The organism is Paraburkholderia sp. J94 (assembly GCF_905220285.1).
In the GTDB taxonomy this organism is placed as follows: Bacteria; Pseudomonadota; Gammaproteobacteria; order Burkholderiales; family Burkholderiaceae; genus Paraburkholderia; species Paraburkholderia tropica_A.
Genome location: NZ_CAJMZH010000015.1, coordinates 171,412 through 227,280, shown reverse-complemented (window position 1 = coordinate 227,280; position 55,869 = coordinate 171,412). Strand labels below are relative to the sequence as shown.

At 66.7% G+C, this 55,869-nt stretch carries 53 protein-coding genes and 1 pseudogene (2 of these 54 cut by a window edge); 27 read left to right on the top strand and 27 right to left on the bottom strand.

All coding sequences use genetic code 11. The features are described from left to right. From U4Y88_RS28875 to U4Y88_RS28855, 5 genes are all read right to left on the bottom strand, one after another. A protein-coding gene (locus U4Y88_RS28875) for a GNAT family protein (protein WP_321787977.1) crosses the window boundary here: on the bottom strand, positions 1–114 show its start. It extends 495 nt beyond the left edge of the window; the window shows 114 of its 609 coding nt (coding positions 1–114); its start codon is at positions 112–114; its stop codon lies off the left edge, out of view. After that, positions 111–2,213, bottom strand: coding sequence for a heavy metal translocating P-type ATPase (locus U4Y88_RS28870; RefSeq protein ID WP_321787975.1), 2,103 nt, complete (start codon positions 2,211–2,213; stop codon positions 111–113). Before U4Y88_RS28870 ends, U4Y88_RS28875 begins: the two co-directional genes overlap by 4 nt. After that, complete coding sequence (locus tag U4Y88_RS28865; RefSeq protein ID WP_321787973.1) at positions 2,210–3,244, bottom strand: protease modulator HflK; 1,035 nt, start codon at positions 3,242–3,244, stop codon at positions 2,210–2,212. Before U4Y88_RS28865 ends, U4Y88_RS28870 begins: the two co-directional genes overlap by 4 nt. Further along, positions 3,241–4,296, bottom strand: a complete 1,056-nt coding sequence (locus U4Y88_RS28860) for a protease modulator HflC (RefSeq protein WP_321787971.1) — start codon at positions 4,294–4,296, stop codon at positions 3,241–3,243. Before U4Y88_RS28860 ends, U4Y88_RS28865 begins: the two co-directional genes overlap by 4 nt. Before the next feature lie 67 nt (positions 4,297–4,363). After that, the gene (locus U4Y88_RS28855) at positions 4,364–6,361 is read right to left on the bottom strand and encodes an SPFH domain-containing protein (RefSeq protein WP_321787969.1); all 1,998 of its coding nucleotides are present in this window, start codon (positions 6,359–6,361) and stop codon (positions 4,364–4,366) included. A 335-nt stretch (positions 6,362–6,696) separates the two neighbouring features. Between U4Y88_RS28855 and U4Y88_RS28850 the strand changes: the two genes are divergently transcribed. Continuing rightward, complete coding sequence (locus U4Y88_RS28850) at positions 6,697–8,127, top strand: GGDEF domain-containing protein (protein ID WP_321787967.1); 1,431 nt, start codon at positions 6,697–6,699, stop codon at positions 8,125–8,127. 141 nt (positions 8,128–8,268) lie between these two features. After that, on the top strand, positions 8,269–9,816 hold the full coding sequence (locus U4Y88_RS28845) for an alkaline phosphatase family protein (protein ID WP_321787965.1): 1,548 nt from the start codon (positions 8,269–8,271) through the stop codon (positions 9,814–9,816). Positions 9,817–9,908: 92 nt separating this feature from the next. On the opposite strand, the gene U4Y88_RS28840 is transcribed toward U4Y88_RS28845, so the two are convergent. The 4 genes from U4Y88_RS28840 to U4Y88_RS28825 all read right to left on the bottom strand — a co-directional run bounded on the left by U4Y88_RS28840 (position 9,909) and on the right by U4Y88_RS28825 (position 12,527). After that, positions 9,909–10,571, bottom strand: a complete 663-nt coding sequence (locus U4Y88_RS28840) for a septal ring lytic transglycosylase RlpA family protein (RefSeq protein ID WP_321787963.1) — start codon at positions 10,569–10,571, stop codon at positions 9,909–9,911. A gap of 92 nt (positions 10,572–10,663) precedes the next feature. Beyond that, on the bottom strand, positions 10,664–11,449 hold the full coding sequence (locus tag U4Y88_RS28835; protein ID WP_321787961.1) for a peptidoglycan DD-metalloendopeptidase family protein: 786 nt from the start codon (positions 11,447–11,449) through the stop codon (positions 10,664–10,666). 153 nt (positions 11,450–11,602) lie between these two features. Then, positions 11,603–11,803, bottom strand: coding sequence for a hypothetical protein (locus tag U4Y88_RS28830; RefSeq protein WP_224012677.1), 201 nt, complete (start codon positions 11,801–11,803; stop codon positions 11,603–11,605). A 202-nt stretch (positions 11,804–12,005) separates the two neighbouring features. Next, positions 12,006–12,527 (bottom strand): flavodoxin family protein, encoded by a 522-nt coding sequence (locus U4Y88_RS28825; protein ID WP_321787960.1) that lies wholly within the window; start codon positions 12,525–12,527, stop codon positions 12,006–12,008. A 125-nt stretch (positions 12,528–12,652) separates the two neighbouring features. Between U4Y88_RS28825 and U4Y88_RS28820 the strand changes: the two genes are divergently transcribed. The 3 genes from U4Y88_RS28820 to U4Y88_RS28810 all read left to right on the top strand — a co-directional run bounded on the left by U4Y88_RS28820 (position 12,653) and on the right by U4Y88_RS28810 (position 14,610). Beyond that, positions 12,653–13,174: a DUF1697 domain-containing protein gene (locus U4Y88_RS28820; protein WP_321787958.1), complete on the top strand. Its 522-nt coding sequence runs from the start codon at positions 12,653–12,655 to the stop codon at positions 13,172–13,174. A 96-nt stretch (positions 13,175–13,270) separates the two neighbouring features. Continuing rightward, on the top strand, positions 13,271–13,936 hold the full coding sequence (locus tag U4Y88_RS28815) for a DUF2278 family protein (protein ID WP_321787956.1): 666 nt from the start codon (positions 13,271–13,273) through the stop codon (positions 13,934–13,936). A gap of 164 nt (positions 13,937–14,100) precedes the next feature. Continuing rightward, positions 14,101–14,610: a molybdopterin-dependent oxidoreductase gene (locus tag U4Y88_RS28810; RefSeq protein ID WP_224012681.1), complete on the top strand. Its 510-nt coding sequence runs from the start codon at positions 14,101–14,103 to the stop codon at positions 14,608–14,610. A gap of 78 nt (positions 14,611–14,688) precedes the next feature. Here U4Y88_RS28810 and U4Y88_RS28805 read toward each other — a convergent pair whose 3' ends face one another. The 4 genes and pseudogenes from U4Y88_RS28805 to U4Y88_RS28790 all read right to left on the bottom strand — a co-directional run bounded on the left by U4Y88_RS28805 (position 14,689) and on the right by U4Y88_RS28790 (position 19,134). Next, positions 14,689–15,414, bottom strand: a complete 726-nt coding sequence (locus U4Y88_RS28805; protein WP_321787953.1) for a copper homeostasis protein CutC — start codon at positions 15,412–15,414, stop codon at positions 14,689–14,691. 86 nt (positions 15,415–15,500) lie between these two features. Further along, the gene (locus U4Y88_RS28800; RefSeq protein WP_321787951.1) at positions 15,501–16,475 is read right to left on the bottom strand and encodes an ROK family protein; all 975 of its coding nucleotides are present in this window, start codon (positions 16,473–16,475) and stop codon (positions 15,501–15,503) included. 249 nt (positions 16,476–16,724) lie between these two features. Beyond that, a pseudogene (locus U4Y88_RS28795) lies at positions 16,725–17,864 on the bottom strand (cysteine desulfurase family protein); the annotation flags it as partial. 178 nt (positions 17,865–18,042) lie between these two features. Beyond that, entirely contained in the window at positions 18,043–19,134 is a 1,092-nt protein-coding gene (locus U4Y88_RS28790) for an FUSC family protein (protein WP_310633043.1), read from the bottom strand. Positions 19,135–19,561: 427 nt separating this feature from the next. On the opposite strand from U4Y88_RS28790, the gene U4Y88_RS28785 reads away from it, so the two are divergent. Continuing rightward, complete coding sequence (locus U4Y88_RS28785; protein ID WP_224012686.1) at positions 19,562–20,572, top strand: glycosyltransferase family 2 protein; 1,011 nt, start codon at positions 19,562–19,564, stop codon at positions 20,570–20,572. 26 nt (positions 20,573–20,598) lie between these two features. On the opposite strand, the gene U4Y88_RS28780 is transcribed toward U4Y88_RS28785, so the two are convergent. Further along, positions 20,599–21,951, bottom strand: a complete 1,353-nt coding sequence (locus U4Y88_RS28780; protein ID WP_321787949.1) for an MFS transporter — start codon at positions 21,949–21,951, stop codon at positions 20,599–20,601. Between the two features lie 288 nt (positions 21,952–22,239). Between U4Y88_RS28780 and U4Y88_RS28775 the strand changes: the two genes are divergently transcribed. Continuing rightward, positions 22,240–22,677, top strand: a complete 438-nt coding sequence (locus U4Y88_RS28775) for a PRC-barrel domain-containing protein (protein WP_405045102.1) — start codon at positions 22,240–22,242, stop codon at positions 22,675–22,677. A 142-nt stretch (positions 22,678–22,819) separates the two neighbouring features. Here the strand turns inward: U4Y88_RS28775 and U4Y88_RS28770 are convergent, their stop codons facing one another. Beyond that, the gene (locus tag U4Y88_RS28770) at positions 22,820–23,764 is read right to left on the bottom strand and encodes a LysR substrate-binding domain-containing protein (RefSeq protein WP_224012689.1); all 945 of its coding nucleotides are present in this window, start codon (positions 23,762–23,764) and stop codon (positions 22,820–22,822) included. A gap of 153 nt (positions 23,765–23,917) precedes the next feature. Between U4Y88_RS28770 and U4Y88_RS28765 the strand changes: the two genes are divergently transcribed. From U4Y88_RS28765 to U4Y88_RS28740, 6 genes are all read left to right on the top strand, one after another. Continuing rightward, complete coding sequence (locus U4Y88_RS28765; protein ID WP_321787947.1) at positions 23,918–24,763, top strand: FAS1-like dehydratase domain-containing protein; 846 nt, start codon at positions 23,918–23,920, stop codon at positions 24,761–24,763. 54 nt (positions 24,764–24,817) lie between these two features. Further along, complete coding sequence (locus U4Y88_RS28760) at positions 24,818–25,981, top strand: acyl-CoA dehydrogenase family protein (protein WP_310633001.1); 1,164 nt, start codon at positions 24,818–24,820, stop codon at positions 25,979–25,981. Between the two features lie 15 nt (positions 25,982–25,996). After that, the gene (locus U4Y88_RS28755) at positions 25,997–27,175 is read left to right on the top strand and encodes a CaiB/BaiF CoA-transferase family protein (RefSeq protein WP_321787946.1); all 1,179 of its coding nucleotides are present in this window, start codon (positions 25,997–25,999) and stop codon (positions 27,173–27,175) included. 112 nt (positions 27,176–27,287) lie between these two features. After that, entirely contained in the window at positions 27,288–28,688 is a 1,401-nt protein-coding gene (locus tag U4Y88_RS28750; protein ID WP_224012693.1) for an MFS transporter, read from the top strand. A 145-nt stretch (positions 28,689–28,833) separates the two neighbouring features. Continuing rightward, positions 28,834–28,998 (top strand): hypothetical protein, encoded by a 165-nt coding sequence (locus U4Y88_RS28745; RefSeq protein WP_224012694.1) that lies wholly within the window; start codon positions 28,834–28,836, stop codon positions 28,996–28,998. A 349-nt stretch (positions 28,999–29,347) separates the two neighbouring features. Beyond that, positions 29,348–30,313: a LysR family transcriptional regulator gene (locus tag U4Y88_RS28740; RefSeq protein WP_224012695.1), complete on the top strand. Its 966-nt coding sequence runs from the start codon at positions 29,348–29,350 to the stop codon at positions 30,311–30,313. Positions 30,314–30,506: 193 nt separating this feature from the next. Here U4Y88_RS28740 and U4Y88_RS28735 read toward each other — a convergent pair whose 3' ends face one another. Then, entirely contained in the window at positions 30,507–31,799 is a 1,293-nt protein-coding gene (locus tag U4Y88_RS28735; protein WP_321787944.1) for an NAD(P)/FAD-dependent oxidoreductase, read from the bottom strand. Positions 31,800–31,995: 196 nt separating this feature from the next. Between U4Y88_RS28735 and U4Y88_RS28730 the strand changes: the two genes are divergently transcribed. Both U4Y88_RS28730 and U4Y88_RS28725 read left to right on the top strand, forming a co-directional pair. Further along, entirely contained in the window at positions 31,996–32,655 is a 660-nt protein-coding gene (locus tag U4Y88_RS28730; RefSeq protein ID WP_224012697.1) for a TetR/AcrR family transcriptional regulator, read from the top strand. Between the two features lie 252 nt (positions 32,656–32,907). Beyond that, entirely contained in the window at positions 32,908–33,396 is a 489-nt protein-coding gene (locus U4Y88_RS28725) for a hypothetical protein (protein ID WP_224012698.1), read from the top strand. Positions 33,397–33,419: 23 nt separating this feature from the next. Here the strand turns inward: U4Y88_RS28725 and U4Y88_RS28720 are convergent, their stop codons facing one another. From U4Y88_RS28720 to U4Y88_RS28700, 5 genes are all read right to left on the bottom strand, one after another. Next, positions 33,420–34,157 carry a GGDEF domain-containing protein gene (locus U4Y88_RS28720; protein WP_321787942.1) on the bottom strand — a complete coding sequence of 246 codons (738 nt, stop codon included), beginning with the start codon at positions 34,155–34,157 and terminating at the stop codon, positions 33,420–33,422. An 11-nt stretch (positions 34,158–34,168) separates the two neighbouring features. After that, positions 34,169–34,555, bottom strand: coding sequence for a DUF1987 domain-containing protein (locus tag U4Y88_RS28715; RefSeq protein WP_321787940.1), 387 nt, complete (start codon positions 34,553–34,555; stop codon positions 34,169–34,171). A 17-nt stretch (positions 34,556–34,572) separates the two neighbouring features. After that, positions 34,573–35,136, bottom strand: coding sequence for a SiaB family protein kinase (locus U4Y88_RS28710; protein ID WP_224012701.1), 564 nt, complete (start codon positions 35,134–35,136; stop codon positions 34,573–34,575). A gap of 14 nt (positions 35,137–35,150) precedes the next feature. Continuing rightward, entirely contained in the window at positions 35,151–36,266 is a 1,116-nt protein-coding gene (locus U4Y88_RS28705) for a SpoIIE family protein phosphatase (protein ID WP_415774516.1), read from the bottom strand. Between the two features lie 511 nt (positions 36,267–36,777). Continuing rightward, entirely contained in the window at positions 36,778–37,818 is a 1,041-nt protein-coding gene (locus U4Y88_RS28700) for a GGDEF domain-containing protein (protein ID WP_321787936.1), read from the bottom strand. A gap of 308 nt (positions 37,819–38,126) precedes the next feature. Between U4Y88_RS28700 and U4Y88_RS28695 the strand changes: the two genes are divergently transcribed. Continuing rightward, positions 38,127–39,707 carry a tetratricopeptide repeat protein gene (locus U4Y88_RS28695; protein ID WP_321787934.1) on the top strand — a complete coding sequence of 527 codons (1,581 nt, stop codon included), beginning with the start codon at positions 38,127–38,129 and terminating at the stop codon, positions 39,705–39,707. 22 nt (positions 39,708–39,729) lie between these two features. Here U4Y88_RS28695 and U4Y88_RS28690 read toward each other — a convergent pair whose 3' ends face one another. Together U4Y88_RS28690 and U4Y88_RS28685 are read right to left on the bottom strand one after the other, a co-directional pair. Next, complete coding sequence (locus U4Y88_RS28690; protein WP_224012705.1) at positions 39,730–40,137, bottom strand: DUF2000 domain-containing protein; 408 nt, start codon at positions 40,135–40,137, stop codon at positions 39,730–39,732. A gap of 49 nt (positions 40,138–40,186) precedes the next feature. Further along, on the bottom strand, positions 40,187–41,065 hold the full coding sequence (locus U4Y88_RS28685; RefSeq protein ID WP_321787932.1) for an AraC family transcriptional regulator: 879 nt from the start codon (positions 41,063–41,065) through the stop codon (positions 40,187–40,189). 199 nt (positions 41,066–41,264) lie between these two features. Here U4Y88_RS28685 and zwf point away from each other — a divergent pair, with 199 nt between their 5' ends. Continuing rightward, positions 41,265–42,920, top strand: coding sequence for a glucose-6-phosphate dehydrogenase (gene zwf, locus U4Y88_RS28680; RefSeq protein ID WP_321787930.1), 1,656 nt, complete (start codon positions 41,265–41,267; stop codon positions 42,918–42,920). A 190-nt stretch (positions 42,921–43,110) separates the two neighbouring features. After that, a complete protein-coding gene (locus U4Y88_RS28675) occupies positions 43,111–43,866 on the top strand; it encodes an ROK family protein (RefSeq protein WP_321787995.1) in 756 nt (251 codons plus the stop codon). An 18-nt stretch (positions 43,867–43,884) separates the two neighbouring features. Here U4Y88_RS28675 and U4Y88_RS28670 read toward each other — a convergent pair whose 3' ends face one another. Beyond that, positions 43,885–44,526 carry a DUF1109 domain-containing protein gene (locus tag U4Y88_RS28670; RefSeq protein WP_321787928.1) on the bottom strand — a complete coding sequence of 214 codons (642 nt, stop codon included), beginning with the start codon at positions 44,524–44,526 and terminating at the stop codon, positions 43,885–43,887. Then, on the bottom strand, positions 44,523–45,068 hold the full coding sequence (locus U4Y88_RS28665) for a sigma-70 family RNA polymerase sigma factor (RefSeq protein WP_224012993.1): 546 nt from the start codon (positions 45,066–45,068) through the stop codon (positions 44,523–44,525). The genes U4Y88_RS28670 and U4Y88_RS28665 overlap by 4 nt, the downstream gene beginning before the upstream one ends. 423 nt (positions 45,069–45,491) lie before the next feature. Here U4Y88_RS28665 and U4Y88_RS28660 point away from each other — a divergent pair, with 423 nt between their 5' ends. The 7 genes from U4Y88_RS28660 to U4Y88_RS28630 all read left to right on the top strand — a co-directional run bounded on the left by U4Y88_RS28660 (position 45,492) and on the right by U4Y88_RS28630 (position 51,709). Continuing rightward, positions 45,492–46,151: a cytochrome b/b6 domain-containing protein gene (locus U4Y88_RS28660; RefSeq protein ID WP_321787926.1), complete on the top strand. Its 660-nt coding sequence runs from the start codon at positions 45,492–45,494 to the stop codon at positions 46,149–46,151. 51 nt (positions 46,152–46,202) lie between these two features. Further along, positions 46,203–46,988 (top strand): molybdopterin-dependent oxidoreductase, encoded by a 786-nt coding sequence (locus U4Y88_RS28655; protein ID WP_321787924.1) that lies wholly within the window; start codon positions 46,203–46,205, stop codon positions 46,986–46,988. 64 nt (positions 46,989–47,052) lie between these two features. Then, a complete protein-coding gene (locus tag U4Y88_RS28650; protein WP_321787922.1) occupies positions 47,053–47,328 on the top strand; it encodes a pentapeptide MXKDX repeat protein in 276 nt (91 codons plus the stop codon). Positions 47,329–47,581: 253 nt separating this feature from the next. After that, a complete protein-coding gene (locus tag U4Y88_RS28645; RefSeq protein ID WP_321787920.1) occupies positions 47,582–48,676 on the top strand; it encodes an LLM class flavin-dependent oxidoreductase in 1,095 nt (364 codons plus the stop codon). Positions 48,677–48,696: 20 nt separating this feature from the next. Next, entirely contained in the window at positions 48,697–49,509 is an 813-nt protein-coding gene (locus U4Y88_RS28640; RefSeq protein ID WP_321787918.1) for a class II aldolase/adducin family protein, read from the top strand. Further along, the gene (locus U4Y88_RS28635; RefSeq protein WP_321787916.1) at positions 49,509–50,105 is read left to right on the top strand and encodes a cysteine dioxygenase; all 597 of its coding nucleotides are present in this window, start codon (positions 49,509–49,511) and stop codon (positions 50,103–50,105) included. Before U4Y88_RS28640 ends, U4Y88_RS28635 begins: the two co-directional genes overlap by 1 nt. Next, the gene (locus U4Y88_RS28630; protein ID WP_321787915.1) at positions 50,102–51,709 is read left to right on the top strand and encodes a rhodanese-related sulfurtransferase; all 1,608 of its coding nucleotides are present in this window, start codon (positions 50,102–50,104) and stop codon (positions 51,707–51,709) included. The genes U4Y88_RS28635 and U4Y88_RS28630 overlap by 4 nt, the downstream gene beginning before the upstream one ends. A gap of 49 nt (positions 51,710–51,758) precedes the next feature. Here U4Y88_RS28630 and U4Y88_RS28625 read toward each other — a convergent pair whose 3' ends face one another. Then, positions 51,759–52,670 carry a LysR family transcriptional regulator gene (locus U4Y88_RS28625; RefSeq protein WP_321787913.1) on the bottom strand — a complete coding sequence of 304 codons (912 nt, stop codon included), beginning with the start codon at positions 52,668–52,670 and terminating at the stop codon, positions 51,759–51,761. Positions 52,671–52,846: 176 nt separating this feature from the next. Here U4Y88_RS28625 and U4Y88_RS28620 point away from each other — a divergent pair, with 176 nt between their 5' ends. Both U4Y88_RS28620 and U4Y88_RS28615 read left to right on the top strand, forming a co-directional pair. Continuing rightward, on the top strand, positions 52,847–53,818 hold the full coding sequence (locus U4Y88_RS28620; RefSeq protein WP_321787911.1) for an ABC transporter substrate-binding protein: 972 nt from the start codon (positions 52,847–52,849) through the stop codon (positions 53,816–53,818). Between the two features lie 231 nt (positions 53,819–54,049). Further along, positions 54,050–55,135 (top strand): porin, encoded by a 1,086-nt coding sequence (locus U4Y88_RS28615; protein ID WP_224012719.1) that lies wholly within the window; start codon positions 54,050–54,052, stop codon positions 55,133–55,135. A gap of 138 nt (positions 55,136–55,273) precedes the next feature. On the opposite strand, the gene U4Y88_RS28610 is transcribed toward U4Y88_RS28615, so the two are convergent. Further along, positions 55,274–55,869: the 3' portion of an amino acid permease gene (locus tag U4Y88_RS28610; protein WP_321787909.1), read on the bottom strand. The gene runs 970 nt beyond the window's last position; 596 of the gene's 1,566 nt are visible here — the last part of the coding sequence; its start codon lies beyond the right edge, outside the window; the stop codon is at positions 55,274–55,276.

Genomic DNA, 55,869 nt, shown 5'->3' with positions numbered 1-55,869 from the left:
TTCGCCGTCGGCGGCGGCTTCGACCAGCGCGTTGGCGTCGCTGGCGCGCAGCGGGCGCAGTTCGACGATCTCGCCGCTCAGCGTCGGCGTGGTGAGGGAAGACGTATCGCTCATGATGATTCGTGTGTTGACGCGTGGTGTGTTGTGGCTTGCGGTTCACCGCTGGGTTCACCGCTGGGTTCGCCACGGGGTTCGCCATCGTCGCGGCGCAGCAGGCGGCCCGCGTTCGCGATCACGACGAGCGTGCCGACGTTATGCAGGATCGCGGTCGCCACCGCGCCCAAGACGCCCAGCGCCGCCAGCGCGATCACGGCCACGGTCCACGTGAGGCCGATCGCGGCGTTGGCCGTGGCGATGCGGCGGCAGCGGCGGCCCAGCCGGATGCAGTCGGGCAGGCGGCGCAGGTCGTCGGCGAGCAGCACCACGTCGGCGGACGCGACGGCGATATCGATACCGCGCTCGCCCATCGCCACGCTCGTCGAGCCCGCCTTGATCGCGAGCACGTCGTTCAGGCCGTCGCCGACCACGAGCGGATGATGGCCCGCGTCGATCTCGCGCAGCACGTAATCGAGCTTGTCGTGCGGCAGCGCCTGCGCCACCACGGTCTCGATGCCGACTTGCGCCGCGAGCTTGTGCGCCACATCCGCGCGATCTCCGGTCACGAGCGCCTCGCGTTCGATACCGAGCGCACGCAGATCGGCGAGCGCTTCGCGGGCTTCGGCGCGCAGCGTATCCGCGAAACCGAACCACGCGAGCAGCTTGCCGTCCTGCACGAGACCCGCGCGCGGGCCATCAAAATCCGCGGGCGCGGACGGCAGCACATCGACGAATTGCGCGAGTAGTTCGTCGCGGCCCAATACAGCTTCGCCGTCGCGCGTGTTCGCCTGCACGCCCAGGCCGCGAAGCTCGCGCAGATCGCGCACGTCCTGCTCATTCAGCATCTCGTCCGGGTTCGCGTTCAAGCCGTCGCGCACCAGCGCGCGGCACACCGGATGCGCGCTGCCTTGCGCAAGCCGCACGGCCAGCGCACGCGCGTGCGCCTCGTTCACGCCGGGCTGCCACGCAATCTGCGTCACGCGCAATTCGCCGTGCGTGAGCGTGCCGGTCTTGTCGATCACGAGCGAATCGATCTCGGCGATCTTGTCGAGAAACGCCGCGTTGCGAAACAGCATGCCGCGCCGCGCGCCCGCCGCGATGCCTGCGATGGCCGTGGCCGGCGCGGCCAGCACGAGCGCGCACGGGCAAGCCGCGACGATCACCGCGAGCATCGCCGACGCGTTCGCGCTCACGAACCAGACAATCGCCGCGATCAGCAGCACGAGCGCGAGATACGCGTCCATGTAGCGTTCGAGCGCCTGCGTGATGGGCGGCTTCGCGGCCTCGGCGCGCTGCATCAACTCGACGACCTTGCCGAGCGTCGACGCCTCGCCGACCTGCGTGACCTCCACGCGCAACGGTCCGTCGAGATTGATCGCGCCGCCGTAAACGCTCGCGCCCTCGCCCGCGTCCTGCGGCAGCGACTCGCCGGTGATCGGGCCGTTGTCGACGCTCGAACGGCCTTCGCTCACGCGCCCGTCGGCGGGAATGCGCGCGCCCGGCAGTACATCGACGAGATCGCCGGGACGCAGCGCGTCGTACGCGACTTCCTCGATCGCGCCCGTCGCGCTCACGCGCCGCACGATGCCCGAGGTGAGGCGTCCGAGCGCGCGGATCGCTTCCTGCGAGCCAAGCACGCTGCGTTCTTCGAGCGCGTGGCCGAAGGTCATGACGATGGGCAGCAGCGCGGCGGTCGTCATGTCGCCGACGGCCCACGCGCCCAGCATCGCGAGCGCGATCAGGCGGTCGGTCACGCCGTGCAGGCTCGGCGACTTGAGGCTGTGCCACGCGCCCGCGAAGACCGGCGGCGCGACCACGAGCGAGGCCGCCGCCGCGAGCAGTTGCGCGAGCGTCGCGTCGCCCTGGACGAGATGCGGCCACGCGAGCGAGAGCATCAGCAGGCCGCCCGCGATCAGCGCGAGCAGCGTGTGGCGCGTGATCGCGCGGCGTTCCTCGGCGGACATCGCGAGGCCGGGGGCGAGATCGTCTGCGTGATTAACTTGATTATCGTGATCGGCGTGATGTTCATTCGCGTGATGAGGTGCCGCGTGGGCTGCGTGGTGCGCCGCGTGCGCTTCACCGCGCTCGATCGTTTCCGATTGCGTATTCATGGTCATGGCGCACGTCCCGGCAACACGAGGCTCGATCCATCGTTCGGATCCAGCGTCGTCACGCGCGCGGCCTTCGCAAGCACGGCCTGAACGCGATCGCGATACGCGCGCGCAACGAGCCCCGGATCGTGATCCTGCGCGAGCGCCGCTTCGAGTTGCGCAATGGTCGAGGTTTCGGATTGCGCCCTCGCCACGCGTTCGGCCGCGCTCGCCTGCGCGTCCTGCACGATGCGGTCGGCGTTCTGCTGCGCGCCCTGGCGCGTTTTCTCCGCGACCGTGCGCGCCTGCGCGACATCGCGTTCGGCATTCTGCATCGACGTGAGCACGGCGTTGAACGCATCGATCGCCGAGCCCGGAAACGACGCCTGCACATCCACGCGCGCGACTTCGATGCCGAGGCTCGCCTGCGCCGCCGCGAGCGCATCGAGATGACGCTGGATCGCGCGCGCGAGGTCGCCGCGCAACTGCTCGCGGCGCACGGCCATCTGCTGGTCGGCGGCCACCATTTCGGGGCGCGCGACGAGGATCGCGTCGAGGTCGCGCTGCGCCGCCGTCTCCACGACCGCCGCCGAAACGATGCGTTCGAGCGCGTCGTCGAGATGATCGAGTTGCAGCGCGTAGGCGTAGGGATCGGCCACGCGATAGAACAGCGTTGCGCTCACCTGCACCACGCCGCTGTCGCCGGTCAGCACGTAACCCGAGCCCGCGAGCGCGTCGGTGTCGAGACCGAGCGTGGCGCGCGCACGCGGATCGCGCGACAGCGAAACGATGCGCCGCTCCAGCACGCGCTCGCTGCCCGGCACGAGCAGCACGTTTTCGAACGGACGCGGCCACGCAACGAGCAGCCCCGCGCCCTGGCTGCGCACGAACGCGCCGAAGCGCGTGACCACCGCGCGGCTGTCCGCCGGAATGCGGCGCACGTTCGAGGTCGCCCACGCGAGCGCGGCCAGCACCGCCAGCACGGCGACGAACCAGAACGCCAGGCGCACGGCCTGGGCGCCGGGTCCGAGCGCGGGGAAGTCGTCGCGCGTGCTCATCGGGCCTTTCCGGCCGCTTTGGCGCTCGCGTGCGGCGGCGGCGCGGTGAAGGTCGACGCGCCGCCCAGCCCCGGCGGCCCTTGCACGAGCGCGCGGAACGGCGCGGCATCGGTGCGCAGAATCAGATTCGTGTTCGTGTTGACGACCGAGCCGAGCGTGTCGAGCGAGCGCAGCATCGTGTAAAGCTGCGGATCGGCGGCGTAGCTCTTGCCGTAGATCGCGGCCGCGTCCTTGCGCGATTGCGCTTCGAGCTCGGCGGCTTTCACGTTGGCGTCGGCGATCAGCACGCGCGCGTCGCGGTCGGCGTCGGAGCGGATCTGCGCCGCCTCGCGCGCGCCCTGCGCCGTGCGCTGCGCGGCCACGGTCTCGCGCTCGGCGCGCATGCGCTCGACGGTCGCCGCGAGCGTCACGGCGGGCAGCGTGAGCTTCTCCAGCCCCACCTGCGTGACGTGCACGCCATACGCGGTGTAGACCTGCGCATCGACCTGACGGCGCAGCTGCTCCTCGAATTCGGGGATATGAACCTGCGCGGGATCGGTGTTCACGAGCGAGGCGAGGTCGAAGCCCGCCGACGTCGTCTGCAACGCGGAACCCACCAGCGAACGGATCTGCCGCGCGGCTTCGTCGGGCTCGTTGCGCACCGCGCGCACGAAGCGGCCGATGTCGTTCGCGTTTTCCGGCACGCGCCACGCCACGTAGGCTTGCACGATGATGCGCAGGCCGTCGCGCGTGCCCACGTCCTGCAATCCGCTCGACGTCGTATGCAGACGCAGATCGACGGGCACCGCCGCTTCGATCGGCGCGGGCCAGCGCCATGCGAGGCCCGGCCTGAGCAGCACGCGCACGGGATCGCCGAAACGCGTGACCACGGTGGCCTCGCCTTCGCGCACCTGCACGAAGCTCGCGACCACGAGCGCGATCAGCACGCAGAGCGCGGCCAGCGCCACGCGCAGCGCGAAACGCGGACGCGGCGCGGGACTGCCCGCCGCGCCGTGCGAATGTCCGTGATGGTGATGATGGTGCGCATCGCCGTGCGCGTGATAGTGGCCCACGTTCACATACCCTTGTTCGAGATTCGCATGAGGTTGCCCGAGTTCGCTGAGGTCGATCGCGCGCCGCTCACCATGCCGGCCTCACGCCCGCCGCCGCCGTCCCAGGCGTGAAGGTGCGCAGGTCGATGGTCGCGCGATTGCCGCTGGCGAGACGGTCGTCGATGATCGTCACACTCGCGTTTTGCAGGCCTTTTTGCAGGCGATGCAGGTAATACTCGAACGCGAACGCGGGGCCGCCGAGGCCTTGCGCGATCACGTCGGCGTCGAAATCGGTCTGCTGCACGCGTGCGGCCGCGAGCGTGTCGGCGGCGTCGGCGCTGCCTTGCGCCACCGCTTCGATGGCCTGCTGCTGCGCGCCGCCGAGCGTGGCCGCCGCGAAGCCGCGTGCTTCCACCACGCTCGCCTGCGCGCGGATCTGCGCGGCCTGCACGCCGTGATACGCGGCCGCCGCGCCTGCGGGCGGATGCACGCTCTCGATCACCACCGCCATCACCTCGATGCCGCTCGCGAGGCGGTCAAGCTCGCCCTGCACGCTCGCGCGCAGCGTGTTCGCCATCGCGGTCTGCGGCGTGTCGATCAGCGACTGCAAGGTGCGCGAGGCGAGATAGCGCACCACGGCGCGGTTCGCGATCGCGCGCACGGTCTCGTCCATGTCGACGGCGCGATAGAGCGCCGCGCGCGCCGCCGCGTCGGAGAGCGCGATGCGGTAGTCGAGGCGCACATCGGCGCTCACGACCTGGAAAGCCTGCTGATCGCCGCTCGTGCCCGCGATCACCTGCGTGGTTTCCCACGGATGCGCGACGTCCCAGAGACGATTGAGCTGATCGGGCGGCGCGGCGTCGGCGGCCACCGGACGCGCGGCCTGGCTCGCGTCGTTCGCATCGTTCGCACTCCCCGAGACGATCAGCTGATGCACCGCGCCGTTGTCGATTACGCGCGCGCGCCCGAACGGCCAGGGCAAGCCGACGTGCAAGCCGGGCTGCCACACGGCGACCGGCGCGCCGAAGCGTTCGTACACGGCGCGCTGATCGGGACCGAGCACGGCGACGCCGCCGAGCAGCCAGCCCAGCACGATCACCGCGACGATCGCGCCGGGCAGCAGGCGCACGAAACTTTGCAGCGCCCAGTTCTGGCGCAGGTCGATGCCGTAGCGCATACGCAGTTGCGCGTTCAAGGCCGCGAGCGGGCGCGCCTGCACGCGCAACGCGTTCGCGAGCGCGCTGTGCAGGAACCACGCAGCCGATGGCGGTGACGAGGCGAACGCGGCCCACATCGAGCGCACCGCGAGTTCGACGGCCACGAGGCCGCTCAGCGCCGCGACGAGACGCACGAGCCAGGTGAGCGTCTCGCCGGTCTGCGCGAACCAGGCCGCGCCGAGCGCCGCGCTCAAGGCCGCGACGAGCAGCACGCGCAGCAGGCCCGCCAATGCGGCGGGCGTCTGCGCAACCGACGTCGATGCCGACGCGGCTTGTTCTGCCCGATGCGTTTGCACGCGTTCGGCGTAGAGCGCCGCGAACGCCAGCAGCAACGCGCCCACGCCCGCGACGAGCAACGGCGCGGGCACACCGCCTGAGCCTGCAACGAGTTCACCCGGCGCGGGCATCGCCCACGCAAACACCACCAAGGCGAGCGACACGATCGCGCCCAGCGGCACGACAGCGGGCCGCCACGGCAACTCACGCAGCAAGGCTTGCCATTGCGCGCTTTCATCGGCGGCGGACAGCGTCGCGTCATCCGGCTTCGCGCGTTCCCGCTTCGCACGGTCGTGCCGCAACGCGAGCCGCGCGAGTTGCAGCAGCGTCTTCCAGACCGGCTTTGTGATAGGCGTGCGCTGCACGCACAAGCGCGTGCCAATCACCGCGATCAACAGGTTCAGACACGCGCTCGCCAGCACCGCGCACGCGCGCGCGTCGATCATCAGACGCGGCGCGAGCGTGGCGGCGAGTGCGAGCGCGGCCCAGACGACGGCGAGTCCCACCGCGCAGCCTGCCAGCTTCGCATGTCCCGCGCGGCCGGCGAACCCGCCGGACGCTTCGCGGTTGTCGCGCGCTGCGCGATGCACCATCGGCGATCCTTTCATGAAAATTACGGAAATCGGGCGCGCAAACGTTAGCGACTCACGCGCCCGGAAACGCGCGCCCAATGTAGCGCGCTCGTTAAGGAAACTCAACATTCGCGGCCCGCCGCGAGGCCGATGAATCGTCCTCGCAACCCGGCCTCGCGCGTGGCGGCGGCTGCACCTTGCACGCGCTTTTCGGCGCACAATAGGCGACGCGGCCAAGGCCGTGCGGGGGAATGGCAAGACTCGAATTCATGCGGACGGCATGCACGCGATGGGCGGCTTCGGCGCCCGCGCGAGGCCGTCGTCATCGACGCTCAATCCAACATCGGCCACACGCTATGGACGGCTTGCTGATCGGACCGGCAACACGCAGACAGGCAATCGCCGCAGGCCTTTGCGCACTCGCGATCCTGCTCACGCTCGCCCTCGCCGCGCCCCGCGCACGTGACGCGCTGCCGCCCGTCGCGCCCTTCATGCCGATGTGCGCGCTCACGGTCTTCACCACTTCGGGCATCGCCGCGTTTCTGCTCGGCGGACGTTTTGCGGCCACGCGCCTGCCGATGCTCGGCGCGCTCGGCGGCGCCTATGCGTTCACGGCCATCGCCGTCGCGCTCCAGCTCCTGATGTTTCCTGGCGTGTTCACGCGCACCGGCCTGCTCGGCGCGGGTCCGCACAGCGCCGCGTGGATGTGGGTGTTCTGGCACGCCGGATTTCCCGCGTTCGTGATCGTCGCGGAAATCGTGCGTAGCCGGGCTCAGGCCGTGGAATCGTCGATGGCGGCGGCGTCGACTTACAACGGCCCGCGCGGCTGGCTGCTGATCGCCGGTCCCGCCGCGCTCGCGGCGCTGCTCGGCGGGCTCGTGATCGCCGTCGATTTCGCGCAGCCCTGGCCCGCACCGCATGCCGCCGAACCGGGCGCGCCGCTCGCGGTGCATGGCGTGGGCATCGGCATCGGCTTGATGAATCTGGCGGCTATCGCCGTCGTGCTGCTCAAGGGACGGCTGCGGCTCGTGCTCGATCTGTGGATCGTCGTGGCGCTGCTGGCTTCGTTCGTCGACGTCGCGCTCAACACGCTGAGCGTCGAGCGCTTCACGCTCGGCTGGTACGTCGCGCGCGTGTTCAGCATGTTCGCGCCGGGCGTGCTCGTGTGCGTGCTCGTGTGGGAAGTGACCGCGCTGTACCGGCGGCTCGCGGAGGAGCACGCGTCGCTCGTGCACAGCTCCGCGCACGATGCGCTCACGCGCGTCTACAACCGCAGCTATTTCGACGAGCAGTTCCGCCGCGCGGTCGAGCAGGCGGCACGCGCGGGCCAGCCGCTTTCGCTCGTGATGATCGACGTCGATCACTTCAAGCAGTACAACGACGCCTACGGCCATCTGCACGGCGACGCCTGTCTCGGCGCGGTGGCGGGCGCGCTCGCGGACACGCTGCGTCGGCCCGGCGATTTCGTCGCGCGCTACGGCGGCGAGGAATTCGCGCTGGTGCTGCCCGACACGAACGCCGACGAAGCCGGCGCGCTCGCCGAACGGGCGCGCGCGGCGGTGGCGCGGCTGGCGATCGCCGCGCCGCGCGCGGGCGGCCACGTGACGGTGAGCGCGGGCTGCGCGACGAGCGCGCCCGTTCATCTGCAATCCCACGCGAACGGACAGGCCAAAGCCAGCACGAACGCCAGCGCCCTCGCGCTGATCGAAGCCGCCGACGCCGCGCTCTACGCGGCCAAGCGGGCCGGACGCAACCGCATCGCGCGCGCGGACGCGAGCCTCGCCTGAAGCTGTTCCGGTGACGATCGCGATGCCCGCCTGCCCTCGTGTATTCACGGCGCATGATGCGGTTTCATGCGCCGCACCGTCCGCGTGGCGCGCGCTGCAAGCCGTGCTACGCTGAGCCCCTTCCCCCACCGGGAGACCTCCATGGCCGACATCGCGCACGTGTTCGTCCTGATGATGGAGAACCGTTCCTTCGATCACGTCTTCGGGCTCGCGGGCCTCGAAGGCATCGCGCCGCCGCCCGCTTCCTGGGGCTTCGCCGATGGCGCCGCCGACCGCCTCTCGACCGACCCGCCGCACGAATTCGACGACGTCGCCGCGCAGATCGCCGGCACGCCGCCGATGAGCGGCTTCGCGAGCGGACCGAACGCGGCCATCGCGATGCACGGCTTCGGCGCGGGCGCGCTGCCGGTCGTCGATCAGCTCGCGCGCGAGTTCGTGCTGTTCGACAACTGGTTTTCGTCGATGCCGGGACCGACCTGGCCGAACCGCTTCTTCGCGCACGCGGCGTCGTCGGGCGGCCTCGCCAACAGTCCGGGCGGGCTAACGAGCGCGGCCTCGGAAACCATCGACAGTCTGGGCTTTTCGTTCCAGAACGGCACGCTGTTCGACCGCCTCACGGCGCACGGCAAGCGCTGGCGCGTCTATCACGCCGACGCCTTCCCGCAGGTGCTCGCCATCAAGGGCCTCGTGGGCGGCTTCTTTCACGGCGACACGTTCCGCACGATCCGTCCCGGCAGCACCGACGACGCCTTCCAGCAAGACCTCAACGACAGCGGCGGCTACGACATCGACTACACCTTCATCGAGCCGAGCTACGGACTCCTGAGCGCCAATTTCGCCGATGGCAATTCGCAGCATCCAGTCGGGTCGATGTCCTCGGGCGAGCGCTTCATCCAGTACGTGTACGAGACGATTCGCAACGCGCCGGCCATCTGGCCGCACAGCGTGCTGCTGGTGACGTGGGACGAGCATGGCGGCTTTTTCGATCACGTGCCGCCGCCCGCCGCCACGCCGCCCGGCGACGCCGATCTGAACAGCCAGCGCGCCGCCGTGCCGCGCACCTTCGCTTTCGACCGGCTCGGCGTGCGCGTGCCCGCGCTGCTGATCTCGCCATGGGCGCCGCGCGGCGGCACCGGCAGCGCGCTCTTTCCCGGCGCGGCGGGTGCAGCGGGTGCAGCGGGCGCGGCGCAGGCAACGGCGTTCGATCATGCGTCGATCGTGCATTCGGTGCGCGAGTTGTTCGGTCTTGGCGCGCCGTTGACGCAGCGCGATGCGGCCACGCCGTCGTGGACCGGCGCGCTGCTCGCCGCGCCGAGAGCGGATGGCGACGATGGACCCGCGCGATTGACTGCACCGGCGATCTCCGCCGCGCCTGCCGCGCCGCCCGCAGCGGCCGCGCTCGCGCAGCATGCGCCGCTCGCGGGCGTGGCCACGCCCACTTCGACGCAGGTGAACGGCTTCGCGTCGATCGCGCATGCGCTCGATCTGCAAATGGCCCAGGAGCAGAGCACCGCGCCCGCGATCGCAGATCCGTCCTTGTTCGGCGCGCGTCTGCGCGGACAGGCGCCGGGCGCGGCGACGCCCAAGGCCGCGACCCCCGGTCATCCGACTGCGCAGGCGGTGGCTGATTACGTCGCGTATATCGCGAAGCAGACCGAGGCGCATCGGCGGCGGCGCGGACGCCGGTGACACGCGCGCGTTTGAAACGCAGCGCTTGAGGATTTCGCCGATCGAACCGCCGTGCTTGAGCCGCTTTATCCGCTTTATCCGCTCTAGCCGCTTCAGCGCGCGCGATACGCCTTCGGCGGCGGCGTGGGCTTCGCGCGGCGCACGGGGCGTTTGGCGCGCCGCGTGCCCTGGAGCGCCGACGCCTGTCGCGCCGCCACCGGTTCGATGCGCACGCGCGCCGATCCCGCGCTCGAATACCCCAGCACGCGCGCCGCGCCGAACGACAGATCGATCACGCGTCCGCGCGCATACGGCCCGCGATCGTTGATGCGCACGATCACCGAACGCCCCGTCGCGGGCAGCGTCACGCGCGCGAACGAACCGAACGGCAGCGTGCGATGCGCCGCCGTCAACGCATACATATCGAAACGCTCGCCGTTCGCGGTGCGATGGCCGTGGAATTCGCGTCCGTACCAGGACGCGATGCCGGTCTGGAGGCGGCGATGCGCTCGCAGCGCGTGCTGGCTCGACGACACGCGGCGCGGCGTGACACGATGCGCGTCACGCTTGCCCGCCTGCGACTTCGCTTCATGTGCATCGTGTGCATCGTGCTTGAGCGGTTCGACGCTCACGGGCTTGCGCGCGTGCGCGGTGCCCATCAACGCGAAAAGCAGCGGCACGAGCGCGACGCGCAGCCTTCGTGTGTGACGCCGCGTCGTGCGTCGCGTCGAGCACGAGGCGTGCCCCGACGCCTGCGCGTGTGGTTTGTTTTTCAAATTGTCCCCGATGATTCGAATGTTCTTCCGCCCGCATCGGCCCGGCGTATGGATGTGCGGGCGCGCATGCAAACGTGCAGACGTGCGGGCGTTCAGGGCGACGCGAGCGGCCCCGAACCGGCGGGCAGATGCGCGAGCGGATCGACCGGCTTGCCCGCTTCGCGCATCTCGAACTGGAGCACCGCGTGGCCGTCGGCGCGCGCGCCCATTTCGGCGATCGACGCGCCCTGTTTCACCGTGTCGCCTTCCGCGACGAGCAGGCGCCGGTTGTTGCCGTAAGCGGTCACATACCCCTCGTCATGCTTGACGATGACCATCAGCCCGTAAGCCTTGATGCCGTCGCCCGCATAGACCACGCGCCCCGGCGCGGCGGCGCGCACAGGCGTACCGGCGCGGCCCGAGATCTCGATGCCGCGCGCGCCGTCGACGCCGAATTCGCGCACGATCACGCCGCTGACGGGCCACACGAAGCGGCTCGACGCGCTCGCCTGCGACGCCGCGCCCCCAGCGCCCGCCGCCGGTGCCGACGCCTGCATCGACGCCGCGCCGTCATGCCACGAGCGCCAGTCCGGCGGCCCGAGGCGCAGCACCTGGCCGGCGCGCAGTGGCGCGGTTTCCGCGATGCTGTTCCATTGCGCGACTTCGCGCGCGCTGCGGCCGAAGGCAAACGCCACGCTCTGCAAGCTGTCGTTGGGCTTCACGCAGTAGTAGCCCGCCATCACGCTGTGACACGGACCGGTATCGGTCACGCCTTCGATGGCGCTATCGATCGCGCAGCCGGACATCGACGCGGCCACGGCAAGCGAGGCCGCCCAAACCGCGCCACGTCCCAGCGATTCATGGAACGACCCGATGCATGAATCCAGGCACGATTTCATTGATTCGTCATCCTATGTTTATCGGCAAGACAATCGACACGCGGGTTCGGCGACGGCCACGGTGCGGGGTGTCAAATGCCGAGCGGCGCAAGTCCCGGTGGGGAGCCTGCGCCGCTGTGGAATGCGCCGCTTCAAGCGGCCATCACGGAGGCGTTAGTGCTTGAATTCCGGCGCCTGGTCGATCGGCTGCGCGCGGTCGGCGGGCGACTGCATGGCGGCGTCGTGGCGAGCGTGATGCTTGCCGCTGTGCTTGTGAGCGTGCTTGTGATGATGGTGAGTCGCGGCGGACGCCGTCTGCGTGAAGGCGGCGGCGGAAACGAAAATGGCGAGGCTGGCGATCAGGATGCGCTTCATGAGGTCACTCGATAAAAACCGGGATTAAGGAACGACGGAACGTGTGCCCGTCGCTCGCATAACGCCCACCTTATCGCCCAGTTGACGCGTCGCCTTCTCGCCTGACAATCCTTTACAACAATGCGCGAAACCCGCCCATCTCTGCAAATTTCCCTTAAATTCAGGGACGTTTCGCGCGGTGCGCCGTGCGTCTGTGGTCGCCTCAAAACACGCCGAGCGCGAGGCCGGCCGCGAGCCCCTCGCCGAGTTCGGCGCAGCGCGCGAGATCGTCGGGGGCGATCGTTTTCGGCGCGAGAATGCGCTCGGTCGTCTGCGCGTGCGTGCAGACGATGAGTCCCTGCGCCACCGCTTTCAGGCGCCAGCCCGTGGCGATGCGCTCGATCTGGCGCAGCGCGTTTTGTCCGTCGCTGCCCGCGCAGATCATCGCCGCATAGGGACGCCCGTTCACGCGGTCGAGAGCCGCGTAATAGCAGCGGTCGAAGAAGTCCTTCATTAGCCCCGACATGGCCGCGAGGTTTTCGGGCGTCGCGAACAGATAGGCGTCGGCGGCCAGCACGTCGGCGGGAATGGTGGCGTCGGCGCGTTGCAGACGCACGTTCACCCCGCTCTGCGCACGCGCCGCATCCGCGGCCGCCTGCGCCATCTGCTGCGTGCCGCCGGTCATCGTGTGATAGACGATCAGCAGCGTTTTCGTGGGCGCTTGCGTGGACGCTTGCGTTGTCATTCGCGTGGAGGGTTCCATCGGCGTGTTCATGGCTCAATGCGTGCGTGTTCTCGTCCGGCGATGATACCGCGCGCGCTCATGGCTTCGGCACGCCTGCACGCGCCGCTTCGCTGTATCATCGACCGATGCCTACCACCACCTATGTCGCCCTGCTGCGCGCCGTGAACGTCGGCGGCACCGGCAAGCTCGCCATGACCGAATTGCGCGCGATGTGCGAAGCGCTCGGCTTCGCGAACGTACGCACCTATATCGCCAGCGGCAATGTCGTGTTCGACAGCAGCCTCGCGGCATCGAGCGTGAAAAAGCAACTCGAAGCGCGCCTCGATGAGTATGCGGGCAAACCGGTCGGCGTGTTGTTGCGCACGGCTGCCGAGATGGCCGCCATCGTCGCTGCGAATCCGTTCGCCGATGCGCCGCCCGAGCGCACCGTCGCGATCTTTCTCGATGGCGCGCCGCCCGCCGACCTGCCCGATACCGCGCGCGGCCAGCAGTCGGAGACGATCGTCGCGGGCAAGCGCGAAATCTACGTGCATTACCCGGATGGCATCGGCCGCTCGAAGCTCAAGATTCCCGCCGCCGCCAACGGCACCGCGCGCAATATGAACACCGTCGCCACGCTCGCGCAATGGGCCGCTGAAGCGAAATGAAAGCCCGCTGATACCTTCGCGCAGCCGCGATGCAGCACAACTGTCACGCGCCAGTCTTATGATGAAGCGCCGTGCACCCGCAGAGGCAGACAGACGATGACGCTTCCATACGGCTTCGCGAAAGGCAAGATCACGACCGCGCCGCAACTCAAGCCCACGCAGCGGCCCCACGAAGTGCAGTACCACCTGCATTTCGGGCTCGACGTCGGCGGCGCGCATTGGGACGTGGCCGTGAACGTCGGCACCACCGACGCCGACGACCTGCTCAAATACAAGCTGCTGTTCGATTTCCGCCACGCCATCCTGCAGACGCTGCAAGCCGATGCAGCGGGCGCGCAGAATCTCACGGGCCAGCATGCCTTGCCCGCGCTCGACTTCCAGCGCAGCGACTTTCTCGCCAACACCGGCACATGGCGCGACAGCGACGTGATGGACGGCACCGACGCCGTCGAACCCGTCGCCACGCTTCAGCGCCTGTTGTTGCGCGCGCAACAAGCTGGTAACGACGTGTATGTGTACGGCCGCTTCTACAGCGAAGGCAACGGCGTGCACGACGTGCATATGAATCAGGGCTCGAAAGGCGAGTTCATCCATCGCGCAGGCAACGACCGCAACGATCACAACGACATCTGGCAGGACGGCGCGCTGCTCGTCGACGTGGGCGCGCCGCAATGGGCGCTCTACGTCGCCGCGTTCGATCAGCAATATCTGCCGACCGACGACCTCGGCAATCCCACTCCGGATTCGAAGCCGATTGCCTGAGCCGGTTTCGTGAACCGGCTGCGATCCGGCCCGGTCAAGAGATAAGCGCCGCGATATGCACGGCATGTCGCGCGGATCGTTGAAGCGGCGGGGCGAGACGGCGTAATATACGCGGAATCATATCGATTCCCCGTCAGGCCGCCGCGCGGCCCGGAGCCTTCACGATGAACCTCGCGCCCCCTGCCGACCCGGCTCAATCCATCGATATCGCCGATATCGCCGGTGACAGCGTCGCGCTGACGCTGTCCGGCAGCGTGCTGCGTCCCCAGACGCTCACGCTCGATGCGCTGCGCGCGATGCCCAGCGTCACGTGCGCGCCCTTCGATCTGCGCTGCTACACCACGCAGCGTTTCATCCGCGCGGTCGAGCCGTATCGCGGCGTGCTGCTCACGGAGCTGATCCAGCACGCGGGCCTGCGCTGCGAGGCGCACGGCGACTTCAAGCGGATGATTTTTCTCGCCGTCGGCCATGACGGCTATGCGGTGCCCTTCACGTGGCACGAGCTGTTCAATTCGCCGGTGGGCGAGCAGGCCATCGTGGCCTACGAATGCGGCGGTCAGCCGCTGAGCGCGGCGGACGGCGCGCCCGTGCTGTTTTCCGGCGCGGATCGCGTGCCCGCGCCGCGCCATCTGAAGCGCCTCGCGCGCATCGAAACGCGCGTGATTGCGCTTTGAATGGGCGCTGAATATGCGTTGATCGTTCCTTGAGCGCGCTGTGATCGCGGCTTGAGCACTCGCTTCCGATCACGCGCTTCAGGCGAACGCGGCCAGCGCGTGCCGGAGGCCCAGCACCGCGCGCGCCGAGGTGCAACTCCCGCGCTCAGGAAAGAAGCCGAGTTCGACGCCCTTCTGCTCGCCGTACGCGAACGCCGCGCGGCACGACGCATGCACCTCGGTCGCGCCGCTCGCGCGCACGATGGCCGCGACGTTGAGCGCATCGACGCCGCTGCCCGGCATGATGGCGATGCGCTTCGCCGCCTGCCGCACGAGCGCGTGCAGCGCGACCATGCCATCGGCGGCCCGCGCCGCGCATCCCGACGTCAGGATGCGCTCGAAGCCCAGCGCGACCGCTTCTTCGAGCGAGCGCGCCGGATCGGGCACGAGGTCGAACACGCGATGCAGCGTCGTGCCCAGGCCGCGCGCGCGTTCGCACAAGAGCGCGAGCACGTGCACGTCGAGCTGGCGATCGGCACGCGCCGCGCCGAGCACGACGCCCGCGAGTCCGGCGGCGCGCATCGCGTCGATGTCGGCGAGCATGGCCTCCACATCGGCGGGCGACCAGGCGAACGCGCGCGCGTGCGGCCGGATCATCGCGTAGACGGGAACGGGCGCGCGCGCCGCCGCCGCGATCAGGCCGGGCGTGGGCGTCAAGCCGCCCAGATCCAGCGCCGAACACAACTCAATGCGGTCGGCGCCGCCCGCGATGGCGGCATCGAGTCCGTCCACGCTGTCCACGCAGACTTCGAGCGTAATGGGCATCGGCGATCCTTGTTCGTTGGGGTGATGGCGATGGTGACGATGGTGGCGATGGTGACGATCGTCGCGCAAGCGGCGACGGTGGCGCGCTACGAAAGCGCCTGACGCGCGATCAGCGCCGCGCCGATCAGCCCGCCATCGGCGCTGAAACGGCCCGGCACCACAAGCGGCCCGGCACGCCGATGCAGCACGCGCGCGCGCACGGCGTGGTCGAGCCGCGCGATCAGCGCGGGCGCCGATGCGAGCCCGCCGCCCACGGTCACGATCGACGCGCCCGTGACGTTGACCGCTGCCGCCAGCGGGTCGGCGACCAGTTCGAGCCAGACGCCGATCGTCCGCATCGCGGCGCGCTCGCCGCGCGACCAGGCGTCGAGGATCGCATGGCTGTCGGGCGCGGCCAAATCCGGGTGCAAAAACTGATGCAGCCGCTCGATGCCGCGCGCGCCGCCGATCGTATCGACGCAACCGCGCTGGCCGCAGCCGCACGCGAAGCGCGGCACATAGAGCGGTTCCGGCTCGCCTTCGGGCTGGCATTGCGTGTTGACGATCGGACCGTGACCCCACTCGCCCGTCACGCCACCCGCGCCACGTATCGACTGGCCGTTCGCGACGAGCCCGCCGCCCACGCCGGTGCCGAGCACGATGGAGAACACCACGCGATGACCGGCGCCCGCGCCCGCCACGGCTTCGGCGAGCGCGAGGCAGTCGCCGTCGTTGGCGGCGAATACCGGACGGCCGAGCCGCGCGCCGAGTTCGCTCGCGAGCGGGCGGCCCGTGATGCAGGGGATATTCGCGGAAAGTGCGGTGCCGTCGGCGGGATCGACGAGGCCCGCGATGGAGAGCGCGAGCGGCGCGGGATCGATATCGTCGAGTGCATGCGCTGCGAGCATCGCGCTCAACGTATCGGCGAAATCCGCCCAGTCGCTTGCGGGCGTGGGCTGCTTCGCGAGCACGACGAGTTCGCCCGCGCGCGTGCAGGCCGCGAGGCGGATGAACGAGCCGCCGATATCGGCGCTATAGAGGGAGCGCGCGCCCGCGAGCGCGGGCAAGGCGTGGTCCGGCATGAGGGCCTCTCGCAGCGCCGCCCGCGCGGTGTGCGCACGCCGCGCCGGGCGGTCCCGGCCGGCGCCGGGGAGCGGCGGCCCTCACACTTTACGCGGCGCGGCGGGCTGGAAGCAAATGCATCGGCAGAAGCGACGCACAAGCGACTCAGAAGCAAGCCACAAGCGAAGCACGCAATGCCAGCGTTCGAGGCGACGCCTGCGCGCCGCCCATGCTCAGTCCGCCGTCGAAAGCTCGCGGCGTTGCACAGGCTGGCATTGCGCCACGACCTGGGCGAGACGGGCGATGGCGTGATCGACATCGGCCTGCGTGGTGTAGCGGCCGATGCTGAAGCGCAGCGTGCGGCTCGCGGCGTCGGCGTCGAGGCCGATCGCGCTCAGCACGTGCGAGGGCGCGCCCGACGCCGAGTTGCACGCCGACGTGGACGACACTGCCACATCGGCGGCCAGCATGAACGGGAAAAAGCCCGCGTGGCCGATCGTGAGGCTCAGCGTGTGCGGAATGCGGCGCGCGGCGCGCGCGTTCTGCGTGACGCCGTCAAGACGCAGCGCGCCGTCGCGCAGACGCTCGCTCAGTTGCGCGATGCGCTGCGTGTCGGCCTGCATCTGCTCGGCGGCCATCGCGCACGCCGTGCCCATGCCCACGATCTGATGCGTCGCGAGCGTGCCCGAGCGCAGTCCGCGCTCGTGGCCGCCGCCGTGCATCTGCGCCGCGATGCGCGCGGCGGCTTCGCGGCGCACGTACAGCGCGCCAATGCCCTTCGGCCCGTACACCTTGTGCGCCGACATCGACAGCAGATCGATGCCGAGCGCGTTCACGTCGATCGGCGTCTTGCCGAGCGCCTGCGCGGCGTCGACGTGCAGCAGCGCGCCGGCCGCGTGCACGATCGGCGCGATGGCGGCGATGTCGGTCAGCGTGCCGATCTCGTTGTTCACGAGCATCAGCGAAACCAGTCCGGTGTCCTCGCGCAGCGCCGCCTGCACAGCGGCGGGCGTGATATCGCCGTGCGCGTCGGGACGCACGAAACTGGCCGTCATGCCGCGATGTTCGAGGTTCGCGACGGTGTCGAGAATCGCCTTGTGTTCGAGGCAGCTCGTGATCAGATGACGGCGTTCGGCGGCGTTATCCGCGTAGCCCTTCAAGGCGAGATTGTTCGATTCGGTCGCGCCCGAGGTCCAGACGATCTCGTCGGCGTGCGCGCCGATCAGCGCGGCCACCTGGGCGCGCGCGGCTTCGACGAGCGAGCGCGCCTGCATGCCGGCCGCGTGCGAACTCGATGCCGGGTTGCCGAACGCGCCTTCCATGCCGAGGCATTCGCCCATGGCGGCAATCACGCGCGGGTCGGCCGGAGTGGTCGCCGCGTAGTCGAAATAGTGCAGTTTTTCAGCCATTCTCGTGGTACTGGGAAGTGAGATTTCGATACTCGAATGGCCATCCATGCTACGCGGCAGCAACGAGAAAATGATTCCAAATCACTCGCCGATTTCGGGCAAACGCAGAATTATTTTTTCTTTCGTGCCAGATCGAAAGCGGCGAATGCCGCTTTCAAACCCTTAAAGCGTGAAATCCTTATACCGGCGCTTCGCCCAGATGCTCGGTGTGCATGTCGCTCAAGCGGCACAGCAAAATGCCGTAGCCCGTGAGGTGCCCGAGATACACGCTGGTATAGACGCCCGCCGCGGGCAGCGCCTCGAACAGCGTCTGCAACGCGGCCAGCCGAAGCGGTTTGGCGTCGAGACCGGGCCGCTCCACACGCAGGTCGGCGACATCGGCCAATTGCCGGTGCGCGGCCACGAGCAAACCGAGCCCGCGCAGATACTCCGTTTTCCAGTGCGCGTCGAGCGCTTCGAATTGCGCGTGGAAGGTGTCGAACGTTTCGAGAAAGTTCACCACCGAATCGAATAGCTCGTGATAGCACCAGAAAAGCGGCAGGCGCGTGCGATTGCGCTCCAGATGCGGCGAAACCCACGACTGCGCGATATCGGCCTTCAACAGATCGTGCGCCTCTTTCAGATTGCTGCTCGATTTGCGCAGCGCCGCCGTGAGCGACTTCAATTGCTTGCGGTCCAGTTTTTCTTCGGCGATTTCCGCGAGCAATGCAGTCGCCTGTTCATTGCCGCTATTCACGAGCGTATTCGCCCAATAACCATGATCGGGCGGAAAGACAATCTGCTGAATCACGAAACCGAGCAGCATGCCGAGCACCACGCCGATCAAGCGTTGCTCCAGCAGCGGAATATGTTCGCCGGTGTAGAGCACGAGCGTCATCGGCACGGTGATGCTCGTCATCTGGAACACGGAAGGCCGCACGCTCACGATCGCGAAGATCACGATCGGCAGCAGCAGCACGCCGAGCCATAAATGCGGTGCGGTGAGCCAGATCAGCAGCGTGCCGATCGGCATCGCCACGAGATTCGAGGTCACGCGCTTATAGAAATAGCCACGCGCGGCGGAAATCGAACTGCCGAGCGCGAGTGTGAGCATGGTCGAGCCCGCGAGCGCAACAGCCGCGTCGGGATAACCAAAGTGATAGGGAATCGCAAAGCCGATCCACAAGCCGAGCGTGAGCTTCGTGTACTTCGCCATTTCCGAGAGCGAAAAGCGCGCGAACGAGCGGCGAAACGGCGTTAAAGGTTTGTGGACGTATTGGGATGGCGTCATGGGCGTTGGTCAATTCAAGCGGATTCAAGCGAATTCAGGCGAATCCGGGCGGGCGATCCCGCGCGCGAAACACTCGCGTGCCACCAGGCGTCGCCCCCGATCAGGATGCTAATCGAGCCAGCGCAATTTCTGGCGCTTCTTTCATGCGCCCAATTCTGCTTTCGCTTACACCGCGCGACACACCGTTATCGATCAGTCAGCGCACCGCAAGCTTCGCTTTGCACTGCAACATGCGCTTTTCTTTTCGAATCATCCGACAAATAGCGCGCAACGCCCGCCAGATCAGCGTTTTCCCGAATTCGCCAAGCTTGCGAATTATTTTCAATTTCTTTCGAGTTTTGTTCCCTTACCGTCTTGCAAGTTGTTTGGCGTTCGCTCTGCGAACCTCACCGTATTCACTGAATTAACTGAGCAATGGGGTAGGCCCATGACGATAAAAAACAAGGTCTCGATTTGTCTGCCCACGTGCAATCGTCCCGATCTGTTGATTCGCTGCATTGAGTCGTGTTTGCAGCAAACACATACCCACATCGAAATCGTGATCGGCGACGATTCGCAGGACGACCGTACGGCGACGTTGATCGCCACGCGTTACGGTCACGATGCGCGCGTTGCGTATCGACGCAATGTGCCCTCGCTCGGCCAGGCGCGCAATGTCGCGAGCCTGTTCGCGCGCGCCACCGGCGACAAGATCCTGCTGATTCACGACGACGATTTTCTGGTCGCGGACGGCATCGAAAAACTGCTGGCGCAATGGACGCGCTACCCGGATCTGCAAGTCGCGTTCGGCAATCAATACGAAGCCGATCATCGCGGCCGCATCGATCACGCGGGCAGCCGGCGGCTCAATCTCGCGTTTCATCGCACGCCCGCGGCGGCCGGTTTGCAGGCGCTGCCCGGACGCGCGGGCATCGTGCAGATGTTCCCGAATAACGGCTGGCTCGCCGACGCCGCGCTCGTCAAGCAGATCGGCTATGGCGGTCACGACGAAGTGTGCTGCGACTTCGTGTTTGGCACGCTGCTGTGTCTCGCGGCGCGCAAGGTCTGTTATGTCGATGAATACGTGTCCATCTATTGCAAGACCGACGTGTCGGTTTCACAGGCCACGCGTCATACGCCGAGCGCCGCCTCGCTCGCGGCCTGGCGTTTCGTGCAGGCGCTGGCCTTGCCGCCCTCGCTCGAACCCGCGCGCCGGCTCGCGCTGCGGCGACTCGTGCCGATCGTCGTGTCGCTGCATTTTCGCAATCGCGAAGCGCGCGTCGGCCTGACGCTCGCGCTGCGCAATCTGCGCGCGTATCGCTTCGGCTTGAGCCCGCGCCTCTACTATCACCTGCTGATGATCTGGCGCGGCGCGCGGCGCGTGAATCAAGCGTTACCGACGCTGGATTTCGACGCGGCCGAACAGCCGGTCGACATCACGCGCACGCGACTTCCTTAGGATGCCGATGCGATTATTTCATCGCACTATGAGCCCATGACCTTGTGCGCGTCGGGCGCCCCGGCGCGATCGGGCGTGCTCATGGTTTCGAGCGCCGCATCGTGATGCAGCAGCAGCGCCGCCGCCGCGCCGATCAGTCCCGCGCCCGCGAGGCACAGCAAGCCCGCGCCGAAGCTGCCCGTGCTGTCCTTGATCCAGCCCATCGCATAGGGGCCGAAGAAGCCCGCCAGATTGCCCAGCGAGTTGACCGCCGCGATGCCGCCCGCCGCCGCCGCGCCTGAAAGAAAGGCGGCGGGCAGCGTCCAGATCACCGGCAGACAGCCGAAGATGCCGAAGCCCGCGACCGAAAGGGCGAGCATCTTGAGCACCGGATTGTCGAGTCCCGCCGCCGCCGCGATGCCGGCCGCCGCCACCGTGAGCGCGAACGCCACGTGCTTCTTGCGTTCCAGACGGCGGTCCGAATGACGGCCCCAGAACACCATCGAAATCACGCCGACGATATACGGCAGCGAAGTCACGAAACCGGTTTGCACGTTCGTGAGCCCGAACCCCTTGACGATCTGCGGCAGAAAGAAACTCAGGCCGTAATTCGTGGCGTTCGCACCGAAATAAATCAGCGCCACCGCCAGCACGCGCGGATTGATCAGTGCCTCCATCACGCTGAACGTATGCACCGCTTCGCGATGCTTGCGCTCCTGCGCCTGACGCGCGACCAGCCATTCGCGCTCGTCGTCGGCGAGCCAGGTGGCTTGCGCGGGCTTGTCGGTGAGATAGAGCAGCACGACGAACGCGAGCACGAGCGCGGGCGCCGCCTCGATCAGATAGACCCATTGCCAGCCCGCGAGCCCGCCCATGCCGTCCATCGACAGCAGCGAACCCGACACCGGGCCGCCGATCACCGTGGAAAGCGGTATCGCCGCCATGAAGTAACCCACCACGCGCGCGCGGTATTTGGCGGGGAACCAGAGCGTCAGCAAAAAGATGATGCCGGGGAAAAAGCCCGCCTCGGCAATGCCTAACAGAATGCGCAGCGTATAGAACACGTGCGCGTTCGACATGCCGCTCCACTTCGCGATATGCGGAATGAACGCCATCGCGCCCGCCAGCAAGCCCCACGTAAACATGATGCGGGCAATCCAGCGCCGCGCGCCGAAGCGTTCGAGCAGCAAATTCGACGGCACTTCGAAAAAGAAATACGCAATAAAGAAAATCCCCGCGCCAAAACCAAATGCGCTCGCCGATAAATCGAGCGCCTTGTTCATTTGCAGCGCAGCAAAACCCACATTCACGCGATCCAGATAGGCGATGAAATAGCAGACGATCAGGAAGGGCACGAGGCGTGCCGTCACGCGGGTCATCGTGCGCGTTTCGAGGTCCATCGGTTGTCTCCTTCGAGGCTGGCGTCTCGCTCCGCCGCACCTGCGCCGGCAACGGGCCAGTCCGTATCATGTGGTTACAGACTAGGCGCTCAACCGCCGATGCGAAAGGCGCGTTTCGATAAAACGCCGCATCGTCCGCTTGAGCAGCGATCGATTCAGCCTTTCTGCCGCATTGCAGCTTAAGCGCAGCCTTTTTTCATTCCGGCTAACATGGCCGTTCGATTTTTATATCGGGCGGCATCGCCGCGAACTCAACCAGATTCAGGAGCACCAGAAATGTCTTTCCGCATGACGATGTTGGCGGCCGCAGTCGTGGCCGCGAGTGTGGCCAGTGCAGGCGCGCAAGCCCAGGTCGCCGGCGCGCAGCCGCTGAGCGTGACGGTCGAGCAATCGCAGGCGCTGCTCGAAGGCTGGAGCGTGAAGAAAAGCGTGCTCGGCAAGGCCGTCTATAACGACGACAACGTCAAGGTGGGCACCGTGCGCGACCTGATCGTGGCGCCGGACGGTTCGGTGTCGGCGGCCATCGTGTCGGCGGGCGGCTTCCTCGGCGTGGCCGCGCACGACGTGGCCGTGCCCATCGCTTCGCTCGAAGTGCGCAAGGGCAATCTCTATCTGCCGGGCGCGACCAAGGAAGCGATCAAGGCCACGCCGGCCTTCCAGTACGCGAAGATCGAATCGCCGCCGAAGCCCAAGCGCATCGACAACAAGCAGGAACAGCAGCAGTAAGCCGCACGGCGCGGGCGGCACAGTGCCGCTCGTGCGTCCACGCGTCAGCGCGCTTTGGCCGCTGGCGCGCGGTCGCGAAAACATACGCTTTACCTTTGGCTTACGGGCCGCGCGTGTATTTCCGTGTATTCAGCCGCGCGTTTTAGCCGCCCTGCGCGATCTCCCTCAGCTCGATCCCTTCCCACGTGCCGCGCGCGCACAATTCCTCGATCGTTTCGCAGATCGTGCGGCGCACCGCCAGCGACGCCGAACTCACCGGCAAGGCATTCGGCCAGCAGATGCTCGCGGGCCGCCGGATCACCGGATCGACGATGCGGCGCATTCTGGGCCGGTCCGCGCTCGCCCGCAGCGCCAACGCCGATGCAGGCAGGATCGTGCACGCCGCGCCCGACTGCGCGAGCGACAGCAGAATCGGCAGCGAATCCACATCGGCGATGATATTGAGCGGCACCTGCTCGCGCGCGAACGTGCGCTCCAGCAGCAGGCGCAGGCCGTTCGCCACGCCGGGCGCGACCATCGGCACGTCGGCGAGCGAGGCCAGCGTGATGCTGCGCGTGCGCGCCGACACGCCGCGCGGCTCGCCCAGCAGATATAACTCCTCGTCGAGCACCGGCAGCGCGGAAATGCCGGGCGTGGCCGAGTCGCGAAACAGAATCGCGAGGTCGAGACGCCCGTTCGCGAGCAGTTCGTTCAGATAGCCGCTCATGCTCTCGAAAAATTGCAGGCGGATGCCGGGATAACGCTCGCGCACGCGCTCGAACACCGGCATCGCGAGCACCGAGGTCATGGTCGTCGGAAAGCCGATGGCGACCGTGCCCGATTCCGCGCCCACGCCGTCGCGCACTTCCTGGCGCAACTGCTCCATCTGATGCAACACGAGCCGCGCGTGGCGGTAGAGCGCCTGGCCAGCGGCCGTGGGCTTGACGCCCTGCGGGCTGCGCACGAGCAGCGGCACGCCGAGATCGTCCTCGAGCTTCGCGATCTGCTGGCTCAGCGAAGGCTGCGCCACAAAGAGCTTTTCGGCGGCCTTGCCCAGACTGCCGTAATCGACGATGTGCACGAAATAGCGAAGCTGACGAACGTCCATGTGGTGCTGCCCTTCCTGCCGGTTCACGCGAGGGTCATAGGATACCCTTATGACCGGCACATTCAATCGGTATTTCCGCCGCGCAAGACATTCGCCTACAGTCGCCTCATTCCTATTGAAAAAGCGCCGGACGCACCGGCGCTGGAGACGGCGATGCACGCATGCCAAACCGATCGGCTCGAACAGCCGACGCTGAACGTCACAGATTTCCTCTCCCCCGCTCCCGCCGCCGCGCTGGCCGCCACGCTCGATTGCCGCACCACGCCGCGTGCGGGCGACGCGCTGCCGCCCATCTGGCACTGGCTCTACTTCTGGTCCGCCGCGCCGCAAGCCGAACTGGGCAGCGACGGACATCCGCAAAAAGGCGGCTTCCTGCCCGATCTCGGCCTGCCGCGCCGCATGGCTGCGGGCGGCCGCATGACCTTTCATGCGCCGCTCAAGATCGGCGCGCAAGCCGAACGTGTGTCGCGCGTGCTGAACGTCGAGCATAAGGAAGGCCGCAGCGGGCGTCTTGCGTTCGTGACCGTCGAGCATGCGATCGAAGCCGATGGCGTGACGGCGATCCGCGAGGAACAAGACATCGTCTATCGCGAACCGGCCGAGCCTGGCCAGCCGCAGCCGAAGCCCACCGCCGCGCCCGCGAACGCCGACTTCACCCGCGAGATCACGCCCAGCGAAACGCTGCTGTTCCGCTATTCGGCGCTGACCTTCAACGGCCATCGCATTCATTACGACCGCGATTACGCGCGCGGCGTCGAGGGCTATCCCGATCTCGTCGTGCACGGTCCGCTGATCGCCACGCTGCTGCTCGACCTCGTGGCGCGCAGCGTGCCCGGCGCCGTCGTGCGCGAGTACGCATGGAAAGCGGTCAGGCCGACGTTTCTCGGCCATACGTTTCGCGTCTGCGGCCGCCGCGCCGAAGACGGCCAATCCATCGAGTTGTGGGCGCAGGACCACGAAGGCGCGCTGACGATGTCGGCGCGCGCCGTGCTCGCCTGATTTATCAGCCTCGCAAACTCATCCCTTCCACCGAGATTCACCGAGATCCAAGACATGAACGACGCCACGCCCGATCAATTCCAGGACATTCGTGAAGCCGTCCGCGATCTGTGCAGCCAGTTTCCGAACGAGTACCACCGCAAGATCGACGAGGCGCGCGGCTATCCCGAAGCCTTCGTCGACGCGCTGACGAAAGCCGGCTGGCTCGCCGCGCTGATCCCGCAGGAGTACGGCGGCTCGGGCCTCGGCCTCACCGAAGCGTCGGTGATCATGGAGGAAATCAATCGCAGCGGCGGCAACTCGGGCGCGTGCCACGGCCAGATGTACAACATGGGCACGCTGCTGCGCCACGGCTCCGAAGAACAGAAGCGCAAGTATCTGCCGAAGATCGCCAATGGCGAACTGCGCCTGCAATCGATGGGCGTGACCGAGCCCACGACCGGCACCGACACCACGAAGATCAAGACCACGGCCGTGCGCAAGGGCGACCGCTATGTGATCAACGGCCAGAAGGTGTGGATCTCGCGCGTGCAGCACTCCGACCTGATGATCCTGCTCGCGCGCACCACGCCGCTTTCGGACGTGAAGAAGAAAAGCGAAGGCATGTCGATCTTCATCGTCGATCTGCGCGAAGCCATCGGCAAGGGTTTGACCGTGCAGCCGATTCTCAACATGGTCAATCACGAGACCAACGAACTGTTCTTCGACAACCTCGAAATTCCGGCGGAAAACCTCATCGGCGAGGAAGGCAAGGGCTTCAAGTACATTCTCGACGGCTTGAACGCGGAGCGCACGCTGATCGCGGCCGAGTGTATCGGCGACGGTTACTGGTTCATCGACAAGGTGTCGCAATACGTTAAGGATCGCCAGGTATTCGGCCGTCCGATCGGACAGAACCAGGGCGTGCAGTTCCCGATCGCGCGCGCGTTCATCAACGTGGAAGCCGCGAACCTGATGCGCTTCGAAGCCGCCCGCCGCTTCGACGCCCACCAGCCCTGCGGCGCGCAGGCCAACATGGCGAAGCTGCTGGCCGCCGACGCCTCGTGGGAAGCCGCCAACGCCTGTCTGCAATTCCACGGCGGCTTCGGCTTCGCGTGCGAATACGACGTCGAGCGCAAGTTCCGCGAAACGCGTCTCTATCAGGTCGCGCCCATTTCGACGAACCTGATTCTCTCCTACGTCGCCGAACATATTCTCGGCCTGCCGCGTTCGTTCTAACCGGAGAGCCGAATCATGCGCCCTCTCGAAGGCATCAAGGTCGTCACGTTCGAGCACGCGATCGCCGCGCCGTTCTGCACGCGCCAGCTCGCGGATCTGGGCGCGCGCGTCATCAAGGTGGAGCGTCCCGGCGTGGGCGATTTCGCGCGCGGCTACGACGAGCGCGTGCACGGTCTCGCCTCGCATTTCGTCTGGACCAACCGTTCGAAGGAGAGCCTCACGCTCGACGTGAAGCGCGACGAAGCGCTGGAGATCGTTCACACGCTGCTCGCCGACGCCGACGTGTTCGTGCAGAACCTCGCGCCCGGCGCGACGCAGCGGCTCGGTCTCGGTTACGAGGCGCTGCGCGAGCGCTATCCGCGCCTGATCGTCTGCGATATCTCGGGCTATGGCGGCGACGGTCCGTATCGCGACAAGAAGGCTTACGACCTGCTGATCCAGAGCGAGTCGGGCTTTCTGTCGATCACCGGCACGCCCGACGAACCCGCGAAAGCTGGCTGCTCGATCGCCGATATCGCTGCGGGCATGTACGCGTATTCGAATATCCTCGCGGCGCTGATCGAGCGCGGCAAGACCGGACGCGGACGCCATATCGACGTGTCGATGCTCGAAAGCATGGTCGAGTGGATGGGCTATCCGCTCTACTACGCGATCGACGGCCAGACGCCGCCGCAACGCAACGGCGCGGCGCACGCGACGATCTATCCGTATGGTCCGTTCAAGGCCGGCGACGGCAAGTCGGTGATGCTCGGTCTGCAAAACGAGCGCGAATGGAAGGCGTTTTGCGACGTCGTGCTCCAGCAGCCCGAACTCGCCACCGACGAGCGCTTCGTCTCGAACAGCCGCCGCGTCGAGCATCGCGCGGCGCTCGGCGCGCTGATCGAAGCGGCCTTCGCGAGCCTCAGCGCGCGCGATGTGGTCGAGCGCCTCGAAGCCGCGAAGATCGCCAACGCGCACATCAACGACATGCAGGCCGTGTGGGAGCACGCGCAACTCGCCGCGCGCGAGCGCTGGACGCAGGTGCAGACGCCCGGCGGCACGGTGCCCGCGCTGCTGCCGCCCGGCGTCACGCTCGCGGACGCGCCGCGCATGGACGCCGTGCCCGCGCTCGGCGAGCACACCGACGCGATCCTGAACGAACTCGGCTACGACGCGACGCAGATTCGCGCGCTGCACGACACCGGCGCGGTCTGACGAACACAGACGACCCGCGCCAACCATTGAACGCCGCAGCAATAAGCGGCGCATGGCAGCAAGCCCCCGTGGCCCTTCGGCCCGGGGGCCGCATCACAATCGGAGACATCACATGCACCACGCGGTCAATGCCGCCGGACGCCTCGACCGGCTACCCGTTTCACGCTTTCACTGGAAGATACTCGGCCTCATCGCGGGCGGCGCGTTCCTCGACGCCTTCGACATCTATCTCGCCAACGGCGCGATGGCGTCGATGGTCAAGGACGGCTTCACCGACATGCGTCACGGCGCGCTGTTCGTCTCGTCGACGTTCATGGGCATGATGGTCGGCGCATTCATCGCGGGCTGGCTCGGCGACCGGCTCGGGCGGCGCTATTCGTATCAGGTCAATCTCGCGGTGTTCGGGCTCGCCTCGATTGCCGCGTGCTTCGCGCCCAACATCGAGTGGCTGATCGTGCTGCGCTTCATCATGGGCCTCGGGCTCGGCGCGGAACTCGTGGTGGCCGCGGGCACGCTCGCGGAATTCGTGCCGCCCGCCACGCGCGGCAAGTGGGTCTCGCTGCTCGCGGTCATCACCAATAGCGGGTTGTTTGCCGCGCTCGCGGCGGGCTACTGGGTGATTCCGCATCTCGGCTGGCGCTATATGTTCGCGCTCGCGGGCGTGGGCGCGCTGGTCGTCTGGTTCCTGCGCCATCGCATGCCGGAGTCGCCGCGCTGGCTCGAATCGGTCGGCCGCTTCGAGGAAGCCGAAGCCACGCTCGCCGAAATCGAACAGGAAGTGCGCGCGCAAGTGGGCGAGCTGCCGCCCGTGCAACGCGCCGTCGATCTGCACAAGGGCAGCGTGCCGCTCAGCGCGCTGTTCGCCAAGGGCATGCGCGGCCGCATGCTGGTGGCGGCGCTCACGGCCATCGGCGTGAACGTGGGGCTGTATGGCTTTATCGCGTGGCTGCCGACGTTTTTCGTCGCGCAAGGTTTGTCGATCGTGAAGTCGCTCGGCTTCGTGTTCGTGATGTCGATCGGCTCGCCGGTCGGCGGCCTGATCGGCTATTTCATCGCCGACCGGGTCGGACGCGCGCGCGGCATCGTGATCTCGTCGATCGTGAGCGTCGCGCTCGGCTGGCTCTACGTGACGCTGCGCGACCCGACCGTCATCATGCTCGTGGGCTTCTGCCTCGTCAGCGCAATCTACACCATCTGCACGCTCGGCCTGTTCGGCTACATTCCCGAACTGTTCCCGACCGAAATGCGCCTGCGCGGCACCGGCGTGGCGGGCACCTGCGGACGCGCCTCGTCGATCGCCACGCCGTGGCTCGCGCTGATGCTGTACGAGCGCTTCGGCGTCTCGGGCGTGATCGCGATGGTGACGGCGATACTCGCCGTGCTCTGCGTGGCGATTCTCGCGCTGCGCGTGGAAACGAGCCGCGCCGCGCTGGAGGATATCGCGGGCGATATGAGCAACGCGGATGAAAACCGCAGCGATACACCGGCCGTTTTCGCGCCGGAAAGCCGCTGATTCAAGGGCTTTTTGCGTCGCGCCGCGAAAGTGCTTTCCGTTCGTAAGGGACGGTAAGCGCTTTCGCAAACTCCCGCTTTCTGTCACAAAGGAAATGTCCCCGGACTGGGTACCATCCGCGCATTGCTTACAAACGGATCGCACCATGTCCGCATTTCGACGAACCCTTGCGCTGCTCACGATGTGCGTCGCGCTCGCCGGCCTGAATGGCTGCGCCACCGCCATTGGCAATATCGGTCTCGGTGTCGGGCTGGGCGTCGCGGGCACGGTCAGCGCAATCTATTGCGCGCTGGCTTGCTATCACTATTGATCCACGCAATCCCCGCTTGAGCGCAGGCTTTCGCAGCCTGCCGCGCCCGATCCAGGCGGACGCGCCGTGCAACGCGAGCGCGCCGCCCTGCCTCGAAGCCTGACCCTTCCCGCCATCTGCATTCCGCGTTCCGCATTCCGTTTTGCTCCGGCAAACGATCGCCGGCAGTCCCGCGCGTTTCTCCTCTTCCTGTGTCGCCGCGCCCCGCGCGAATCTCCTGAAACGCCCACACCGAAGGCATTTCGTAAGCCACGCGCGCTTTGACACACGCCTGCCTCACACAGTAAAATTATTTCATCACACGTTGAATATTGGCGCGGGTGCCCGCCACTCTCCCATACCGAATCCGATGGACAAGCTGGGCAGCATGAAGATGTTCGTTGGCGTCGCCGAAGCCGGCGGTTTCGCCAAGGCCGCAACGCGCGCCGCGCTCAGCACCGCGGCGGTGTCGCGCGCGATCATGGAACTGGAGGCGAGCCTGCAAACGCGCCTCTTCAATCGCACCACGCGCCAGATCTCGCTGACCGAAGCGGGCCGCCGCTATCTGGAGCATTGCGAGCGCATTCTCAACGAGGTCGCGCTCGCCGACGCCGAAGCCATGGGCGCCGCCGCGCAACCGAATGGCCGTCTGCGCGTGCACGCCACTGCGAGCTTCGGCCAGCACTACCTCACGCCGCTGCTCGCGCGCTATACCCAGCAATTCGAAGACGTCTCCGTCGATCTCGTGCTCGCGCAGCGCACGCCCGATCTGCTTGAGGAGCGCTTCGACGTCGCCATCGTGGTCGCGCAGACGCTCAAGGATTCGTCGCTCGTTTCGCAGCGGCTCGGCACCTCGCGTTCGGTGCTGTGCGCCGCGCCGCAGTATCTCGCGCGGCGCGGCACGCCACTCGAAATCGCCGATCTGGAACGGCATACGTGCGTGCAGCTCACGCGCCAGGATCTGCCCGTGCTCGCATGGGAATTCGAAGGCGAGCGCGCGCAGCCGTTCCGTCCCACGCAGCAGGCGCCGCTTACTGTGAATATCGCGGAGGCGCTCGGCGAGGCCATCCGCGCGGGCATGGGCATCGGCATGCTGCCGATCCCCACGGCGCTGCAAGGCATGCGCGACGGCTCGCTCGTGCAGGTGCTGCCCAATGCGCGGCTCAAGCCGTTCAACGTGTTCGCGCTCTATGCGTCGCGCCAATATCTCGATGCGAAGATCAGGACGCTCGTGGAATTTCTGCGCGACGCCGTGCCCCGCCGCGTGGCCGAGCACGAGCAGGAGCTTCAGGTGCTGGACGCGCGCTACGATCACGACGTGTTGTACGAGACGTAACGGCAATCAGGCGTCGTCATCTGCGAGAAGCGTTGAAGGTGCTTTCCCTTCGCGCTTAATTGATAGCACTACGATACAAATCAGCGCGAGCGCCGATGCGCTCGGCTACACGCCCTGTCGCGATGCGCGTGGCGCTTCGTGAGCCGCGCGCTCACGCACAGCCGCCGCATGGACTTCATCGACCTCACCGATTTCACGCGAGCCGGATCTTCGGCTGCACCCAGCCGTTGATCCGCTCGGCGGTCCACAACAGCGTGGCCTTGCGCAAGCCGTGCAAGGACTGCTGATGGCGTCGATAGAGCATCGCGTGGCTCAGTTGCGCCACGCGTCCGCGTATGAAGCCGCCACGGAAAAAGCCGAAGCGCCCGAGCGTGCCGAACGCGTCGTAGTCGCTCAGCGAGACCAGCGCGCCGAAATCGCGGAAGGCGAAATCGGGCAGCGCTTTGCCCGCCAGCCAGCCCGGCAGATGGCGCGCGAGATATTCCGCCTGCTGCGTCGCGACCTGCGCCGTGGGCGCGAGCGCGCGTTCGGCGCCGGCGGGCGTGTGGCTCGAACAATCGCCGAGCGCGAAGATGTGCTCGTCGCGGGTCGATTGCAGCGTCGGGCCGACCACGATCTGGTTCGCGCGATTGGTTTCCAGCCCGCCGATGCCGCTGAGGAATTCCGCCGCCTTCACGCCCGCCGCCCACACCATCAGATCGGCCTGGGCGAGCGCGCCGTCATCGTGGACGAAGCCGCCGGGACACGCCTCGGTCACGCGCGTGCCGGTCTTGACCGTGAAGCCGATCATCTCCAGTTGCTGCTGGCTCGACGCCGAAATGGCCGGCGGAAACGCGCCGAGAATGCGCGGCCCGCTTTCGAGCAACGTGAGTTGCAAACGTTCGCGCACCGAGGCGTCGCCGTAAGCGCTCGCCACTTCGAGCAGGCGGCTCAGCTCGGCCGCCAGCTCCACGCCGGTCGCGCCGCCGCCGACGATCGCCACGCGCAGCGCCTCGTCGCGCGCCACACTGCGAAACGCCCGCGCGCGCAGCGCTTCGTTGAAGATCTCGGCCTGCTTCTGGCTGTCGATGAAGTGACAGTGCTTCGCCACGCCCGGCACGCCGAAGTCGTTCGCGCGGCTGCCGAGCGCGAGCACCAGCACGTCGTACGCCACTTCGCGCGGCTCCAGCGCGGTCGTGCCGTCCGGCATGGTGATCGCGCCCAGCTGCACGCGGCGGCGCTCGCGGTCGAGGCCGAGCATCTCGCCGGGCTCGTAGGCGTAACCGTGCTCGCTCGCATGGGCGAGGAAGATGACCTGCTGTTGCTGCACATCGCGCGTACCGGCGGCGATGGTGTGCAGCATCGGCTTCCAGATATGCGTGGGGCTGCGATCGATCAGCGTGACCTGCGCCTTGCCCGCACGCGCGAGCGTGTCGCCGAGCTTCGTTGCCAACACGATGCCGGCGATGCCGCCGCCCACGATCACAATACGAACCGGTTTCGACATTTTCAATTCAACGCGTGATGAATAAAGACCGATGGTAAACCCGCCCCGCGCCGTGTGTCAAACAGACGCGGACGCACAAGCCAACCAGAACGCAGACCCGAAGCCCGCGGCAACGCGCCCGTCATGGGCTCTCGCGGCGACGCCGCCGCGCTCGGGTACACTCACGTCCATCGAAAATCATGGAATGCAGATCCGCATGAAAGAGAAGGCCACCGCATCGCAGACGCCCACGCCGATGAAGCGCGGCCGCGGGCGGCCGGCGCAGGACGCCTCGGTCGGCCCCGACGTCCTGCTGCGCAACGCGCGCAAAACCTTCGGCACGCGCGGCTACGAGGCCACCAGCGTGCGCGAGATCGCGCGAGAATCGGGCGTCGACCCGGCGCTGCTCGCGCATCACTTCGGCTCGAAAGAAGCCCTGTGGACGGCCGTGGTCGAGCAGATCGCCGAACACGCCGCGCCCATGATCGCGGCCACGGCGGCGTTGCGCGACTCGGACCTCGGCCCGAAGGCGCGCGTGGACCGCGCGCTGGAAATCTATATCGACAAGGTGTTCGATCAGCCCGACATCGGCCTGTTCTTCGCCACGGCCGCGACCGAGGAAGGCGCGCGTCTCGACCGTCTGGTCGAGCGTCTCGTGCGCCCGTTCCACGACGTCTTCGTGCCGCTGCTCGCCGAAGCCGCCCAGGCGGGCGTGCTCAAGGTGCAGGACGCCGAGATGCTGTTCTTCGTGCTGATGAACGGCATCAGCAAAACGGTGAGCTACGGGCATCTGCTGGCCGCGTTCTCGACGCTGCCCAATCATCCGAAGAAATTCAAACGCAGCGTGCTGGAGACGGCGCTCGCGCTGCTGTCGTAGGCGCGCGCGATACGCACAGACGCGCATCGACATGTGTGCGATGTCCAACGCACACATTCAGCTAGCGAGTCGCTCCAGACTGACTACAATGCTTGGGTGTCCTTCGCGCTTGCATCGCTCGCGCGACGCGGCGCACGCAGTCCGCCCGGTATTTACCCCAGGCGCATCTCAGGTCGTGTGACGTTTCAATTCCTTCATTGGAGGCATGTCATGACGTGCCTGAACGAAAGGATTGTCGGCGCAATCATTTTTATGCTGAGCGGATATGCACTCGCGGACGGCATCGAGACCGATGCGCCCGTGGCGATGACGCTGGCGAACATCGCGCCCACCATGCCCATGGAAGTCGGTTCCTCGATTCCCGAACCGCAGCGCTACATTTATCGATACGAGATGGCGTATCAGAAGGCGCAAGGCGCGCCGCCCGATACGCAATTCGATAACTTCTATAGCGCACAGATCGAGCACGAGTACCACTTCGCCGATGCCGCCGCAGCAGCGGGCGCAACGCCAGCGAACGCGCCAGGGCAACCCGCGCGGGCGTATCTGCACATGGGGCCGTCCACGGCGCCGCAACTCTCGATCATCCAGATACCCAACTCCACGCTCACGCTCGGCGCGCAGCCGCAGCGCCGCCTCTCGCTGATCGTCAACGACTGGGTGTTCTCCGGCACGGCGCGCATCGCCGTGCTGCGCTCGCACGATACCGGCGCGACGCTGACCGTGCGCCACGGGTTCTAGCGCAGCGCCGCGCAACGACCACGTTACGCCGAAGCCAGCGGCCCGTCGAACGACACGCGGTCGCGGCCGCCGCGCTTCGCCGCATAGAGCGCGGCATCGGCGAGACCGTAGGCCGTGTCGAAATCGGTGCCCGCCGCGTTGTCGCTCACGCCGAAACTCGCGGTGATATTGCGGCTCACCGGCTCCGGGAACGCGTGCGCCGCGATCGCCGCGCGCATGCGCTCGGCCAGTTCGAGCGCATCGGCGATCTCGAAGCCCGGCAGCACCACCGTGAACTCCTCGCCGCCCACGCGGCCGATGATGCCGTGCTCGCCCATGATGCCGCGCAGGCAGTTGACGATGCCGAGAATCACCGCGTCGCCCGCCGGATGGCCGAAGTCGTCGTTGACCTTCTTGAAGTCGTCGATGTCGAGCAGGATCATCACCGCGCGATCGACGCGCAGCGCCTTGACGGTGCGCTCGATCACCGCGCTGCGATTGAACACGCCCGTGAGCGCGTCGTGCGTCGCGCGATAGTGCAGCTGCTGCGTGAGCGCCTGCATCTCGCGCTCGGCGCGGTCGCTGCGCCCGATCAGGCGGCGCGTCTCGCGCATCAGGCGCTCGTAGTGGCGGATCAGTTCGTCGAGCGCCTGGTGGTATGCCTGCGCGTCCGCATGCGGGTCCGCGCCGATCGCGCGCGCGCGTTCGAGCGCCTCGCTCTCGTTGCGGAACAGGTCCGGGGCCAGGCCGTGCGAAGCGTCGCGGCGATAGGTGGTGTCCACGCCCGCGGCCCTCAAGTCGCAACCGGACAATCGTTGAACTTGATCGCCGTGAAGTCGGTCTGCAACTCCTCGCCGAATTCGAGGATCGTCTCGTCTTCCTCGTCGCGATACCAGTTCACCTGAACCTGATTGCCCGCCGACGCGGCGCGGTCGAGCGCATCGAACACGCTGAACAGCATCTTCGTGCTGGAGCTGTTGAAATACGTGAGCGTGACGTCGACCGTGATGGCGGCGTCCGCGCTCGCATCGAGCCACGCGTTGAGCTGCTCGATGACCGGCGCGTAAAACGCGGCGGCATTCTCGGGATACGACTCGCCACGAAGCGAAAGCCATTGCTGATCGAAGCGGAAATCGATTTCCGGCGAAGTCGCCGTAGCGGCGATAAAGAGGTTTTCCATTCTGTAACCGGCCCTGGTCAGATGATGGTCTTGAGGCAAAACAGCGTGGTTTCCGGGTCGTCCTCGCGCGGATAGAACGCGAATTCGAGCGGCGCGCTCGCATCGCGCGCCATCGTCAGGAAACCCAGCCCCGCCCCCTTGCTCTCAGTCGGTGTGTCGGCTCGCAGCGACATCTTGTAGGCCTGCTTGATTTCCTCGATCGACATCGAGCGCAGCGGCTCCAGCTTCTCGCGCAGATCGTCGACGGCAACGGTCGCGATCGGATTCATGCACACCATCAGATGGCGCTCGCCTTCTGCGGAAATGCACATCGCGCCTTCGCGCACGGCGCCGCCCTGCTGCCAGTTTTCGGCGAGCGCATCGGACGAGTAATGCACGATGTTCTGCGAGAGTTCGATGAACGACGAGAAGATCTTGCGGCGCGTCGGCCCGCTCAGTCCGGCCACTTCCAGTTGCAGCTTCACGACCTCGCTCATGGCGGCCACGATGCTGTGGGAGAAATAGCCTTTGTGATAAAAAATCAGATTGCGCTGCCGCGCAACTTCAAAGAAACAATGGTTCTGATCCAGAATTCCAGACATATTCGTGGATTGCCTTAAACACGTGCAAAGAAAAGTGTGACGTCGTCGCGGCGCGCCTGCGCGCCTTGCCATTTGCCGAGCGCTTCGAGCAGTTGCGCCGACATCGCGGCGGGCGCATTCGCGCGCTCCGCGAGAATCAGTTCGAGCGTGCGGCGTTTGCCGAACGCGATCTTGCGCGGGCCGCCGATCTGATCGGTCAGGCCGTCGGTCGAGACGAACAGCAGACTGCCGCGCGGCACGTCCACCGTATGCAGTCCCCACGCGTAATCGGCGAGGCTGTCGACATAGCCCACGCCCATGCGGTCGCCCGCGATGCTTTCGAACGCCTCGGCGTCCGGCCGCAAAACATGCAGCGCCACGCGCGCGCCCGCAAACTGCAATTGCGCGCGGCTGGCGTCGTACCAGAAGAACGCGGCGTCGAGGCCGTCGTTCGATTGCGGCGCATCGCCCACGCCGTTGATCTGCCCGAGCAGCGCCTTCACGTTGCGATTGACCGCCGCCAGCAGCGCCGACGGATCGCGCGGGCCCAGTTGCTCCAGCGCCTGCGACAGCGACGCCGACGCGAGCAAGGTCATGAACGCGCCCGGCACGCCGTGGCCCGTGCAGTCGGCCACCGCGCCGAACCAGCCGTCGGCGAACGCAGCGAAGTGATAGAAGTCGCCGCCCACCACGTCGCGCGGTTCCCAGACCAGCGCCGCGTCGGGCAGCGTGCTGGAAAGCGTGTCGCGCGAGGCGCGCAGCATGGCTTGCTGGATCACGCTTGCATACTCGATGCTCTGCATGATCTGGCGATTCTTCTCCGCCTGCATTTCCGCGACGATGCTCAACAGGCGCAGGCCGTTGCCCACGCCCAGGAAGCGGCCTTCGCGCGTAACGATGAACCCGTCCACGAGCGCCTTCTCGCCGACTTCGACGGTCTTGAACGTGAGCGCCTCGATGCTCATCTCCGCCTCGACGATCAAGGGCTCTTTGTCCATGAACGCGATGCAGCTTTTTTTATCGTATAGCTCGCGATGAAACGGCTTGCTCATTTGCGACAGGAAAATATCGCGATTGATCAGGCCGATGGGACGATCGTTTTCGATCACCGCGAGACTGGCCATGTCGCGCCTCGAATAGAAAATCTCCATCACAAGAGAATTCGAATCCGAAGCGTCGATGGCCGGTACGTCCTGTGCCAATTCCCCGGCGCTACGCGGACCTGCTGAAAGTCCCGGACGACGAAACTGCGCAAGCGCGGGATGCATGGCTATCCTTTTCGCTGAATAAGGAAAACCAGCACGCTAATGACTCTTTATGTCAGTTTCGTTACATTCGTCTGAGAAATAGCTCCAATCGACGCAATGATTCCGCGTTTGCATTCGACGGAATGCACGCTAACGTTTGCGCGTTTTTTCGTTGACCGAAGCGGGTAATTTTGACTGCATCGCGTACGCGGAGCCTTTTTCGCAGGGCTGAGATGCGGTGAGGCTCGTCTGGCTGCTACGCGATGCGCGTCAATCCGGCATGGCGCAGCCTGACTGGATTATTTCTGGAAATTGAATAAATCGCGCCGATTGGCAATGACGCTTCGCAGCGCGATCTATTTTAAAAATGCCAACGCGGCATCTGAATTCTTTATCGATGCTTTTTATCGACGCATTAACAACTCATTTCCAGCATCGACACGCGATTGCGGCCTTCGAGCTTGGCCTGGTACATCGCGCGGTCGGCGGCGTCGAGCAAGATTTGCGCGGCGCTGCCCGCGTCGTCCGCGCGGGTTTCGGCGGCATCGGCACTCAGCGCGGAAACGCCAATCGACACACTCAGTTCGATGCGTGCGCCGTCTTCGCTCTGAACGACGATCGATCGCACCGCGCGGCGAATGCGTTCGGCCACCGTCAGCGCATCGGGAATATCGCATTGCAGCAGCGCGACGAACTCCTCGCCGCCGTAGCGCGAAATCGTGTCGCCGACACGCACGTGCTGGCGAAGCGCCGCACCGATCGCCGCGAGCGCGTGATCGCCCACGGTGTGGCCGTGCACGTCGTTGATCTGCTTGAAGTGGTCGATGTCGATGAACAGGCACGAGATCGGCTCGGCGTGATGCGCCGCGCGATGCACGTCGTGATGCAGGCGCTCGTCGAAATAGTGCCGGTTCGACAGACCGGTCAGACGGTCGGTGATGCCGATCAGGCGCAGATGCTCGCGGTGCGCGACGTTGTCGAGACTCAGCGCCGCCACGTTCGCGAAGCGTTCGAGCAGATCGGTCGCCATGCTGGCCTCGTAGCGAAGCGGATCGCCGCTCGCGAGGCACAGATAGCCGAGCACGACATCGTGTGCGCGCAGCGGCAGCACGATCGCGCTGCCCTCATGCACGCGCGCGTCGATGAAGGTGTCGCGAATCGCGGCGTCGAGTTCGCTCGCCGGGCCTAGCCAGCAACGCGCGAACGCGGCCTGCGCGCCGCACAGACGCGCGAGCGCCGCGCCGTTGTCAGCGCCGGTTTTCAGGCACGATTGAGCCGCTTCGTGCGGCGCGTCGATCTCCAGCAATTCGCGCAGCAGCGGCTCGCGTTCGTCGATCCACAGACGCACCGACGCGAGCGCGAACACCGTCCGCAGCCGCACGAGCACGCCGTCGAGAAAGGTGGTCCAGTCTCGTGCGCCGATCAGTTGCAGTTCGACGGTTTGAAAACTTCGCAACGCACGTTCGTTGCGCTGCACGGTTTCGATCAGCGTAGCCAGATCGCTTGTGGCGGGGGGCGCGGAGTCGGTCACAATGCACGCAGGAAAAGCCAAATATTTCTTATTACGGCAAGTTACGCCATAGCTTGAGCGATTCGCTCGCGCGATTCTCGTTACGCCGCGTTTTTCGCGTCATGCGGCGGCGCAGCCGATCCCTTACAATGAGCCGCTTTCGGGCCGCTGCGCCGGGTCCGCCCGACGTTTTCCTGCCGTTTTCCCGACGTTTGCCCGACGTTTGCCGCTCGCTGTCTTTCTCCCGCCTCGCCATGAATCGTGATCTCGAACACGCGCTCGACGCCGCGCAACACCACGCCGCCGCCGGGCAAGTCGACGAAGCCGTGCGCCTCCTGCAAGACGTGCTGAACCAGGCGCCCGATCACGGTGAAGCGCTCGAAGGCCTCGGCTATCTCGCCGCGCGTCAGGGCGATCACGCGCGCGCGGCCGACTATCTCGTGCGTGCGTCGGCGAATATGGCGATGTCGACGGAGCAACTGCATTTCGCCGCGCAGGTCTGCCAGCTCGCGCAACGTCACGCCGACGCGCTCGCGCTCTACGAACGCGCGCTCGAGCGCTCGCCGCATCACGCGGAATCGGTGCTCGGCGTGGCGATGGCGCTGATCCGTCTGGAGCAGCCGCAGCGCGCGCTGGCCACGATGGAGCAGCTCTGCAAGTTGCAGCCGCGTTCGCCCGAAGCGCACTACAACCGCGGCACGCTGCTCGGCACGATGACGCGCTATGAAGAAGAACTCGACGCGTACCGGCACGCCATCGCGCTCAATCCGCGCTTCGTGCTCGCGCATGTGAACCTCGGCGTCGCGCTGCGCGATCTGGGCCGTTTCGACGAAGCGATGCAGCAGTTCAAGAAGGCGCTCAGCATCGATCCGAACGATGCGGGCGCGCGCACGAATCGCGCGCAGACCAATCTGCTGCGCGGCGAATTCGAACACGGCTGGCGCGAGTACGAATGGCGCTGGCGCGACGGCAGCCAGGATCACGGCTTTCCGGCGCAGACGCTCTGGAGCGGCGCGCAGCCGATCGCGGGCAAGACGCTGTTCGTGCATCACGAACAAGGTTACGGCGACACGCTGCAATTCGTGCGTTTCGTCGATCGCCTGAGCGCGGCGGGCGCGCGTGTTGTGCTGCGCGTGCAGGACGCGCTATTGCCGCTGCTGCGCGGCTATCGCGGCGCGGCCGAGGTGATCGGCGAACAGGACGCGGTGCCGCCATTCGATTATCACGTTCCGCTGTTGAGCTTGCCGTTCGTGCTGAAGCTGCGCGCCGCCGATCTCGCCGTGGCCACGCCGTATCTGGACGCGGACGCCACGCGCGCCGCGCAATGGGACGATGTGCTCGCGGCCGGCGATGGAAACAGCGATAACACGCCGCGTATCGGCATCGTCTGGTCGGGCAGCCGCACGCATCTGAACGACCGCAATCGTTCGATGACGCTCGAACAGCTTCTACCGCTCTTTAACGCCGACGCACGTCTTTTCGCGCTGCAACCGGATATCCGCGAAGGCGACCGCGACGCGCTCGCGCAACTCGAACAACGCGGCGTGCTGCGCGATGTGTCGGCGCGGCTCACGAACTTCGCCGACACCGCCGCGTTCGTCGCGCGGCTCGATCTCGTGATCAGCGTCGATACCGCCGTCGCGCATCTCGCGGGCGCGCTCGGCAAACCGGTGTGGGTGGCGCTACCGTTCATGCCGGACTGGCGCTGGCAACTCGGGCGCAGCGATACGCCGTGGTACGCGAACGCGCGTCTGTTCCGCCAGGCGCGCCGCGACGACTGGTCGAACGTGGTCAGCGAGTTGCGCGCCGCGCTCGACGCCTGGCCGCGCGCCTGACATCACGTGAAGCAGCCCACGCTCACGCGTGCAGCTTGAGGCCCTTCACGGCCTTGTCCACCGCCTTCTTCGGCCCGTGCAACGCGATGCCGACGAGATTCAGATTCTCCGCATCCTCGGCGCGAAACACCTCGCGATTCGCGGCGTCGTGGCCCGTCGAAAACATCGCGTGAACATAAGGCACGATCCGCACCTCGCGCGAGATCGCCTGGCGATGCGCGGCCTGCAGGCCCGGCAGATCGGCGGCGAACACCATCATCGGCTGGCCGAGCATGCGGCCGTACTGACGCCCGGCGGCGTCCTCGTAGGGCTCGCCCAGCGCGTCGGGCGCAGCGGCGGCCACGCCGGTCGCGAGAAACGCGACCACATTGAGCTTTTGCCAGACGGCGAGATCGTCGCGCACGATCAGGGCGACTTTCGTATCGAACATGATTGCATCCAGAATGAACAAGCCGCCCATGATCGGCGACTCGCGCGCTTCAGTCTGGAACGTTTGTGCACATGTGCCGGTAGGCGGCGGGCGTCATGCGGTAGGCGCGGCGGAACCAGCGCCCGAGATGGCTCTGATCGGCGAAACCGACTTCCGCCGCGACCTGCGCGGGTGTGCGCCCCGCCGCCAGCAGACGGCGCGCGGCGCGCAGCCGCAAGCGCACCAGATACGCGTGCGGCGAGGTGCCGAACGCGCGCTGAAACAGCCGCGTGAGCCGGAAGCGGTCGACGCCCGCGATCTGCGCGAGGTCGTCGAGGCCGAGGTTGCCGTCCATGTGCGCGTGCAGCGCGTCGCGCACGCGCGCGATCGCGGGCGGCGCCGCGAGGCTGTCGGCTGAAGTCAGTGTCTCGCGCAGCTGGCCGCCCAGCAGCATCAGCAGGCGGTCGAGCGACTGATCGCGCGCGAGGCGGCCTTCTTCGCCGTAGATCGCGAGAAAGGCGTGGCGGATCGATTCGACGAGCGCGCGGTCATCGACGAGCGTCTGGCCAAACGCCGCTTCCACGCTGCCGAGCCCCGGCAGATCGAGACGCTGCGCTGCGTGCGCGACCCACGCCTGCGGCAGATAGAGCATCGCGTAGGTGAAGCCTTCGGTCTCGGGCGCGTGGCCGTCGTGCAGCGCGCCCGGCTCGATCAGGATCGCGCGGCCCGGCACGCTCGTGTGCAGCGCGCGATGGCACTGGAAACGCTGCACGCCCTGCTCGGTGTAGCCGATCAACATGTCGTCGTGATCGTGCGGATCGTAGGCGTGGCCGCTGAAATGCGCGCGCAGGCCTTCGATGCCCGTCTCCGCGTCGCGGCGCGCGACGAGCCAGTTGCCGGGGCCGCGAGCCGGCGCGTTGCTGCTCGCGTTCGCGGTCGCGTCCTTCATGATCGGGCGTTGCTCCTCGTGTTGGCCGCGGGATGAGGCGACCAGTGTACGTCAGCCGCGCGCGGCGCTTCAGGCGCGCTTTCGTGTTACAGATCGCTTTCAGCGCGGCATGAGGAGGGAACTCCGCGCGCGGCGGCCCGGTCCGTCAAGGTATCGCATTTGCTCACTGAGAACGTTCACGTTCAACCGAAGCGAAATCATGCCGACGAATGCCTCCGATCACGACGCCGCCAACGCGCGGCCCAGCGCCAAGCTGCCCGCCCATCCGCACGACGCGCAAAATCCGCAAGCCGCGCCGCGCGCGCCCGCTTCGCCCGCCGGCGAGCATCCTGCGCCGCCCTGCACGCTCGTGATCTTCGGCGCGGGCGGCGATCTGACGAAACGCCTGCTGATGCCCGCAATCTACAACCTCGCCGTCGATGGCCTGCTCGACGGCGGCATGCAGATCATCGGCGTCAATCACGGCGAGCGCGCGACCGAGGCGTGGCGCGACGATCTGCACGACGCGCTAGCGCAATTCGCCGCCGACAAGGCCAGCACCTTTCACGCGGGCAAGCTCGACGACCGCGCGTGGGACTGGGTCGCGCAGCGCCTGCACTACATGGCCGGCGACTTCGAGGACGACGCGCCTTATCAGCGTCTGGCTCAGCAGCTCGAAGGCCAGGCTTCCGGCAAACAACGCGGCAACGTGGTGTTCTATCTCGCCGTCGGTGCGCGCTTTTTCAAGCCGATCGTCGAGCGACTCGGCAAGGCGGGCCTGCTCAAGCAGGACGGCGCGCACGATAAAGGCAACGAGGGCAACGGCCCGTTCCGCCGCATCGTCATCGAAAAACCCTTTGGCAGCGACCTCGCCAGCGCGCGCGATCTGAACCGGCATCTGCTGCGTTTCGCGCAGGAATCGCAGATCTATCGCATCGATCATTTTCTCGGCAAGGACACCGTGCAGAGCATTCTCGCGGTGCGCTTCGCGAATGCGATGTTCGAGCCCATCTGGCGGCGCGAATATATCGACAGCGTGCAGATCACGGCGTCGGAAGTGATCGGCGTCGAAGGGCGCGGCAGTTTCTACGAGCCGACCGGCGCGTTCCGCGACATGGTGCCGAACCATCTGTTCCAGTTGCTCGGCATGATCGCGATGGAGCCGCCCAATTCGTTCGACGCGGAGTCGGTGCGCAACCGCAAGGCGGAAATTTTCGACGCGCTGCTGCCGCTCAAGCGCGACGACGTGGTGTTCGGGCAATACGCGAAAGGCCCGGCGGGCGTGGCCTATCGCGACGAACCGAACGTGGCGAAGGACAGCACGACGCCCACGTATGCGGCCGCGCGCGTGCACATCGACAACTGGCGCTGGGCGGGCGTGCCGTTCTATCTGCGCACGGGCAAGCGGCTCGCGGCGCGCCGCACGGAGATCTCGGTGCAGCTCAAACAGGTGCCGTTCCGGCTGTTCCGCGACACGCCCGTCGATGCGCTCACGCCCAACGTGCTGACGCTGCGCATCGACCCGACGCACGGCACGCGCTTCGATTTCAACGTGAAGGTGCCGGGGCCGGTCATGCGCGTGGGCGCGGCGTATTCGTCGTTCGACTACAAGCAGTTTTTCGCGGAGCACGCCAACGTGGGCTACGAAACGCTGCTCTACGACTGCATGCTCGGCGACCAGACGCTGTTCCAGCGCGCGGACAGCATCGAATCCGCGTGGGCCGCCGTGGATGGCGTGCTGCATCCGCACGGCGCGCCGATTCCGGTGCACGACTATCCCGCAGGCAGCGCCGGTCCCGCCGAAGCCGACGCGCTGCTCGCGCGCGACGGCCGCGCCTGGCGCACGCTCGCGGCGGACGATCCCGTCAGCCCATAAACTCGACATATCGCACGCACGAACAACGGAGGCACGAGTGGCAACAGCACGAAAAACAACCACGAAGCAGGCGGCAAAGAAGGTCATAACGAAGGCGACAACGAAGCGCGCAACGGCAAGCCGGAAGGCGGCCGTTAAAAAGACGGCGGAGAAGAAGACTCCGGCAACGCGCGCGCACCAGCCCGAGAACATCCTCGCCATCGACATCGGCGGCACCGGCCTGAAGGCGGCCATCATCGACGCGAACGGCGCCATGCGCACCGAGCGCGTGCGCGTGGAAACGCCGCATCCGTGTCCGCCGGACCTGCTCGTCGAGACGCTGCACACGCTCGTGCAGCCCTTGATCGCGCAGTATCCGCCGCAGCATGTGTCGATCGGCTTTCCCGGTTTCGTGCGCGACAACCGCGTGCTCACCGCGCCGCATCTCGGCGTGGAAGGTTGGCACGACGTGCCGCTCGCGCGGCTGCTCGGCGAGCGGCTGGGCATCGCGTCGGTGCGCATGATCAACGACGCGGAAATGCAGGGCTTCGCCGCCATCGAAGGACGCGGCCTCGAATTCGTGCTGACGCTCGGCACGGGCGCGGGCACCGCGCTGTTCCGCGACGGCGAGCTGATGCCGCATCTCGAACTCGCGCATCATCCGGTCAGCAAGAAGCACGCGTATGACGAATATATCGGCGACGCGGCGCGCAAGAAGGCGGGCAACAAGCGCTGGAACCGGCGCGTCGAGAAAGTGATCGGCATTCTCGATTCGCTCGTGCATTACGACAAGCTCTGGATCGGCGGCGGCAATGCCGAACGTCTGACGTTTGCGTTGCCGCCGAACGTGGCGACCGTGCCGAACGATCGCGGCATCGAGGGCGGCGCGCGTCTGTGGCATCCGCGCTCGGTGCGCGAGACGCGGCAGTTGCCCGCCGCGACGCTGCGCACCGGCGAATTCGAATAGATCGCGGCGTAACCGCGCTTACCAGCGCAGCAGGCGCGGTCCGAGCCACGCGCCGATGGCGGCGGGCAGCAACATGCCGATCGCGTACCAGACGCTCCAGAACGCCGGGCTCATTTCCGGGCAATGCGCGCAGTAGGCGATGGTCGCCAGCGCGCTCGCGAACAGTCCGGCGGCGGCGCCCGCCACGCGCGGGCGCGTGGGCGCGAGGCCGCGCGCGGCCCAGAACACCGCCGCGAACGTGGGCACCGAGAGCAGCACGATATTGAACGGGCAGGTGCGCCACGACAGGCCGAGCACCAGCGTCGCGCGCTGCGCGGGCTCCGCTTCGCCGAGCGTGAGCCAGCCGCCCGCCCACACGACCACGAACGGCACCGCCAGCAGCGCCCACGCGTAGCCGCCGCGCACGCCCGGACGGCCGAGGCGGCTCACCGCGAGCGCCGCCGCCAGCGCCACGCCGATCGGAAACGCGAGCTTGGCCCAGAAGATCGGCGTCTGCGCGACCGCGAGCAGATCGTGGCGCACGCCGAACACGATGCTCATCAGCGCGAGCGAGCCCGCGAAACCCAGCGGTAGCGCGCGCGCGAAGCGGCGCAGCGCGGCCTTGCGGTCCACCTTGGCGACGCCCGTGGAAAGCAGGCTGATCAGGTCGTCGGTTTTCATTGCGCCCCCCGGATGCGCGCGGCGAGCGCCTTGAGGCCGCGGTGGATGCCCACTTTCACCGCGGACTCCGAGAGCCCCGTGAGCTTCGCCGTCTCCACCACCGACAAGCCTTCGAGCTTCACATGCACGATGGGCAGGCGCTGCTTGTCGGGCAACTGGTCGAGCAGCTTGCCGATGTCGCGGCGCGCCTGCGCGGGTTCGTCATCGGGCGTGGCGAACAGGTCGGTATGGTCGTCGAGCGGATCGTTGAGCGATTCGCGGCGCGCGCGCGAGCGGAAAAAGTCCATCAGTTTGTAGCGGGCGATCGCGTGCACCCAGGCCGTGAGCGGTTCGTCGGGACGCCACGTGTGACGCGCGTTGTGCACCGCGAGCAGGATTTCCTGCACGAGATCTTCCACGTCGTCGTGCATCTGCGGAATGCGGCGGCGCAGATAGCCGCGCAAATGGCGTGTGAGTTCCTGCAGGAAGCTGCGGTAGGCGTCGGCGTCACCTTCCAGTCCGCTGACGAACAGCGCTTTGAGACGGATTTCCGCGGGATACACAGGGCGTCCTGGGCTGGCGCGACGATCGGTTGGCGTGACGGGAGCGCCCGCCTCGTGAAAGCTCGCGGCGGGCTGGCGCGGTTCCGAGCCCGCGTGGAATCCGGGATCGATGGTCTGAGCGTAGCCGAACGCATTGCGCATCGCAATAGCGCCCGCGCCGCCGCCGTGGGCGTCGGGTACCCGCATCCGCCATCGTCTTGCCGCCGCTTTTGCCCAGCTCACCTTGTTGGTCCTCCGTGTTCGTTCATCGCGTGCGCGCCGTATCGACGTTATTCGTCGCGTGCGCCGCGCCGGTTACACGCTGCGTGGATTTATTTGCGCAGCGCACCGTTCGCGAAAAATTTTCATGCGTGCTGTAACCGCCGAAGCGCGCGCGGCGAATTCACACGTAACCGTCACGCACTTGCCCCACGAGGATTCGCCATGGGACCGACCGCCGGAACACCCGATGCTGCTCAGCGCGCCGTTGAGCCAGCGGCACCCGCAGCGCGCCGCGAGCGCCCGATTCATCCGCTCTGGCTGCGCGTCACGCACTGGCTCAACGCGCTCGCGGCACTCGTCATGATGTTCTCGGGCTGGCGCATCTACGACGCTTCGCCGGTGTTTCGCGGCATCGTCATTCCGCCGTCGATCACGCTGGGCGGCTGGCTCGGCGGCGCGCTGCAATGGCATTTCGCGGCGATGTGGCTGCTGGTCTTCAACGGCCTCGTGTATCTCGGCCTGAATCTCGCGAGCGGCCGCCTGTTTGCGAAGTTCTTTCCGCTGAGTCCCAGCGCGGTCGTGCACGATCTGCGCGCCGCGCTCACGGGCAAGCTCTCGCACGCCGATCTGCGCCAGTACAACGCCGTGCAGAAGCTCGCGTATCTGGTGGCCATCGCCGATCTGATCGTGCTCGTGCTCTCTGGCCTCGCGATCTGGAAGTCGGTGCAGTTTCCCGTGCTGCGCGAACTGATGGGCGGCTATGACCGCGCCCGCGTGGTGCACTTCTGCGCGATGGCGCTGCTCGCGGCGTTCGTGGTGGTTCACGTGACGATGGTCGCGCTCGTGCCGCGCTCGCTGCTCACGATGCTGCGCGGGCGCTGATCGCCACGCCCGTTCGCGAAACCGGCATCGCGCATTCCATAAGGATTCCCAATGAACACGAACGACAAGCGGATCATCACGGTGGACCGCGCGGCGATACTCACCGACGCGCGCCGCGAGATCGACAAGCTCGACATGCCCGCGCGGCGTCTGTTCGGCAAGCGCCTGCTCACGCTCGGCGGCCTCTCGATGCTGACCGGCTGCTCGATCACCGACGACGCCTCGGTCAACACGCTGCTTTCCGCCGTGTCGCGCCTGAACGACCGCGTGCAGGCCTTCATCTTCAATCCGCACCAGCTCGCGCCCACCTACAGCGAGGCGCAAATCACGCGGCCGTTTCCGTTCAACGCGTTCTATAGCGAGGATCAGGCGCCCGTGGTCGATGGCGGCAGCTATCGGCTCAAGCTCGGCGGACTCGTGACCGGCCAGCGCGTCTGGACGCTGCCCGAACTCTACGCGCTGCCGCACGCCGACCAGATCACGCGACATATCTGCGTGGAAGGCTGGAGCGCGATCGGGCGCTGGGGCGGCACGCCGTTCGGCGACTTCCTGCGCCGCGTGGGCGCGGACACGAGCGCGCATTACGTGGCATTCCGCTGCGCCGACGATTACTACGAAAGCATCGATATGGCCACGGCGCTGCATCCGCAGACCTTGCTCGCGTTCGACTACGACGGTCAGCGTCTGCCCGCGAAATACGGCTATCCGATGAAGCTGCGCATGCCGACCAAGCTCGGCTACAAGAACCCCAAGCACATCGTCGAGATTGTCGTCACGAACACTTACCCGGGCGGTTACTGGGTCGATCAGGGCTACAACTGGTTCGGCGGTTCGTAACGCACCGAAACCCATCTTTCACCCTGCTTTTTTGCAGAACGTTTCACTCACCAGGAGCATGACCATGAAGAAGATCACGATCGCCGCACTCGCCGCTGTTTCCTTCGCCGCCACGTTGGGCCTGAGCGCAGGCAGCGCCTTTGCGCAAGGCAGTGGCGCCATGTCCAACGACGCGATGTCGAAGGACAGCATGCACAAGGACACGATGGGCAAGGACGCCATGTCGAAGGACGACATGGGCAAAGGCGGCGCGATGTCCCACGACAAGATGAGCAAGCCGATGAAAAAGGACAACGCCATGGGCATGGACCACGGCGCGTCGGGCGCGATGTCGAAGTAAGCGCACTACACGCACTCCGCGCCGGCCGCGCCGCCAGCCGCGCTTCCCGCTCACGCGGGAGCGCGGCTTTTTCTTTGTGCGCGCGGGCCGCCTTAACATGCACATCTGAAATCTTTATATGAAATCACTATTTAATTTGCGCATGACGCGGTGATAGGCTGATTGCGATCGGCGCGGCGTCCGCGCGCGCCGCGCCCCCAACACGAACCCATGCGCCGGCGGCTGCTCGCCGTCCGCGAGCCGAGGAGCCACGATGAGCGTCGAATTCATAGGCATGATCCAGCAGCGCAAGGTGTCGGAAACGCATCTCGCGCAAGGCCCCGCAATCGATGTCGACTATGTGCGCAGCTTCGCGCAGGCGCACGAAAACGCGGGCTTCGACCGCATTCTCGTGCCGCATAGCTCCGTGAGCCCGGACGCCACGCTCACCATCGCCTACGCCGCGAGCGTGACCTCGCGCGTGCATTTCATGCTCGCGCATCGGCCCGGTTTCGTCGCGCCCACGCTCGCCGCGCGCCAGCTCGCCACGCTCGATCACTTCTCGGGCGGCCGTCTCGCGGTCCACTTCATTTCGGGCGGCAGCGACACCGATCAGCGCCGTGACGGCGACTTCCTGACGCACGACGAGCGCTACGCGCGCACCGACGAATATCTGCAGATTCTCAAGCGCGTCTGGACCGAGGAAAAGCCGTTCGATCACACGGGCCGCTTTTATCGCTTCGAGCAGGCGCATTCGGAAATCAAGCCGCGTCAGCAGCCGCATGTGCCGATCTATTTCGGCGGCGCGTCGGCGGCCGCGCTCGAAGTGGCGGGCAAGCATGCCGACGTGTACGCGCTGTGGGGCGAATCGCAGCAGCAAGTGAAGGAACTGATCGAGCGCGTGCGCGCCGAAGCTGCGAAGCATTGCCGCAGCGTGCGCTTCTCGGTGTCGTTCCGCCCGATCCTCGCCGATACGGAAAAGGCCGCGTGGGAGCGCGCCGAGCACATCCTCGAAGCCACGCGCCGTCTGCGCGCCGAACAGGGCGTCGCAGCCGGCGGCCCGCTGCAGAGCGAAGGCGCGCGGCGCCTGCTCGCGGCAGGCGGCGACGGCGTGCGCGCCGACGAACGGTTGTGGACCGCCGTGGCGAAGGAGATCGGCGGACGCTCGAATTCCACCGCGCTCGTCGGTACGCCCGAACAGGTCGCGCAGACGCTCGCCGAGTATCACGCGCTCGGCGTCACGACCTTCCTGATCCGCGGCTTCGATCCGCTCGAAGACGCCATCGACTATGGCCGCGTGCTGATTCCGGCCACGCGCGAACTCACATCGCGCGCGGCCGCCTCACGACCCGCTTCGAAAGCCGCTTGATCGACGAACAGGAACACATCATGACCACGGCTCTCGATATCGCGCACGACTTCCGCCAGCCGCCCGTGCGCCGCTTCTGGTTCGACGACGACAGCGCCGCCAGTACACGCAGCGTCGCCGAAGAACGACGCCATCGCCAGGAGCGGCTCGCGGGCGCGTTTCGTTTGTTCGCGCGCTACGGCTTCGATCAGGGGCTCGCGGGCCACATCACCGCGCGCGATCCCGAATGGCCCGACCACTTCTGGGTCAATCCGCTCGGCCTGCATTTCGCGCGCGTGCGCGTCTCCGATCTGCTGCTCGTGAATCGCGACGGCGAAATCGTGGTGGGCCACGGCCCCGTGAATCAGGCCGCGTTCGCCATTCACGCCGCCATCCACGAAGCGCGCCCCGACGTGGTGGCCGCCGCGCACACGCATTCGCTCTACGGCAAGGCGTGGTCGACGCTCGGCCGCACGCTCGATCCGCTGACGCAGGACGCCTGCTCGTTCTACGAAGATCACGCGCTGTTCGACGACTTCCAGGGCGTCGTGCTCGACACCGGCGAAGGCGCGCGCATTGCCGCCGCGCTCGGGCTGCACAAGGCCGCGATCCTCAAGAACCACGGCATCCTGACCGCCGGTCCGAGCGTGGAAGCCGCCGCGTGGTGGTACATCGCGCTCGACAATGCCTGCCACGCGCAACTGCTCGCCGAAGCGGCGGGCACGCCGCAGCGCATTGCGCACGACGTGGCCGCGCTCACGCATCAGCAGGTGGGCCGCCCCGGCGGCGCGCAGCATGCGTTCGAGAGCCTTTACGCGGGCCTCGTCGCCGCCGAACCGGAGTTGCTCGACTGATGGCGATACACAAACTGCGTGAGTTCGTCGGCGAGATCGCGCGCCTTGTCGACGAAGCGCCCGAGGAACCCGCGCTGATCGAGCGCGGCCTCGCCGCCTTGCGCGAACTCGTGCGCGACGACGACTGGTTGCCCGACGCATTCGCACAACCCTCGCCCGAGCGCTATTGCCAGTATCTGCTGCACGCCGACGCGCGTGAGCGCTTTTCCGTGGTCAGCTTCGTCTGGGGCCCGGGGCAGCAAACGCCCGTGCACGACCACACGGTGTGGGGACTCATCGGCGTGCTGCGCGGCGCGGAATATGCGCAGGGCTACCGGCGCGATGCCGACGGCGCGCTGCACGAACACGGCGCGGAAGTGCGTCTCGCGCGCGGCGACGTGGAAGCGGTCTCGCCCGCGATCGGCGACATTCATCGCGTGCGCAACGCCTTCGACGACCGCGTCTCGATCAGCATCCACGTGTATGGCGCGAACATCGGCGCGGTGCGCCGCGCGACCTATCCCGCCGACGCGCCGCCCAAGCCCTTCATCTCCGGCTATTCGAACGATCTCCTCCCGAATCTCTGGGACCTCAGCAAGGAACATCCCGTCACATGAAGTCTTTTCCCACGCGCAGCCTTCACGACGTGCGCGCCGCCCTGCTCGCGAAACGCGAAATCGCCCTGCTCGACGTGCGCGAGGAAGATCCGCACGCGCAATGCCATCCGCTGTTTGCGGCGAACCTGCCGCTCGCGAAACTCGAACTCGACGCGTGGACCAAGCTGCCGCGCCGCAACGTGCCGATCGTGCTGCTCGACGACGGCGAAGGCTTCGCCGAACGCGCGGCGCAGCGGCTCGATGCACTCGGCTATACCGATGTCGCGCTGCTCGAAGGCGGGCTGCGCGGCTGGATCGACGCAGGCGGCGAGGTGTTTCGCGACGTCAACGTGCCGAGCAAGGCGTTCGGCGAGTTTGTCGAAGCGCAGCGTCATACGCCCTCGCTGTCCGCTGAATCGGTCGACGCGCTGTTACGCAGCGGCGCCGATGTCGTGGTGCTCGACGCACGCCGTTTCGACGAATACCGCACGATGAATATTCCCGGCAGCATCAGCGTGCCGGGCGCGGAACTCGCGCTGCGCGCCCGCGCGCTGGCGCCCAATCCGGCCACGCGCGTGATCGTCAATTGCGCGGGGCGCACGCGCAGCATCATCGGCACGCAGTCGCTCGTGAATGCAGGGCTGCCGAATCCGGTCGCCGCGCTGCGCAACGGCACGATCGGCTGGACGCTCGCGGGGCAGACGCTGGAGCACGGCAGCACGCGCCAGTTCGACCCGGAAGCGGGCCGCGACGACGCCACGCTCGAAGCATCGCAACGCGCCGCGCGCACGCTGGCCGAGCGCGCGGGCGTGGGCCGCACGACGATCGCCGAGGCCGCGCGCTGGACGGCTGAAACCCAGCGCACGACCTATCGCTTCGACGTGCGCACGCCCGAGGAATACGAGCAGGCGCACGCGAGCGGTTTCGTCGGCGCACCCGGCGGTCAACTCGTTCAGGAAACCGAAATGTTCGCGCCGGTTCGCGGCGCGCGCGTGGTGCTGTTCGACGACGACGGCGTGCGCGCGAACATGACGGCCTCGTGGCTCGCGCAGATGAACATCGACGTCTATGTGATCGACGATGCATCGCCCGCCGATCTCGATGCGCATGGCGCGTGGCAAGCACAAAAACCGTTACCCGCGCCGGTGGCGTCGATCACGCCCGAAGCGCTCGCGGGGCGGCTCGCCGAAGCGGACAACGGCACCGTGGTGCTCGATTTCACGTCGAGTGCGAATCACGTGAAGGCGCACATTCCGGGCGCGTACTGGACGCTGCGCTCGCACCTCGCGCCCGGGTTCGCCGATCTGCGCGCGTTGCCCGACGCGAAGCGCTACGTGGCCGTGTGCATGACGAATGCGCTCGCGCCGTTCGCCGCGTCGGACATCGCCGCGCTCACGGGCAAGCCCGTCGAAGTGCTCGAAGGCGGCACGTCGGCGTGGATTCGCGCGGGATTGCTGGTAGAAGAAGGCGAGGCGACGCTGGCCTCGCCGCGCATCGACCGCTACCGGCGTCCGTATGAAGGCACCGGCAACGCGCGCGAAGCGATGAACGCGTACCTCGAATGGGAATACGGTCTCGTCGAGCAACTCGGCCGCGATGGCACGCATGGCTTCTTCGTGATCTGAGACGCGTGATTCGAGCCCTGAAAACAAGGCTCGAAACGAGCCTTGCCCTTCACGCCGCCTTTGCGATGCGCGCCGCCTTAAAGCGGCGCGCGATGCTTTGCGCGAGCACCGCGAGCGCCGATTCCATGCGCCCGATCGCACGCGAGCGCACGATCCACACCGCGATTTCCGGCTTGAAATCGGCGATCTGCACGACATCGAGCCGGTCCGCATGCGCGCTCGCAGTCACGAGCGGCTGCGGCACGAGGCCGAGACCGACGCCGTCCGCGACGAGCCCGAGCTGCAATTCCGCGCCCAGCGTTTCGAGGTTCAGCCGCAGCGTGTGACCTTGCGCGGCCAGCGCGTGCTGCAAGCCCGCGCGGAAGCCGCAGCCGTCGGGATTGAGCACCCAGCCGAACGACTGGCATTCCGCCAGCGTGTGCGCGCGCCGCTTGAGTAACCCTTTTTGTGCAACCACGGCCAGCTTGAGCGCGCCGAGCATTTCGCCCGCCAGCGCTTCGGGCAGCGCGCGATTCGCGGGCAACAGCACCACGGCGGTGTCGAGTTCGCCGTCTTCCACTTTTTGCAGCAGCGGCGCGCCCCAGCCGGTAGAGACGCGCGCCTGCAGTTCGGGATGCGCCGCACGCAGCGCCTGCAAGGCGTCGAGCATGGCGATGTCGGCGACCGTTTGCGCCACGCCCAGACGCAGCACGCCCGCGAGCGGCGCGCCGTCGTTCACGAGCTGGCGCAGCGCGTCGACTTCACGCTGGATCGCGCGGCATTGTTCGTAGACCGTGCGGCCCATCGGCGTGGCGCGCAGCGGCTTGGTGTTGCGGTCGAGCAGCGCGACGCCCAGCGCTTCCTCGAAGTTCTGGATACGCCGCGTGACGGCGGGTTGCGTCAATTCGAGCGCTTCGGCGGCCTGGCTCAGCGATTCGCTGCGCACGACGGCCACGAAGGCTTCGATCTCGTCGAGTTTCATGAATGGAGTTCCTGCGTGATGCACCTGGCGGCTAAGCCTACGTGAATGACCGCTCGGGTTCAAGATGCGCCTACTGCTTCTTGCATATTTAGATAGAAGAACAATGCGTTTGCGTTATGACGATGCGCTGCTTATCGTGGGCCATTCACGCCAGTTCCGCTATCGAGGATCGATCCATGCGCCGTTCCGCTTCACGCTTTCGCTTCATTCACCGCTATTTCGCCGCGCTCGCGGCATCGTTTGCGACATCGTTCGCCTTCTTCGCGAACGCGGCGCACGCCGACACCACGCTCAAGGTCGGCGACCAGCAATTGCAGACGCGCGGCATTCTCGAAGCATCGGGTCAATTGAAGGACGTGCCGTACAAGATCGAGTGGTTCAATTTTCCGGCCGCGCAGCCGCTTGGCGAAGCACTCAACGCGGGCGCGATCGACGTGGGCGGACTCGGCGACGCGCCGCTCATCTTCGCCTACGCCGCCGGCGCGAGAATTCGCGCCGTGTCGGCCACGCGCTCGGTGCCCGTCGATCTCGCGATCCTTGTGAGCGCGTCGTCGCCGATGCGCACGGCCGCCGATCTCAAGGGCAAGCGCATCGCCACCACGCGCGGCTCGATCGGCCATTACCTCGCCGTGGCCACGCTGGAGCGCGCGCATCTGAAGCTCAGCGACGTGACGTGGGCCTTCATGCAGCCCGCCGACGCGAAGGCCGCGCTCGCTTCGGGCACCGTCGATGCGTGGTCCACGTGGGACCCGTATGTGGCGCTGGCCGAGTCGCGCGATCACGACCGCAGCATCGCGAATGGCGTGGGCGTCTCATCGGGCCTGAGCTTCCAAGCCGCCACCGATGAAGCGATCCGCACGAAACACGCTGAAATTGCGGACTTTCTGCGCCGCGTGGCCGCGGGCCAGCGCTGGGCGCTCGCGCACCCGGACGACGTCGCGGCCATTCAATCGCGCGTGACGGGCCTGCCCGCCGACGTGCTGAAGACGGTTTATCAGCGTGCGCAATTGCAGCCGGTCGCCATCGACGATGGCCTGATCGCCGAGCAGCAACGCACCGCCGACCTCTATCACCGCGCCGATGTCATCAAGGCGCGGCTCGACGTCACGCCCAGTTTCAATCAGCAATTCCCCTTAAATTCGCGTTAAAGCGACATCAAGCGTGGACCTGACGGTGGGCCAAAAACCGTCAACCCCACGGCGGAGCCTTGTTGCAGAAGGGCGACAGCGCATCGATTTCATTACAGGAATTTAAATTGTTCGAAATATCATTGCGCCACTTTCAGCGCGCTGGACTCCGCCGGCGCGCACGGAATATCCAGATCCGACCGCTAGCGCGCCTGCCGCGCGGCGATCCAGACGAATAGAAACGGGGAACACATGAAGAAGACCACCGCGGCGCTCGGCGTCGCACTGCTGGCCGCATCGGCTCAATCGGCATTCGCACAAAGCTCGGTGACGCTGTATGGCCTCGTCGATACGGCGCTGCGCTATCAAACCAACGCGAACTCGAATAACGACGGCCTGATCTCGATGCGCGAAGGCGTCGTGACGCCGAGCCGTTGGGGCCTGAAGGGCACGGAAGATCTGGGCGGCGGCACGTCGGCTGTCTTCAAGCTGGAAAACCAGTTCAATCTGTGGAACGGCAAGCTCGCGAACACGAGCAACCAGTTGTTCCAGCGTAACGCGTATGTCGGTCTGTCGAACACGAAGTACGGCACGCTGACCTTCGGTCGCCAGCAAACGCCGTTCTTCGACGAAATGGGCAACACGTTCGATCCGCTGACCGTCGCCGACTACTGGCAGGACAGCTGGGCGTACAACCCGGTCGGCCCGTTCCTCTTCACGAACAGCTCCGCGAAGTACACGAACACGATCGGCGGCCTGCATGTTGAAGCGATGTACGGCTTCGGCGGCGTCGCGGGCAGCACGGGCCAGAACTCGATGTACGGCTTCACGGCTTCGTACGCGTTCGGTCCGGTGCAAGGCCTCGTGGGCTTCCAGCAGAACGACGTTTCGGGCAAGAAGTTCAACATCGCCAACGTCGGCCTCGTCTACACGGTCGTGCCGACGGTGCGCCTGCTGGCAGGCTGGCTGCATTCGCAGGACAACTCGGGCACGGTCGACCAGGCGCAACAGCAGGTCAGCGGCGCACCGGCCCTGATCTCGAGCCTGAACCGTATCGACGACAACTTCTACGTCGGCTCGACGTGGCAAGCCACGACGCCGCTGGCGATCACGCTGGCCGGCTACTACGGCCATGCACGCAACGCTGCGCTGGCTGACGGCGGTTACGGCGTCGGTATCAACTACTCGGCCACGCTGCTCGCCGAGTACTCGCTCTCGAAGCGCACGGAAGTCTACGGCACGGTCGACTTCACGCGCGGCACGGGCGCTTACCTCGCGGACTACCCGGGCCGCAACAACCAGACCGGCGTCGCAATCGGTCTGCGCAACATCTTCTGATGACGCGGCGCCCGCTTCGGGCGCTGGGTTCGAAGACGTAAAAAAACCGCCCGCGTTGCAAAACGCGGGCGGTTTTTCTTTGGGTCTTTCGATCGACAGTGCTGACTGTGTCGACTGCGCTAATAGCGCGTATTGCGCTTATTGCACCGCGCCTTCGCGCTGCGTTTGCGCTGCATCGCGCGACGGCGTCATGCGATCGGCGCGAGCGGCGCGATCGGCGAACGCCTGAATATCCATCTCGTCGTAGCGAATGAAGCGGCTTTTCTTCACGAGGCGATAGCCGAGCCACATCAGCGCAAACAGCGGAATGCCGATATAGGTCGCCAGCACGCTCGCCCAGTCGATCTTGTCGGCGACGAAGGCCTGATAGTCCTGGCCAAGCATGATGATCAGACAGACCGCGAAAGCGAAAATCGGCCCGATGGGAAACCACTTCGACGTATAAGGCAGTTGCTTGAGCGAATAGCCCTGCGCGACGAAGCCCTTGCGGAAGCGGTAATGGCTCACCGCAATGCCGAGCCACGCGATAAAGCCCGTCATGCCCGAGGTGTTGAGCAGCCACATATAGACGGTCTTGTCGCCATACATCGACGAGAGAAAACACAGCGCGCCCACCGCCGTGGTGGCGTACAGCGCGTTGCGCGGCACGCCGCTTTGCGAGAGCTTCGCGAAGATCTTCGGCGCGCGCTTTTCGATCGCGAGGTTGTAGAGCATCCGCGTGGACGCGTACATGC

What these genes read in the sequence shown, in the direction of transcription:
- U4Y88_RS28870 (WP_321787975.1), bottom strand. Translation starts at nt 2,213, where the DNA reads ATGACCATGAATACGCAATCGGAAACGATCGAGCGCGGTGAAGCGCAC.
- U4Y88_RS28865 (WP_321787973.1), bottom strand. Translation starts at nt 3,244, where the DNA reads ATGAGCACGCGCGACGACTTCCCCGCGCTCGGACCCGGCGCCCAGGCC.
- U4Y88_RS28855 (WP_321787969.1), bottom strand. Translation starts at nt 6,361, where the DNA reads ATGGTGCATCGCGCAGCGCGCGACAACCGCGAAGCGTCCGGCGGGTTC.
- U4Y88_RS28850 (WP_321787967.1), top strand. Translation starts at nt 6,697, where the DNA reads ATGGACGGCTTGCTGATCGGACCGGCAACACGCAGACAGGCAATCGCC.
- U4Y88_RS28845 (WP_321787965.1), top strand. Translation starts at nt 8,269, where the DNA reads ATGGCCGACATCGCGCACGTGTTCGTCCTGATGATGGAGAACCGTTCC.
- U4Y88_RS28835 (WP_321787961.1), bottom strand. Translation starts at nt 11,449, where the DNA reads ATGAAATCGTGCCTGGATTCATGCATCGGGTCGTTCCATGAATCGCTG.
- U4Y88_RS28830 (WP_224012677.1), bottom strand. Translation starts at nt 11,803, where the DNA reads ATGAAGCGCATCCTGATCGCCAGCCTCGCCATTTTCGTTTCCGCCGCC.
- U4Y88_RS28825 (WP_321787960.1), bottom strand. Translation starts at nt 12,527, where the DNA reads ATGACAACGCAAGCGTCCACGCAAGCGCCCACGAAAACGCTGCTGATC.
- U4Y88_RS28820 (WP_321787958.1), top strand. Translation starts at nt 12,653, where the DNA reads ATGCCTACCACCACCTATGTCGCCCTGCTGCGCGCCGTGAACGTCGGC.
- U4Y88_RS28815 (WP_321787956.1), top strand. Translation starts at nt 13,271, where the DNA reads ATGACGCTTCCATACGGCTTCGCGAAAGGCAAGATCACGACCGCGCCG.
- U4Y88_RS28810 (WP_224012681.1), top strand. Translation starts at nt 14,101, where the DNA reads ATGAACCTCGCGCCCCCTGCCGACCCGGCTCAATCCATCGATATCGCC.
- U4Y88_RS28805 (WP_321787953.1), bottom strand. Translation starts at nt 15,414, where the DNA reads ATGCCCATTACGCTCGAAGTCTGCGTGGACAGCGTGGACGGACTCGAT.
- U4Y88_RS28800 (WP_321787951.1), bottom strand. Translation starts at nt 16,475, where the DNA reads ATGCCGGACCACGCCTTGCCCGCGCTCGCGGGCGCGCGCTCCCTCTAT.
- U4Y88_RS28790 (WP_310633043.1), bottom strand. Translation starts at nt 19,134, where the DNA reads ATGACGCCATCCCAATACGTCCACAAACCTTTAACGCCGTTTCGCCGC.
- U4Y88_RS28785 (WP_224012686.1), top strand. Translation starts at nt 19,562, where the DNA reads ATGACGATAAAAAACAAGGTCTCGATTTGTCTGCCCACGTGCAATCGT.
- U4Y88_RS28780 (WP_321787949.1), bottom strand. Translation starts at nt 21,951, where the DNA reads ATGGACCTCGAAACGCGCACGATGACCCGCGTGACGGCACGCCTCGTG.
- U4Y88_RS28775 (WP_405045102.1), top strand. Translation starts at nt 22,240, where the DNA reads ATGACGATGTTGGCGGCCGCAGTCGTGGCCGCGAGTGTGGCCAGTGCA.
- U4Y88_RS28770 (WP_224012689.1), bottom strand. Translation starts at nt 23,764, where the DNA reads ATGGACGTTCGTCAGCTTCGCTATTTCGTGCACATCGTCGATTACGGC.
- U4Y88_RS28765 (WP_321787947.1), top strand. Translation starts at nt 23,918, where the DNA reads ATGCACGCATGCCAAACCGATCGGCTCGAACAGCCGACGCTGAACGTC.
- U4Y88_RS28760 (WP_310633001.1), top strand. Translation starts at nt 24,818, where the DNA reads ATGAACGACGCCACGCCCGATCAATTCCAGGACATTCGTGAAGCCGTC.
- U4Y88_RS28755 (WP_321787946.1), top strand. Translation starts at nt 25,997, where the DNA reads ATGCGCCCTCTCGAAGGCATCAAGGTCGTCACGTTCGAGCACGCGATC.
- U4Y88_RS28750 (WP_224012693.1), top strand. Translation starts at nt 27,288, where the DNA reads ATGCACCACGCGGTCAATGCCGCCGGACGCCTCGACCGGCTACCCGTT.
- U4Y88_RS28745 (WP_224012694.1), top strand. Translation starts at nt 28,834, where the DNA reads ATGTCCGCATTTCGACGAACCCTTGCGCTGCTCACGATGTGCGTCGCG.
- U4Y88_RS28740 (WP_224012695.1), top strand. Translation starts at nt 29,348, where the DNA reads ATGGACAAGCTGGGCAGCATGAAGATGTTCGTTGGCGTCGCCGAAGCC.
- U4Y88_RS28735 (WP_321787944.1), bottom strand. Translation starts at nt 31,799, where the DNA reads ATGTCGAAACCGGTTCGTATTGTGATCGTGGGCGGCGGCATCGCCGGC.
- U4Y88_RS28730 (WP_224012697.1), top strand. Translation starts at nt 31,996, where the DNA reads ATGAAAGAGAAGGCCACCGCATCGCAGACGCCCACGCCGATGAAGCGC.
- U4Y88_RS28725 (WP_224012698.1), top strand. Translation starts at nt 32,908, where the DNA reads ATGCTGAGCGGATATGCACTCGCGGACGGCATCGAGACCGATGCGCCC.
- U4Y88_RS28715 (WP_321787940.1), bottom strand. Translation starts at nt 34,555, where the DNA reads ATGGAAAACCTCTTTATCGCCGCTACGGCGACTTCGCCGGAAATCGAT.
- U4Y88_RS28710 (WP_224012701.1), bottom strand. Translation starts at nt 35,136, where the DNA reads ATGTCTGGAATTCTGGATCAGAACCATTGTTTCTTTGAAGTTGCGCGG.
- U4Y88_RS28705 (WP_415774516.1), bottom strand. Translation starts at nt 36,266, where the DNA reads ATGGAGATTTTCTATTCGAGGCGCGACATGGCCAGTCTCGCGGTGATC.
- U4Y88_RS28695 (WP_321787934.1), top strand. Translation starts at nt 38,127, where the DNA reads ATGAATCGTGATCTCGAACACGCGCTCGACGCCGCGCAACACCACGCC.
- U4Y88_RS28690 (WP_224012705.1), bottom strand. Translation starts at nt 40,137, where the DNA reads ATGTTCGATACGAAAGTCGCCCTGATCGTGCGCGACGATCTCGCCGTC.
- U4Y88_RS28685 (WP_321787932.1), bottom strand. Translation starts at nt 41,065, where the DNA reads ATGAAGGACGCGACCGCGAACGCGAGCAGCAACGCGCCGGCTCGCGGC.
- zwf (WP_321787930.1), top strand. Translation starts at nt 41,265, where the DNA reads ATGCCGACGAATGCCTCCGATCACGACGCCGCCAACGCGCGGCCCAGC.
- U4Y88_RS28670 (WP_321787928.1), bottom strand. Translation starts at nt 44,526, where the DNA reads ATGAAAACCGACGACCTGATCAGCCTGCTTTCCACGGGCGTCGCCAAG.
- U4Y88_RS28660 (WP_321787926.1), top strand. Translation starts at nt 45,492, where the DNA reads ATGGGACCGACCGCCGGAACACCCGATGCTGCTCAGCGCGCCGTTGAG.
- U4Y88_RS28655 (WP_321787924.1), top strand. Translation starts at nt 46,203, where the DNA reads ATGAACACGAACGACAAGCGGATCATCACGGTGGACCGCGCGGCGATA.
- U4Y88_RS28650 (WP_321787922.1), top strand. Translation starts at nt 47,053, where the DNA reads ATGAAGAAGATCACGATCGCCGCACTCGCCGCTGTTTCCTTCGCCGCC.
- U4Y88_RS28645 (WP_321787920.1), top strand. Translation starts at nt 47,582, where the DNA reads ATGAGCGTCGAATTCATAGGCATGATCCAGCAGCGCAAGGTGTCGGAA.
- U4Y88_RS28640 (WP_321787918.1), top strand. Translation starts at nt 48,697, where the DNA reads ATGACCACGGCTCTCGATATCGCGCACGACTTCCGCCAGCCGCCCGTG.
- U4Y88_RS28635 (WP_321787916.1), top strand. Translation starts at nt 49,509, where the DNA reads ATGGCGATACACAAACTGCGTGAGTTCGTCGGCGAGATCGCGCGCCTT.
- U4Y88_RS28630 (WP_321787915.1), top strand. Translation starts at nt 50,102, where the DNA reads ATGAAGTCTTTTCCCACGCGCAGCCTTCACGACGTGCGCGCCGCCCTG.
- U4Y88_RS28625 (WP_321787913.1), bottom strand. Translation starts at nt 52,670, where the DNA reads ATGAAACTCGACGAGATCGAAGCCTTCGTGGCCGTCGTGCGCAGCGAA.
- U4Y88_RS28620 (WP_321787911.1), top strand. Translation starts at nt 52,847, where the DNA reads ATGCGCCGTTCCGCTTCACGCTTTCGCTTCATTCACCGCTATTTCGCC.
- U4Y88_RS28615 (WP_224012719.1), top strand. Translation starts at nt 54,050, where the DNA reads ATGAAGAAGACCACCGCGGCGCTCGGCGTCGCACTGCTGGCCGCATCG.